This window comes from Microbacterium sp. ZW T5_45 (genome assembly GCF_044987415.1).
GTDB lineage: Bacteria > Actinomycetota > Actinomycetes > Actinomycetales > Microbacteriaceae > Microbacterium.
Window position 1 is genome coordinate 1 of sequence record NZ_JBJDRJ010000020.1, and the last position, 54,659, is coordinate 54,659.

Annotated in this window: 61 protein-coding genes, 1 pseudogene and 1 riboswitch (1 of these 63 running past the window's edge); of the genes and pseudogenes, 39 read left to right on the top strand and 23 right to left on the bottom strand. The window is 67.6% G+C overall.

Annotated elements, in window-relative coordinates; translation table 11 throughout:
• Positions 1-132 (top strand): annotated as a pseudogene (locus tag ACI3KS_RS11490) (IS481 family transposase); the annotation flags it as partial.
• Here ACI3KS_RS11490 and ACI3KS_RS11495 read toward each other — a convergent pair.
• Positions 129-683 carry a hypothetical protein gene (locus tag ACI3KS_RS11495; protein ID WP_404918366.1) on the bottom strand — a complete coding sequence of 185 codons (555 nt, stop codon included), beginning with the start codon at positions 681-683 and terminating at the stop codon, positions 129-131. The pseudogene ACI3KS_RS11490 and the gene ACI3KS_RS11495 overlap by 4 nt on opposite strands.
• A gap of 140 nt (positions 684-823) precedes the next feature.
• On the opposite strand from ACI3KS_RS11495, the gene ACI3KS_RS11500 reads away from it, so the two are divergent.
• A complete protein-coding gene (locus ACI3KS_RS11500) occupies positions 824-1,774 on the top strand; it encodes a hypothetical protein (protein ID WP_404918368.1) in 951 nt (316 codons plus the stop codon).
• Positions 1,729-2,310 (top strand): hypothetical protein, encoded by a 582-nt coding sequence (locus ACI3KS_RS11505; RefSeq protein ID WP_404918370.1) that lies wholly within the window; start codon positions 1,729-1,731, stop codon positions 2,308-2,310. Before ACI3KS_RS11500 ends, ACI3KS_RS11505 begins: the two co-directional genes overlap by 46 nt.
• Positions 2,311-2,432: 122 nt before the next feature.
• Here ACI3KS_RS11505 and ACI3KS_RS11510 read toward each other — a convergent pair whose 3' ends face one another.
• The 3 genes from ACI3KS_RS11510 to ACI3KS_RS11520 are packed head-to-tail and all read right to left on the bottom strand — an operon-like array spanning position 2,433 to position 3,825.
• Entirely contained in the window at positions 2,433-2,801 is a 369-nt protein-coding gene (locus ACI3KS_RS11510; protein ID WP_404918372.1) for a hypothetical protein, read from the bottom strand.
• A gap of 2 nt (positions 2,802-2,803) precedes the next feature.
• Positions 2,804-3,301: a hypothetical protein gene (locus ACI3KS_RS11515; protein WP_404918373.1), complete on the bottom strand. Its 498-nt coding sequence runs from the start codon at positions 3,299-3,301 to the stop codon at positions 2,804-2,806.
• Positions 3,302-3,309: 8 nt separating this feature from the next.
• Positions 3,310-3,825, bottom strand: coding sequence for a DUF2510 domain-containing protein (locus ACI3KS_RS11520; RefSeq protein ID WP_404918375.1), 516 nt, complete (start codon positions 3,823-3,825; stop codon positions 3,310-3,312).
• Positions 3,826-3,900: 75 nt separating this feature from the next.
• Between ACI3KS_RS11520 and ACI3KS_RS11525 the strand changes: the two genes are divergently transcribed.
• Both ACI3KS_RS11525 and ACI3KS_RS11530 read left to right on the top strand, forming a co-directional pair.
• Positions 3,901-4,122 (top strand): helix-turn-helix domain-containing protein, encoded by a 222-nt coding sequence (locus ACI3KS_RS11525; RefSeq protein WP_404918377.1) that lies wholly within the window; start codon positions 3,901-3,903, stop codon positions 4,120-4,122.
• Between the two features lie 18 nt (positions 4,123-4,140).
• Positions 4,141-4,722: a hypothetical protein gene (locus ACI3KS_RS11530; RefSeq protein ID WP_404918379.1), complete on the top strand. Its 582-nt coding sequence runs from the start codon at positions 4,141-4,143 to the stop codon at positions 4,720-4,722.
• A 289-nt stretch (positions 4,723-5,011) separates the two neighbouring features.
• Here ACI3KS_RS11530 and ACI3KS_RS11535 read toward each other — a convergent pair whose 3' ends face one another.
• The 11 genes from ACI3KS_RS11535 to ACI3KS_RS11585 form a co-directional block, all read right to left on the bottom strand.
• The gene (locus ACI3KS_RS11535) at positions 5,012-5,668 is read right to left on the bottom strand and encodes a DUF4145 domain-containing protein (protein WP_404918381.1); all 657 of its coding nucleotides are present in this window, start codon (positions 5,666-5,668) and stop codon (positions 5,012-5,014) included.
• Positions 5,669-5,715: 47 nt separating this feature from the next.
• Positions 5,716-6,411, bottom strand: coding sequence for a recombinase family protein (locus ACI3KS_RS11540; protein ID WP_404918383.1), 696 nt, complete (start codon positions 6,409-6,411; stop codon positions 5,716-5,718).
• 296 nt (positions 6,412-6,707) lie between these two features.
• On the bottom strand, positions 6,708-7,283 hold the full coding sequence (locus tag ACI3KS_RS11545) for a hypothetical protein (RefSeq protein WP_404918385.1): 576 nt from the start codon (positions 7,281-7,283) through the stop codon (positions 6,708-6,710).
• An 80-nt stretch (positions 7,284-7,363) separates the two neighbouring features.
• On the bottom strand, positions 7,364-7,705 hold the full coding sequence (locus ACI3KS_RS11550; protein ID WP_404918387.1) for a WhiB family transcriptional regulator: 342 nt from the start codon (positions 7,703-7,705) through the stop codon (positions 7,364-7,366).
• Positions 7,702-8,070, bottom strand: a complete 369-nt coding sequence (locus ACI3KS_RS11555) for a hypothetical protein (protein WP_404918389.1) — start codon at positions 8,068-8,070, stop codon at positions 7,702-7,704. The genes ACI3KS_RS11550 and ACI3KS_RS11555 overlap by 4 nt, the downstream gene beginning before the upstream one ends.
• Positions 8,067-8,276: a hypothetical protein gene (locus ACI3KS_RS11560; RefSeq protein ID WP_404918391.1), complete on the bottom strand. Its 210-nt coding sequence runs from the start codon at positions 8,274-8,276 to the stop codon at positions 8,067-8,069. The genes ACI3KS_RS11555 and ACI3KS_RS11560 overlap by 4 nt, the downstream gene beginning before the upstream one ends.
• 148 nt (positions 8,277-8,424) lie before the next feature.
• Positions 8,425-8,718, bottom strand: a complete 294-nt coding sequence (locus ACI3KS_RS11565; protein ID WP_404918393.1) for a hypothetical protein — start codon at positions 8,716-8,718, stop codon at positions 8,425-8,427.
• A 129-nt stretch (positions 8,719-8,847) separates the two neighbouring features.
• Entirely contained in the window at positions 8,848-10,083 is a 1,236-nt protein-coding gene (locus tag ACI3KS_RS11570; RefSeq protein WP_404918395.1) for an AAA family ATPase, read from the bottom strand.
• Entirely contained in the window at positions 10,080-10,817 is a 738-nt protein-coding gene (locus ACI3KS_RS11575) for a bifunctional DNA primase/polymerase (protein WP_404918397.1), read from the bottom strand. The genes ACI3KS_RS11570 and ACI3KS_RS11575 overlap by 4 nt, the downstream gene beginning before the upstream one ends.
• Positions 10,814-11,161: a hypothetical protein gene (locus ACI3KS_RS11580; protein ID WP_404918399.1), complete on the bottom strand. Its 348-nt coding sequence runs from the start codon at positions 11,159-11,161 to the stop codon at positions 10,814-10,816. Before ACI3KS_RS11580 ends, ACI3KS_RS11575 begins: the two co-directional genes overlap by 4 nt.
• An 817-nt stretch (positions 11,162-11,978) precedes the next feature.
• Complete coding sequence (locus tag ACI3KS_RS11585; protein WP_404918401.1) at positions 11,979-13,442, bottom strand: recombinase family protein; 1,464 nt, start codon at positions 13,440-13,442, stop codon at positions 11,979-11,981.
• Between the two features lie 133 nt (positions 13,443-13,575).
• On the opposite strand from ACI3KS_RS11585, the gene ACI3KS_RS11590 reads away from it, so the two are divergent.
• The 6 genes from ACI3KS_RS11590 to ACI3KS_RS11615 all read left to right on the top strand — a co-directional run bounded on the left by ACI3KS_RS11590 (position 13,576) and on the right by ACI3KS_RS11615 (position 18,880).
• On the top strand, positions 13,576-13,773 hold the full coding sequence (locus ACI3KS_RS11590) for a hypothetical protein (RefSeq protein WP_404918403.1): 198 nt from the start codon (positions 13,576-13,578) through the stop codon (positions 13,771-13,773).
• Between the two features lies 1 nt (position 13,774).
• Positions 13,775-14,176: a TadE family protein gene (locus tag ACI3KS_RS11595; RefSeq protein WP_404918405.1), complete on the top strand. Its 402-nt coding sequence runs from the start codon at positions 13,775-13,777 to the stop codon at positions 14,174-14,176.
• On the top strand, positions 14,166-14,600 hold the full coding sequence (locus ACI3KS_RS11600) for a TadE/TadG family type IV pilus assembly protein (RefSeq protein WP_404918407.1): 435 nt from the start codon (positions 14,166-14,168) through the stop codon (positions 14,598-14,600). Before ACI3KS_RS11595 ends, ACI3KS_RS11600 begins: the two co-directional genes overlap by 11 nt.
• Positions 14,597-15,061 (top strand): pilus assembly protein TadG-related protein, encoded by a 465-nt coding sequence (locus tag ACI3KS_RS11605; protein ID WP_404918409.1) that lies wholly within the window; start codon positions 14,597-14,599, stop codon positions 15,059-15,061. Before ACI3KS_RS11600 ends, ACI3KS_RS11605 begins: the two co-directional genes overlap by 4 nt.
• A gap of 111 nt (positions 15,062-15,172) precedes the next feature.
• A complete protein-coding gene (locus ACI3KS_RS11610; protein WP_404918411.1) occupies positions 15,173-17,386 on the top strand; it encodes a DUF5979 domain-containing protein in 2,214 nt (737 codons plus the stop codon).
• Positions 17,387-17,593: 207 nt separating this feature from the next.
• A complete protein-coding gene (locus ACI3KS_RS11615; protein ID WP_404918413.1) occupies positions 17,594-18,880 on the top strand; it encodes an ABC transporter substrate-binding protein in 1,287 nt (428 codons plus the stop codon).
• Here the strand turns inward: ACI3KS_RS11615 and ACI3KS_RS11620 are convergent.
• A complete protein-coding gene (locus tag ACI3KS_RS11620) occupies positions 18,852-19,430 on the bottom strand; it encodes an NUDIX hydrolase (RefSeq protein WP_404918415.1) in 579 nt (192 codons plus the stop codon). The two genes, ACI3KS_RS11615 and ACI3KS_RS11620, sit on opposite strands and share 29 nt — an antisense overlap.
• Entirely contained in the window at positions 19,414-20,691 is a 1,278-nt protein-coding gene (locus ACI3KS_RS11625; RefSeq protein WP_404918417.1) for an MFS transporter, read from the bottom strand. Before ACI3KS_RS11625 ends, ACI3KS_RS11620 begins: the two co-directional genes overlap by 17 nt.
• 38 nt (positions 20,692-20,729) lie before the next feature.
• Here ACI3KS_RS11625 and prfB point away from each other — a divergent pair, with 38 nt between their 5' ends.
• Positions 20,730-21,839 (top strand): peptide chain release factor 2, encoded by a 1,110-nt coding sequence (prfB, locus tag ACI3KS_RS11630; protein WP_404918419.1) that lies wholly within the window; start codon positions 20,730-20,732, stop codon positions 21,837-21,839.
• 66 nt (positions 21,840-21,905) lie between these two features.
• Here the strand turns inward: prfB and ACI3KS_RS11635 are convergent, their stop codons facing one another.
• Both ACI3KS_RS11635 and ACI3KS_RS11640 read right to left on the bottom strand, forming a co-directional pair.
• Positions 21,906-23,453: a DUF2510 domain-containing protein gene (locus ACI3KS_RS11635; RefSeq protein WP_404918421.1), complete on the bottom strand. Its 1,548-nt coding sequence runs from the start codon at positions 23,451-23,453 to the stop codon at positions 21,906-21,908.
• 43 nt (positions 23,454-23,496) lie between these two features.
• Positions 23,497-24,771, bottom strand: coding sequence for a DUF2510 domain-containing protein (locus ACI3KS_RS11640; protein WP_404918423.1), 1,275 nt, complete (start codon positions 24,769-24,771; stop codon positions 23,497-23,499).
• A 141-nt stretch (positions 24,772-24,912) separates the two neighbouring features.
• On the opposite strand from ACI3KS_RS11640, the gene ftsE reads away from it, so the two are divergent.
• From ftsE to smpB, 3 genes are read left to right on the top strand one after another with little or no spacing between them, the layout of a single operon-like run.
• Entirely contained in the window at positions 24,913-25,950 is a 1,038-nt protein-coding gene (gene ftsE, locus ACI3KS_RS11645) for a cell division ATP-binding protein FtsE (RefSeq protein ID WP_404918425.1), read from the top strand.
• Positions 25,947-26,861, top strand: coding sequence for a permease-like cell division protein FtsX (ftsX, locus tag ACI3KS_RS11650; protein WP_404918427.1), 915 nt, complete (start codon positions 25,947-25,949; stop codon positions 26,859-26,861). The genes ftsE and ftsX overlap by 4 nt, the downstream gene beginning before the upstream one ends.
• 51 nt (positions 26,862-26,912) lie before the next feature.
• Positions 26,913-27,389, top strand: a complete 477-nt coding sequence (gene smpB / locus ACI3KS_RS11655) for an SsrA-binding protein SmpB (RefSeq protein ID WP_404918429.1) — start codon at positions 26,913-26,915, stop codon at positions 27,387-27,389.
• Positions 27,390-27,399: 10 nt separating this feature from the next.
• Here the strand turns inward: smpB and ACI3KS_RS11660 are convergent, their stop codons facing one another.
• Together ACI3KS_RS11660 and lexA are read right to left on the bottom strand one after the other, a co-directional pair.
• A complete protein-coding gene (locus tag ACI3KS_RS11660) occupies positions 27,400-29,250 on the bottom strand; it encodes a S9 family peptidase (RefSeq protein WP_404918431.1) in 1,851 nt (616 codons plus the stop codon).
• Between the two features lie 49 nt (positions 29,251-29,299).
• Complete coding sequence (gene lexA / locus ACI3KS_RS11665; RefSeq protein ID WP_404918433.1) at positions 29,300-29,986, bottom strand: transcriptional repressor LexA; 687 nt, start codon at positions 29,984-29,986, stop codon at positions 29,300-29,302.
• Between the two features lie 265 nt (positions 29,987-30,251).
• On the opposite strand from lexA, the gene ACI3KS_RS11670 reads away from it, so the two are divergent.
• The 6 genes from ACI3KS_RS11670 (at position 30,252) to ACI3KS_RS11695 (ending at position 34,663) form a co-directional block, all read left to right on the top strand.
• Positions 30,252-30,611 (top strand): LysM peptidoglycan-binding domain-containing protein, encoded by a 360-nt coding sequence (locus ACI3KS_RS11670; protein ID WP_404918435.1) that lies wholly within the window; start codon positions 30,252-30,254, stop codon positions 30,609-30,611.
• Between the two features lie 74 nt (positions 30,612-30,685).
• On the top strand, positions 30,686-31,780 hold the full coding sequence (locus ACI3KS_RS11675; protein WP_404918437.1) for a histidinol-phosphate transaminase: 1,095 nt from the start codon (positions 30,686-30,688) through the stop codon (positions 31,778-31,780).
• Entirely contained in the window at positions 31,777-32,388 is a 612-nt protein-coding gene (gene hisB, locus ACI3KS_RS11680) for an imidazoleglycerol-phosphate dehydratase HisB (RefSeq protein WP_404918439.1), read from the top strand. Before ACI3KS_RS11675 ends, hisB begins: the two co-directional genes overlap by 4 nt.
• On the top strand, positions 32,385-33,020 hold the full coding sequence (gene hisH, locus ACI3KS_RS11685) for an imidazole glycerol phosphate synthase subunit HisH (RefSeq protein WP_404918441.1): 636 nt from the start codon (positions 32,385-32,387) through the stop codon (positions 33,018-33,020). Before hisB ends, hisH begins: the two co-directional genes overlap by 4 nt.
• Positions 33,021-33,120: 100 nt before the next feature.
• Positions 33,121-33,867: a bifunctional 1-(5-phosphoribosyl)-5-((5-phosphoribosylamino)methylideneamino)imidazole-4-carboxamide isomerase/phosphoribosylanthranilate isomerase PriA gene (priA, locus tag ACI3KS_RS11690; protein ID WP_404918505.1), complete on the top strand. Its 747-nt coding sequence runs from the start codon at positions 33,121-33,123 to the stop codon at positions 33,865-33,867.
• Positions 33,851-34,663 (top strand): SseB family protein, encoded by an 813-nt coding sequence (locus ACI3KS_RS11695; protein ID WP_404918443.1) that lies wholly within the window; start codon positions 33,851-33,853, stop codon positions 34,661-34,663. Before priA ends, ACI3KS_RS11695 begins: the two co-directional genes overlap by 17 nt.
• Positions 34,664-34,885: 222 nt before the next feature.
• Here ACI3KS_RS11695 and ACI3KS_RS11700 read toward each other — a convergent pair whose 3' ends face one another.
• On the bottom strand, positions 34,886-35,284 hold the full coding sequence (locus ACI3KS_RS11700; protein ID WP_404918445.1) for a DUF1844 domain-containing protein: 399 nt from the start codon (positions 35,282-35,284) through the stop codon (positions 34,886-34,888).
• Positions 35,285-35,490: 206 nt separating this feature from the next.
• Between ACI3KS_RS11700 and infC the strand changes: the two genes are divergently transcribed.
• The 3 genes from infC (at position 35,491) to rplT (ending at position 36,840) form a co-directional block, all read left to right on the top strand.
• Positions 35,491-36,153: a translation initiation factor IF-3 gene (gene infC, locus ACI3KS_RS11705; RefSeq protein WP_404918447.1), complete on the top strand. Its 663-nt coding sequence runs from the start codon at positions 35,491-35,493 to the stop codon at positions 36,151-36,153.
• Positions 36,154-36,226: 73 nt separating this feature from the next.
• Positions 36,227-36,421, top strand: a complete 195-nt coding sequence (rpmI, locus tag ACI3KS_RS11710) for a 50S ribosomal protein L35 (protein WP_247625340.1) — start codon at positions 36,227-36,229, stop codon at positions 36,419-36,421.
• Positions 36,422-36,453: 32 nt separating this feature from the next.
• Entirely contained in the window at positions 36,454-36,840 is a 387-nt protein-coding gene (gene rplT, locus ACI3KS_RS11715; RefSeq protein ID WP_404918449.1) for a 50S ribosomal protein L20, read from the top strand.
• A gap of 107 nt (positions 36,841-36,947) precedes the next feature.
• On the opposite strand, the gene ACI3KS_RS11720 is transcribed toward rplT, so the two are convergent.
• Positions 36,948-37,352 (bottom strand): DUF2809 domain-containing protein, encoded by a 405-nt coding sequence (locus ACI3KS_RS11720; protein WP_404918451.1) that lies wholly within the window; start codon positions 37,350-37,352, stop codon positions 36,948-36,950.
• A gap of 56 nt (positions 37,353-37,408) precedes the next feature.
• On the opposite strand from ACI3KS_RS11720, the gene ACI3KS_RS11725 reads away from it, so the two are divergent.
• The 15 genes from ACI3KS_RS11725 to argJ form a co-directional block, all read left to right on the top strand.
• Complete coding sequence (locus tag ACI3KS_RS11725) at positions 37,409-38,221, top strand: TrmH family RNA methyltransferase (protein ID WP_404918453.1); 813 nt, start codon at positions 37,409-37,411, stop codon at positions 38,219-38,221.
• Positions 38,222-38,267: 46 nt separating this feature from the next.
• Positions 38,268-38,936 (top strand): response regulator transcription factor, encoded by a 669-nt coding sequence (locus ACI3KS_RS11730; RefSeq protein ID WP_404918455.1) that lies wholly within the window; start codon positions 38,268-38,270, stop codon positions 38,934-38,936.
• 3 nt (positions 38,937-38,939) lie between these two features.
• Complete coding sequence (locus tag ACI3KS_RS11735) at positions 38,940-40,319, top strand: ATP-binding protein (protein ID WP_404918457.1); 1,380 nt, start codon at positions 38,940-38,942, stop codon at positions 40,317-40,319.
• Positions 40,316-41,275: a TAXI family TRAP transporter solute-binding subunit gene (locus tag ACI3KS_RS11740; protein ID WP_404918459.1), complete on the top strand. Its 960-nt coding sequence runs from the start codon at positions 40,316-40,318 to the stop codon at positions 41,273-41,275. Before ACI3KS_RS11735 ends, ACI3KS_RS11740 begins: the two co-directional genes overlap by 4 nt.
• 230 nt (positions 41,276-41,505) lie before the next feature.
• Positions 41,506-42,252 carry an amino acid ABC transporter ATP-binding protein gene (locus ACI3KS_RS11745; protein ID WP_404918461.1) on the top strand — a complete coding sequence of 249 codons (747 nt, stop codon included), beginning with the start codon at positions 41,506-41,508 and terminating at the stop codon, positions 42,250-42,252.
• Positions 42,253-42,297: 45 nt separating this feature from the next.
• Complete coding sequence (locus tag ACI3KS_RS11750; RefSeq protein ID WP_404918463.1) at positions 42,298-43,209, top strand: glutamate ABC transporter substrate-binding protein; 912 nt, start codon at positions 42,298-42,300, stop codon at positions 43,207-43,209.
• Between the two features lie 59 nt (positions 43,210-43,268).
• Positions 43,269-43,925: an amino acid ABC transporter permease gene (locus tag ACI3KS_RS11755; RefSeq protein WP_404918465.1), complete on the top strand. Its 657-nt coding sequence runs from the start codon at positions 43,269-43,271 to the stop codon at positions 43,923-43,925.
• Complete coding sequence (locus tag ACI3KS_RS11760; protein ID WP_404918467.1) at positions 43,922-44,842, top strand: amino acid ABC transporter permease; 921 nt, start codon at positions 43,922-43,924, stop codon at positions 44,840-44,842. The genes ACI3KS_RS11755 and ACI3KS_RS11760 overlap by 4 nt, the downstream gene beginning before the upstream one ends.
• Positions 44,843-44,876: 34 nt before the next feature.
• Entirely contained in the window at positions 44,877-45,917 is a 1,041-nt protein-coding gene (gene pheS, locus ACI3KS_RS11765) for a phenylalanine--tRNA ligase subunit alpha (protein ID WP_404918469.1), read from the top strand.
• Positions 45,917-48,436, top strand: coding sequence for a phenylalanine--tRNA ligase subunit beta (pheT, locus tag ACI3KS_RS11770; RefSeq protein ID WP_404918471.1), 2,520 nt, complete (start codon positions 45,917-45,919; stop codon positions 48,434-48,436). Before pheS ends, pheT begins: the two co-directional genes overlap by 1 nt.
• Positions 48,437-48,542: 106 nt before the next feature.
• On the top strand, positions 48,543-49,517 hold the full coding sequence (locus tag ACI3KS_RS11775) for an NAD-dependent epimerase/dehydratase family protein (RefSeq protein ID WP_404918473.1): 975 nt from the start codon (positions 48,543-48,545) through the stop codon (positions 49,515-49,517).
• Positions 49,518-49,555: 38 nt separating this feature from the next.
• A riboswitch (TPP riboswitch) is annotated at positions 49,556-49,649 on the top strand.
• Positions 49,640-50,488: a hydroxyethylthiazole kinase gene (thiM, locus tag ACI3KS_RS11780; RefSeq protein WP_404918475.1), complete on the top strand. Its 849-nt coding sequence runs from the start codon at positions 49,640-49,642 to the stop codon at positions 50,486-50,488. Its footprint overlaps the riboswitch before it by 10 nt.
• Entirely contained in the window at positions 50,485-52,635 is a 2,151-nt protein-coding gene (locus ACI3KS_RS11785) for a bifunctional hydroxymethylpyrimidine kinase/phosphomethylpyrimidine kinase (protein ID WP_404918477.1), read from the top strand. Before thiM ends, ACI3KS_RS11785 begins: the two co-directional genes overlap by 4 nt.
• 370 nt (positions 52,636-53,005) lie before the next feature.
• Positions 53,006-54,058: an N-acetyl-gamma-glutamyl-phosphate reductase gene (gene argC, locus ACI3KS_RS11790; protein ID WP_404918479.1), complete on the top strand. Its 1,053-nt coding sequence runs from the start codon at positions 53,006-53,008 to the stop codon at positions 54,056-54,058.
• Positions 54,055-54,659, top strand: partial view of a bifunctional glutamate N-acetyltransferase/amino-acid acetyltransferase ArgJ gene (gene argJ, locus ACI3KS_RS11795; protein ID WP_404918481.1) — the 5' portion only. The gene runs 553 nt beyond the window's last position; only the first 605 of its 1,158 coding nucleotides appear in the window; its start codon is at positions 54,055-54,057; the stop codon falls past the right edge of the window. The genes argC and argJ overlap by 4 nt, the downstream gene beginning before the upstream one ends.

A 54,659-nucleotide genomic window follows, 5' to 3' on the forward strand; every position in this document is an offset into this window, starting at 1 on the left:
TACGAATCAGAGACCGAACGGCGAGCAGCACTACCCGCCTGGATGCACTTCTACAATCATCACAGGCGCCACTCCGCCATCGGAGCCCCACCCATCAGCAGGCTCAACAACCTGCCTGGACATCACAACTAGTCGCCCCAGAGGTTGTCGACAGTGGCGTCGTCGTCGGCTCTCTTAGCCATTTGGAAGCTCTCCGTTGCAACGCCGAGCGCGGTCAGTGCTGCGGCCAGCGGGGTGAAGCTGGACTCCGTGTAGAGATACTGGGGCAGGAACGGTTCAGACTGTCCTGTGTTGTACCCGTGTGTTGTGAGCACCTTCGTCAGTGCTCCTGTTCGGCCATAGAAGCGATTGAAAAGCGCGCTGTGAACATGGCGATTGTCTACCTTGCTGTAGCTCGTACCAAGCGGCCAATCGATCTCATCCGTCGCTGCAACGAACTGTCGGCCGAGGTCCTCCGCTGCTGTTTGGAGGTCGGCGCGGAGTTCAGCGATGCCTTCCTTGCCAAGGGCTTTCGTCACTTCCGGCTGTTCGAGTGCAATGCGCTTCGCGACCTCCGCCGCCCGTGCAGGCAGTTCTGAGGCGATCTGCGCGAGGCACACCCGTTTTTCTTGGTCGGCATTGTCGCGCGCAGCCGTTATAGCTTCGGTGGCTTGCTGTAGCGCGATCTTCGTGTCGTTCGTCATGGAGGCCATCGTAGGGACGTGGTCCGACATTGATGCCTCGTGGCGGCGCTCAGCCGGGTGTCGGCATGGGTCCGGTACGCAGTCATGGCAGAATGACCTGAAATTGGAGGGGTGAAACATTGCCTAAACGCACTATCGGCATGCAGACGATCCGGGTGCGTCCGGGCCGCAACCGCAAGAAGAACTTCGGAGACCTGTCGGATATCGATGGACAGGATCTACTTCACATTTTCCACGGCTGGGCAGTCTCGCTCCCGCCTGATGACCTCGTGGACCACCAACGTGGTCGGTACACGAAGATCACTCGCGTCACTCCTCGCGGGCGCAGCGTCTTGGTTGAGATCGAAGCAGGTTATTTCGGCACAGCGGGCCAGACCTTCGACGTGGCCACACACAATGTGTCTCACAGTCGGTCGGCCCGTGAGTCTGCAACAGTGATGACCAGGCTACTTTTCACCTCGCCGGAGAATGCCGAAGTTGGAGTCTTTACCTCGGAGCGCGAAGGCACGAGCGGTGGCGGGCCAGACCTCGTGAAGCGATTCCGCAGCGACCTCATCGCGCATTACCCCACTTATGCGTTTGACGTCGAGACGGTCATCGAATCTGATGCCTGGGCGCAGGGAGCTGATCTGCTGGCTGTTACCGCTGTGGCCTACTCAGTCCCAGTCGATCTTGCCAAGGGCGTCGTTGCGGTGCCGGTGCTCAAGGGGCAGCTCCATCAGCGCCTGGAGCCGGAGAAGGGACAGAAGGTCTTGCCTGCGGGCTTGCTGGCTGCGTTGCAGGACCGCAGGATTGAAGCATCAGACTTCATGGGCTTCCCCGACGGCCGTGAGATCGATGACACGTTCGTAACTGTGAGTCGAGACGGTCGGGAAAAGACCTATGCCCTGGACAAGGCGCGAGTGCCTTCGGTTCGTGTGGTGATCAGCGAAGACGGCGTGCCTCCTCTGACCGATCTGCCCTTCACCACCGAATGTCAGAACGAGGTGCGAGACTACTACCAAGGGATGGGGTTCTCATGGCAAGAGTCGTGGCGGAGCGGACAGTGGACGCAGGAACAACTCCAGGTAACGATGCCTCCAAGGGCATGATCTGGGACCATCTCGCGACGCTCAGGGGCGTGCGCGGTGGGTTCTTGTGGTGGCAGATCGTGGCTCAGTTCGGTTTGCCCATAGCGGTTGGGATTGTGGTCTGGCAGGCAGGATTCCGCATCACGATCATGGGAGACCTGATTGCCGGGTTCTCTGTGCTCGCGGGTTTCCTGTTCGGTTTGGTCATCTTCGTTTTCCAGCTTCGTCTTGGGATGACGGCCGACCCGCGCGTACAGAATAAAGCGCTGCTCCCGACCCTTGTCGATCAGACTTTCTCGAACGTGCTCTACGCGGTGCTGGTGTCGTTTGCGCTCATCGCCGCCACCGTGGCCGCAGCGGCTACTGAACCGCGTACTGAGCCGGTCATAGTGCCTGCTGCTGTGGCTGGAGGCTCTCCAAGCCTGGAGGCGGGCGTGGCACTCGGACTGGAGCCCTGGGTGTCAGGGGTCGTCATCGGCCTAGCCGTACATCTTCTTGCCGTCGTCGGCATGTGCCTCAGCCGTATGCGCAGGGCGTACATCGAACTCAAGAGCTAGGGGCGAAGCCGAGCAGGTCGCCGGCGTCAAGCGCCTGCTGGACGCTTGCCTGTCTCATGTTGGGCAGCCATTGCGAGCCGATCGTGCGGGGGCATCGGTCATGGCCCCACGACAGCTGAGGGCTAGTCTCGGGGCTTGCTGCAGTCCACCCCTGCCGGGGCTACGAACGTGCAGTCGTGCTTCGCCGCGTCGTAGTACTCCACGCCCTCCGGCAGCACCGGGCCAGGCTCACCGAAGGACGAGCGATAGTCGTTCGGGCACCCCTCGGTGCCTGAGCACTCGAAGCCCTCGGGGTACACGAGCCAGAGGCTGTAATCCTTGGCCCACGCGGGCAGCTCGGTCAGGTAGGTCGGGGTCGGCGTAGGGGCGACTGTAGGAGTGGACGTGGGCGCTGCTGCCGGTGCTGCCGTGGTGGCCGTGCACCCGGCCAGCGCAGCGACGGCAAGGACGAGTCCAGCGAGTGCCGGGACGAGTTTGGGTGTGCGGTGCATGATCAGCCTCCGGTGAATCCGTTTAGAACGACCTCGAACCCGGCTGCCCTGCATGCTTCGTAAAGGTCGGCACCGAACGCGGCTCCGCCAGGCTTGCCGAAGGTGACTCGTTCAACGCCCTGAGCTGGCGGCACTTCCGCCTTCACGGCTGCAAGGGCTTCGGCCACGGGGCCAGCGTCGGCGGATGGGACGTTGGCTAGCACACGCGACGCGAGGGCGTACCAGCCGTTCTTCTCCTGCTGTCCCATGCGGTCTTCGTTGAGCGCGACGTCCACATTGCCCAGGATGGTCACGACGTCACCGAACGCGGCACACGTCACCTCGTCTGGCGCTGCCGTGGTCACGGCTGACGCGGGTTCCGGTGCAGCACTGGCGGTCGGCTTCGGGGCTGTCGGGGTGGGGTCGGCTGCTGCTGGTGCCGTGGTGCTGCACCCGGCGAGCATGGTCGCGGTCAACGCGAGCGCGGCAAGGGCCGTGCTGAGCTTGGCTGTACGAGACATGACGCTGATCATAGGGACAGCACCAGTTGGTTGATGAGTCCTCGAATCTGCTCAGCTTCCTTGTGCGACACCCGGAAGCCGATGGCCTGCGACGAGGACGTGACCGACACGACCGTGTTGATCATCCCGTCGCGCTTGGTGGTGACACCAGTGATGGCCTTCATCGGGATCATTTCGGTGCCTGCTTTGCCGTTCTTCACGCCTGTTACCAGCAGCGAGGCACCACCAGTCAGCACGCCTGCCGTCAGCTTGCCGCCGGACACGCCGCGCGCCAGCTTCCACTCGATGCGATCCCGGTAGATTTGCACATCGGCGTTCTTGCCGTTGACGTGCGACTTGAACGACATGAGCGACCCATCGGCAGCGTAGGTCGTCGCCTCGTCGGATGCTGTGGCCAGGGTGGGCGGAGTTGGCGGTGGGGGAGGGGTCGGCTGTTTCTGTCGGTGCTGATCTGTCCAGGCGGCTCCGTCCCAGTACGTCTCCCAGTCGTCGCCGTTCGGATACCACCCTGCTGACATGCTCATTGCGGCTGCCTCTTCCTTCACTGATGTGACTCATAGTCCGTGGACTCATTGGCAGCATAGCGCGAGCGTTGAAGGATGCCCGTCCCACCCCACAGAGCCGCGTTCGGTGCGCGCGTCCGTGAACTCAGGACTGGGCACGGCTGGTCGCAGGAGGACTTCGCCCACCGTGCAGGACTCGACCGCACCTATGTGTCGGGCATTGAGCGGGGCACACGGAACCCCACGCTGGACATCATTCACCGACTGGCTCAGGCGCTTGAAGTGCCTGTTGCTGCGCTCTTCGCGACGCGGATCTAATCCCAGTAGATTGTCCACATGCTGTCCACCCCTGAGTCCGCTGCGCTCACGATGAGTGTGCAGACATTCATGGATTCGCCTTTCTTTGTGGGTGTGCTGACTCTGGCCGGTGTCGCGCTTGGTGCCTGGTTGAGCTACGTCTTCAACCGTCGGCACGAGGACCGAAAAGCTGCACGAGAGGACGCCCAGAGATGGGACCAGAATGTCCTCAACCACACCTCAGCCGTAATCACGCTCACGAGGCAACTGCGCTCAGCCGCGAGCGACTACTTCGGCGCGGAGCAGGTTCAGCTCGATATCCTCCTCGATCAACAGTTGCGGGGCGAAGCCATCGACGCGCCGACGATTGCTCAACCGGCGCTGCGTATCTTCTCTGATACGTTCGACGCTTTCACTCAAGAGTGCGACCAGCTCGCCCTCGTCGCGCCGACGTCTGTGCGTGAGGCTGTTCAGAGCCATTGGGAATTCGCTGCGGCTTTGATGAGGGCCAACCCCGCGGAAGATACCTTCACACCTGCTCATGACCTGGCGTCGTCGGCTGATGTGCTCGCTACCTCAGTGCGGCAGTACTTTGGCATCGAATCCATCGATCAGCGCTAAGCTGCGTGCGTTCTCGTATCCGTGGACGGCGCCGAAGTCAGCCACGCATTCGGCGACCGATGCGGCCTCTTAGCTTGAATGGCCCCCTTCCGGCAAGGTGGAGCGTGGTGCTGTCTGTCGGGTCGGGCCGTGCACGGGGCTGGGGGTAGCGCGCTGCATGTCCTCCCACGCGTCGCTCTGGCGTCCGTTGCGGACCTAACGCGGCTGGTGGGGCATGGTGTGGCGTCCCTGGTGCGCAAGAGACCCCCAGGCGTGTGCCCAGGGGCCTCCGTGGTGGCGCAGCAAGCCGTTAGGCCGTGGCACCGCCGTCACGTCGGGCGCGGACGCGTGCAGTTCGCGCTGGTCCCTGGAAGACTTCATTTAATACCTCGTCCATGAGCGCGAGCACGTCGTCCACATCGAGCTGTGCCGGGCTGTCCTCAATGTCACCGTGGGCCATGTCATTACCCAGGTGCCGAATCTCGTGCGCTGCGTCCTTCGTGCTGTGTCGAACAAGACCTTGGGATGCAAGTTCGTCGATCTTCGAGACGAGTCGGCCCGAGGTAATGCCCTTCGCCTTCGCGGTCGCCTCCACGACCGTGCGCGCCATCAGGATCGAAGCCATGCGAGCGCCGATGCTCGCACAGGCGTGAGCCTCGCTTGCTGCCTCTGCGATATGTGACGGGACGTCGTCGAATCGTGGCGCTTCGCCGGCTCTCGGCACCCAGGTGATGTTCTCGTCAGCGGTCTGTTCGAGGTTCGTAGTGGACTGCGACGAGGACGAGTAGTACTCAGTCGCATAGCCAAGGCTCGCTCGCTGGCAGTGGTCGCAGACTGCGACGCCCTGTAGCAGTTTGATCGTGGAGTACGTTCCGTTCTCGTGATTCTCTCGATACGTCATCGTCTCCGCCCATTTAGGCGTCAGGTGTACGTATCGTCGGCAGTATGCACAGTGAGCGGAGGCCATAGCGTCATTCTGACATCTGGGACCGACACACGTCCTCACGCGAGGGATCACGCTGTGAGCACCGCCGTCTGCTGTTGTGCGGCGATGAGGCGACGATGGACCTTGCAGACGGAGTTCTCCGTCCAGTGATGGCCGGTAGCCGTGGTGAGGCCTTCCGCGTTCAGGACGTCAGCGGTGGCGGCGAGCGTGCGTGTTGTTCGCAGCGCCAGCAGGCGTGCACCGGTCGCTTCGGGCAGCACCGATACTCGCCCCATGTGTCGGCCCTGACGCTTCGCGGCCTGCATGGCGGCGCTGGTGCGCTCACCGATCACGCGACGCTCCCACTGGGCCACCGACATCATCACGTTGGCTACAAGCTCGCCGGTCGGGGTGCTGGTGTCCACGCCCAGGTCAATCGCCACGAGTGCCCACTTGCGCGAGCGGGCCAGTTCCAGCACACTCGCGAAGTCGGCCACGCTGCGGCTGAGCCGGTCGAGCTTGGCGACCACGATGCCGTCAACGTCGCGGCGCTTGGGTGCCGTGTGCAGCCGTGTGAGCGCGGCCTGTAGCTGGGGGCGTGCCAACGACTTCGCGCTGAGCCCTGCATCCTCGTACCAGACCACGTCCCAGCCGTGGCCATCGGCGTAGCGCTGAATGGTGTCGCGCTGAGCGTCCAGCCCCAGACCGCTGCTGGCCTGCTCTTCAGTGGACACGCGTAGATAGCCGATCATGGTGAGCCGGAAGCTGTGCTCGTCGCCCGTCATCGCCACACCTTCCTGCGGATCGAAGATTTGTTCGAATAAACCATGCCTCAAGGGGACCCTTTAGGCCAAGGGGCAGTCGTCGGTCCGGGCGTGTTGCGCGCTGCTGCTGGTACAACTGCGCCCCCTTGGTGACACCACCAACCACAGAGATCGTCACGCAAGGGGGCACAGGTCTTGTGCGCAGCGCCCCCACCGACGGAGAGAAGGATCGGCAGGGGCGCTGGCCGCTGGGTTACCGAAGCCCAGCGAGGGTGAGGGGCTGAAAGGAGGAAAGCACCCCTCACCCGGTCATGTGGTCAGTCGAGCGGTGCCGAGTAGGTCGCGCTGTTGCTGAGGTTGAACGTGCCCGAGGTCGTGTTGTCCTCGACCCAAGTCAGTGCCTCGGCCACGCCAGCCGTGGACGGGAACGCATCCTTCCAGGCCTCGGCCACGTCCAGCCAGACCTTGGCGCGGGCACGGGTGCCGATGGCGTGTGCCATCTCATCGTCACCGTTGTTGAGCGCGTCCTGCAGCACAGCCATCGCCTCGCGCTTGTCATCGACCTTGCGTGCGCGGTCGCTGGCGTCACGGCGCAGCATGATGCTGTTCGCGTCGGTCGCCTGCTTGCCCCGAAGCTCGGTCTCGATGCTGGACTTCAGGTTGCTGATGTATGCCTCCTGCTCGTCCCTGATGGACTTGAGCTGCTCGGTCACGGCCCGCTTCAGCTCGGCCTGGTCGGCGATCTTGGCGGCATCGGACAGACGGTCGTCCTGGCGGATGGCGTTGCTCTTGACGTGGTACGCCTGCTTGATGGCGTTGGCGCGGTCGTGGAAGCCCTCGATCTTGCCGGTGAGCTCGTTCTGGACGCTGAGTGGGGTGTGCTTGATAGCCATGATGTTGATTCCTTCTGTTCGGTGATGGGTGGTTGCCAGGTAGACCGCCTGGCGCGGTGTCTTGGGTGCGGGGTAGGGCGCTACTCGTCCGGAGCGTCCGGCTGATCGTCCTGGAGCGCGCTGCTGGCGCTGGCCGGGGCACTGGGCGGGGGTGCGGCCTCTGCGGACGGCACAGGACGCGCCTTGCGCCTGCCGTAGTTGCCGTACTGGTGCCCCGCCCAGAATCCGCACTTCACGTTCGCTGCATCGGCGAACGCCTCGCACAGGTCGGACACCAGGCACCGGGCGCACAGCGCAGCGCATTCAGCGCGGGCGCTTTCGCCCAGCCCGTCAGCCGTGAACAGGTCGTTCCCGTCGCACGGTGGCTCGTAGTCCTGCAACGCGTCATCGAGCGCAGCCCATGCGGCCTCTTCGGCAGTCACGGTGCGGCCCTGTCCCACGGTCGCTGTCGTACCGGGCGCTCCGGGGGCGTGCCTTCCTCGTCGGGCAGCACGGCGCGATAGCCCCGCACGGTGAAGACCGTCCACACGTTCGGCACGACCTCGGTCTTGCGGGTGACGTTCACCACGTGGATGAGGCCCGCCTGCCGTGCGTGGTAGGTCAGCGCCTTGACCATCTGATGACTGAGGCCGGTAGCGTCGATCAGCTCGTCGCGGGTGCAGTCGCCTGCGGTCAGCAGCGCCCAGACTTCACCCCACGCTTCGCGCAGGTCGGAGTAGCGGTCGCCAGCCTCACCGAGCACGACAGCCCGGTACGGGTTCACCTCGGGTGCCTTCGCGGTGGTCATGATGCGATTCCTTCCTTGTGATGCTGGGGTGCAGCCGGGGCGTCGGTAGGCGGGGTGCGGGGTACGAGCAGGCTCGGCACGATGACGACGCCCGCCATGTCGCGCTCGACCTTGATCCAGGACGGGATGCCGTCTGCGTCCTCGGTCACGGTCACCTGCTCGACCTCGACCGTCCGCCCGTTCAGGGCTTCAATGTCCTCGTTCACGACGGGGGTTCCTTTCAACTCATCTCGGTGCTGCTGCCAGCCGTGCGGACTGGCGAGGTTGCGCGTCTCTCGGCGCTGCACACGTTGCGGTGCGCGGTGTGTCCTCCTGCATGGCGTTGGACGTCGCCACACAGCCGGTGAGGTTGGGTCACGTCGCATTGGGCACGCCCGCAGCCGGATGGAGGGTGAACGACTCGGGGTCGATGTCGCCGAGCGCGACGATGGTGTCGTCGTCCAGGGCGAGTGCCGGAGTGCCGTCAGGCCCGCCGTAGTAGCCGATGCCCATGACGACGCCCATGTGGATGACGTTCACGCCCAACTCGTACGACGCCTGCACGACGCTGTCAGTGCACTCGAGGGGTCGTGCTCCATCGCGCAGACGGAACAGCACTTCGTCACTGGGGCGGATGGTGACTTGGTCTTGATCGGTGCTCTTGCTCATGATGTGAAAACCTTTCGTGGGGGTAGCACCCTGGGGGTGGTGGAGATGAGTGCCCCCGTGTAGCAACCACCCCCCCACCCCCTCCTCTTTAGGGAGGGGTGGTGGTGGTGCTGGCCGGGGTGGTGGGGGTTAGGAAGGCGGGAGCGAATACCAGTTCGGCTTCCCTTCGCCTTCCGAACGCAGCACCACACGTCCGGTCTTCACGACCTGGCGCAGCGGGTCTGCCGACCTGCCGTTACCGCCGAATCCGGTCAGGCCCGCCTTCTCGATCTGTCCCGTGTTGCGCTCGCCGGGTTCGTGCTTCAGGGTCTCGCCGGCCTTCACGGCTTTCAGGTCGTCTTCAAGCGCCTTGGTGAGCCATACCACCAGCCGGTCGAAGAGCACAGACTTGCTCTCTTCCCCGACGTCGGTCTTGAACTCCAGCCGCTTGAAGGCGTCCATCAGAACCACGCCGCGCGGCACATGCACGTCGCGGCCGAGCGCCTGAAAGTAGTGCGGCAGCTCGGGGTCGTTGGGGTCCTCCATGGTGCCGTTCCACATGGCGTCGGGCCAGGTTTCCAGGCGGCTGTCACCCACGGCGCGCTGTGCCCCGTGGCCGTGGTGGTGCGCGATGAAGCCCTCGCGGATGTCCGCCTCTACCTTGAGCGCTGCGAACGCCTGCAACAGCGGGCCGACCTCGTTGGCCTCCTTGATGCCGAGCGCGTCAAGCACAGGCCGCAGCGGGTCAATGATCAGCACTTCGGCGCCGGTGGCCTTGATCATCTGCGCCCAGCGTGCGCGCGTCCTGTCGTCCAGGATGTTGAACGTCGCAGCCTGCCCGCGCAGCGGCCACACCGACAGGTTCCGCGTGTTCTTGATCCCTTGCGTCTTCAGCCAGTGCTGAAGCATCAGCTCCGTCATCTCGAAGTCGAGCAGGACTACCTTGCGGGCCTCAGTGACTTCGAAGCAGCCCATGAACGGGTCGCCGTCCACCAGCGAGCGGATCAAGTTGCCGACCATCGTCGTCTTGCCGTACTTGCGCGGGGCCGACAGCAGCGCGTTACCGTCGGTAGGCAGCAGCTTGTCGATCAGGAATTTGGTGCCAGGGATCCGACGCCGCAGGAACCTGTCCAGCCGTACCGGCTTCGGGATGACAAGCGACCCGGCCTTCTTCGCGGCGACCCGTTGCTTGGCCTCCTCGCTGATTTCCAGCATCCGCACCTTGTAGCGAATGTCGTCTTCGCGATCCTTGCGGAGTGCGATCCGCGTCACCTTGGCGTCGTCCTCGGGAGACAGCGCGCCGTCCTCATCCGCGGCAGCCGGTGCCTGGGGCTTCTCCACCTCGGACATGTCCAGGATGATCGTCTTGGCCTTGCGGGCGGTCATGATGATGCCTTTCGCACGGACTCGACGATGCGTCGGGCCTCGTATGGGTCGAAGCCGATGTCTTCGGCTGCTTCGATGAGCTTGTTGATCTGGCGCTCGGGCGCGTTCTGCCGCATGGCCTCGCGCACCGCCCAGTGATAGGCGTTGTGCCGCTGCCCCTTCGGCTGAGAGCGCACATAGCTGATGAGCCCGCCGACGTTGGCCCCGCGCCCATCCGGCCGGGATTGGGGCTGCTGCTCCTTCGGCTTGATGAGCGCCGCGACCTCCAGCGGCAGCCGTGCCACGGGCAGTTCGTCGCCCCAGTGGTAGCGCTTGCCGGTGTCCGGGTGCAGGCTCGGCGGCATGACCACCTGACGCCCGCTTCCCAGCACGTCGACGCCTTCGGGCATGCGCACCTGGGTCACCTTGGGGAACGGGCGGAGGTAGTGCAGGTGCACCGATCCGTCGCCCCGGCCCGACACGATAGACAGCGTGGGCGGCATCTCCACCCCGGCGAGGTCTTCAAGTGCTGCCAGGCTGCCGCCGTTGTGCGGGTCGATGTCGATCACGATGTGGTTGTCCGGGATCACCGCGCCCATGTTCCAGTCCTGCTCGGCCCACCAGTCGCGAATCGTGTCCTCGTCGGTTGTGGCCCGGTTCACCCAATCGGTGAGGAAGGGCTTCTTGCCGTTCAGCGGCAGCACGCGCCAGCCCGCGCGGGCCAGCCGCAGCGCAGCACTCACCGTGACAGTCATGAGTCGGCCCCCTCGCGGCAGGCGCGCTCGAACAGGGCTTCTTCAAGCTGGTCGTCGTCCCACTCGACGGTTCCCTGAAGACGGGGCAGCGAGTCGGGTTCGAACACGAGCACGTCGGGGTGCAGTTCATGCAGGAAGTTGCCCTTGAAGGCCTCGTCCAGCGCCCGATCCATCTCGGCACGGGTCGCGAAGGTGTAGACGGCGATCTCGGGTTCATCACGAGTGCCGGTGAGCACGGCGTAGCCGTACTGCTGATCTGCACCAGGCGCAATGAGCACCGCGTGAGTCGCCTGCGACAACTGCTGCCCGGCGATGGAGTGGTTGGTGTCGAACGGCGCGCTCATCGTGCACCGCCGGAGCGCAGCAGCGACGACAGCCGGTGAATCTGCTGGGTGGACAGCGGAGGCGCTACTGCAAGCGCCTTCTCGATTGCGACCTCGATGCGGGCGGCTGCATGGTCGCGGCGGGCGTCAGCTTCGGCTTGCGGGTCACCCGCTAGGGCAGCCCGAGCGATAACACTCGATGTTGACTGGAGCTTGGACATGGTGAAGATACCCCTTCGGGCTCTTCTCGACATGACCTCGCGAGAGTAGTTGGCTCCAGATAGCGCTAACGAGTGATTTAGTTACAGATGAGGAGTCAGGCTGCCGAGTAGCGCGGACGCCAGTCGCGGCGCACGGCTTGGGCGACGTCCGGCGTGCTCACCCCGTGGCGACACCAGACGCTGAGCGGGCTGGGAGTATCCCAGTCATCAACGTTGCGGGCCTCCAAGATGGAGTCGTGTCGGCGGGTCTCTGTGACTACCTTGTACCAGGGGTCACGGTTCTCTGCCGGGACGAGCAACCATCCATCCTCGGTGTGCCAAGCGCGCACCAGCGTGCATCGGCACCCGCCGCGAACGACCACGTCTGGGTCGCCCTTGGTGGCGGGGTCCGAAGACCACTGGGTTGCGTCCTGGCTTCTCATGCTGGAGACAGCTTGCCTCTCCGCGGCAGCCGTCGCAACCGGAATGTGTGCCCACCAACGACAAAAATCCCAGGCCAGCAGACAAATAAATTTGCCCCCACGTCCCGGCGTGTTGCGCGTGTTTGGGCCATACCCGGCAGCCCCAGCCCGCGCGGCGAGCGCTCGGCATTATCCGGAAGGGTGCCCTTTAGGCTTTCAGCTACGCCACACGATACGGATCAGATCGGGGTCGAACGTCTTGCCGCTGCCCTGTGGCTCGATGACTACCGTTGCCAGTGCGTCGATGATGGCCCGCTTGCTGTCAATGTGCAGCCCCGCCCATGTCTGCCGCGCCAGCGGCCCCACAGCGTCCACCGGAACCCGCGCAGGCATCGACTCAGCAACGATGCGCTCGTGCGTGGTGCGGTCATTGCGCAGGCGCTCGGTGATGCGCCGTAGCTGGTCGCCGGTGAGCACTCCCTCGGCAAACTGATCGGCAGCCGTGGCAAGCCTGGCGTCAATCGTCTCGATGGCGTCACGCGCTACCTGTGCAGCGCCCTCGTCGCCCTGGCTGAACAACTGTGCGGTGTCTGGTTGCTCAAGGCGGCGCAAAATGACCTCCGTCACGAACTCGTCCACAGGCTCCTGAATGCGGCGCACCTTGTGGCATGTGCCGCAGGCATACGCGGCCTTGACTGGCTTGGACTTCTGCCCCGGCTTTGGTTTCCACCCTGGTATCCGCTTCATGCGACCGCCCAGCGTGTCGCCGCACCGACCGCACTTCGCCAGACCTGACAGCAGGTGCACCGGAGTGCGTCCGCCCGTGCCCTGTGCCCGGTTCGGGTCGGTGAGTAGCGCTTCAATCCGTGCATGCGTGTCTTCGTCGATGATGGGCGGGTGCAGCTCGGGGTTGAAAGTCCCAACCACCTTGCCCCGATGCGTGCGCAGTCCGGCCAGAGACGGACGGCGGATCATCTGCCGCAGCGTGATGCCCTGCCAGGGGATAGGCGGGGGAGCAGCAAGGTCTTGTCGTTCGGCCTTGCGGGCCTGCTCGCCTGTGCGTGGTGACGCGATGCCACGGGCGTTGAAGTCGGTAGCGATGGAGCGCAGCGAGTCGCCGTCCAGTATGCGGCGCGCGGCCTCGCGGATGACGGCAGCCTCAGCCTCCACCACAACATCACGCCCAGTCTCGCGGCGGTAGCCGTAGCCAGGCCGCGCAGTGGGTGCGCCCTCGGCAGCCCGTGCATCGGATGCGGCCCGCTGCCGTCGTGCTTTGCGCCGTGACTCAATGCGGCCCATCGCGGCGCGCACCGTGGACATGAACTCGCCCGAGTCGGTGGCCGGGTCAACGTAGCCGTCACGCCCGGTGTCCCACACCACCCCGGCAACCTCGCACGCGGCATGCAGCTCTAGCTTCTCTTCAACGTTGCGGGCCAGACGCTCTTCCTCGGTCGCCACGATCACGGCGAACGCGCCCGTCTCTGCATCGGCCAACATGCGCTCAAAGTCGGGACGTTCCTTGTGGCCCAGGGCGCTGATGCCGTCATCGGTGTAGCGCGCCACGATGCGATAGCCCCGTGCAGCGGCATGCTGCTCGTTCTGGGTGTGCTGGTCGGCTACCTTGTCGCGCTCGACCTTCTGCGAAATGCGTGCATAGCTGGCTGCTGGGATGAGCTCCATGCCAAAAGGTTACTATCCCATACTGTGTCCGCTCGTCTTCCTGATCCTGCCCCTGTCGGTGCTCTTCGCGATCTATCCGGGGCTCTTCATCCTGCGACTCGGCATCGGCTGAGTGCTCCACGAAAGGACGATCATGACGACACTGCGACGAGGATGGCGTACGGCCATCGCGCACGGCCGCGGCCTCATCGACGACGATCGCGGCGACGTACCGGGGTGGGTCTTGGTGACCCTGATGACAGCCGGGTTGGTGGTCCTGATCTGGGCCGTTGCCGGGCCTGCGCTCACCGCGCTGTTCGAACAGGCCATCCAGCGGGTGTCCGGCATCTGACATGGTCGCCCGCGGCGAGGACGATGAGGATCGGGGCTCGAGCCCGGTCGAGTTCGTGCTCGTCGGCGCGCTGCTCACGATCCTCACCCTCGCCGTGCTGCAGCTCGCTGTGGGCGTGTATGTCACCAACGTCGTGCACGATGCCGCCGTGGAAGGTGCGTACTACGCGGCCCTCGCGGATACCACCGCTGAGGAAGGCGTCGAACGCACGCGGCTGGTGATCACGCGTTCCGTAGGGGCATCCTTCGCCGAGGAGGTCACCGCGACGGAGCAGGATGCCGGGGGACAGCGGGTGATCGAAGTCCAGGTTCGGACGACCCTGCCGCTGATCGGACTGCTCGGCATCTCGCAGGGGCTGGAGGTGAGCGCACGTGCACCGGTGGAGACTCTGGGTGAGGAATGACGACGGTTCGGCCGCTCTGGAGTTCATCACGGTCGGGCTCATCATGCTCGTACCGCTCGTCTACCTCGTCGTGACCCTCGGAATCATCCAACGCCAGTCGCTCGGCGTCGAGGCGGCCGCCCGCCATACGGCTCGCGCGATCTCGCAGGCTCCGGATGCCGCGACCGCGCTGCAGCGCAGCGACACGATCCTCGCGAACATCGTCGACGAGTACGGGCTCGACCCCGACACCGTCGAAGTGTCACTCTCGTGCGAACCGCGCGACGCCGACTGTCCGTCGGCGGGGACGATCGTCAGCATCACCATCCGTGCGCATGTCGCCCTGCCTCTGGTGCCGCCCGTCCTCGGACTCGACACCTCGACCGCGATCCCCGTCGAAGCCTCCGCCGTCCAGAAGATCTCGCGACTGTGGGGACAAGAGTGACACGCGTCGACAGTAGGAACGACGACAGTCGGAACGACGACGGCAGGAACGACGACGGCAGGAACGACGACGGCAGCGTGCTCCTGCTCGTCCTCGGCTACGCGCTGCTGGCCGTCGCAGTGATCTTCGTCTGTGTCTGCGCGACCGATCTGTACCTTGCTCAGAAGCGACTCGACTCACTCGCCGATTCCGCCGCGCTCGCCGGAGCCGACGGCTTCATCCTCGTCGTCGATGACAGCAGCGCCCGCGCGGAACTCAGCGATGGCGGCATCCGAGAGCAGGTCGACGCGATTCTCGCGGCTCGGGCGTCGGATGCTCGCGTCGTGAGTGCGGGCACCCCGGACGGGGTCTCGGCCCGGGTGACACTCGCCGGTTCCTGGCATCCGCCGCTGTTGTCGATGTTCGTTCCCGACGGGGTCGAGCTCGAAGCGACCGGCACCAGCCGCACCGCGTTGCGCTGACCGGATCGTTACCGTTGACCCCCTCACGGGGTCATCGGCATCCAATATCGGCGAATGAGTGCTGGACAAAGGTCGAGACGGATATATTGCGGCGAAAGGGAGGGGACCCTCATGAACTCACCGCGCCGTCGTCTCGGTGTTCGTCGCACATGGCAGCTCCTGCTCGCGTTCCTCTCGAGCGCGGCACTCATCCTCGCCGGCGTCGGCGCATCGACGATCGCTGCGGCCGACGATCCGGCGACCGGGACGATCACCATCACCAAGGTGCTCGATGACCCCCAGAACCTCGTGAGTCCGGACTACGTGTTCACCGGAACTTGGCGGTACTGCACCACCGGAGGGCCGCAGGGCGGTGGAACATGGAGTGCTCGCGCGGGCGAGACCTGGACCTCGGGCCCGATCCTTGCCGACGCGGGGGTGTGCGTCGAGGAGGACGACTCGAACGGCACAGCGGTCCCCGGAGGCTCCCTGTGGACGTACGACGTCACCGTCGAAGGCGACACCGGAATGGTCTACGCAGGGGAGACCACGAGGTACACCGTTCGCAACCGGTACCAGCCGCTGCCGGAAGAACCCCAGCCGTTGTGGGGCTGGTTCGACATCACGAAGAACCTCGTCGACCCGGACGGGCTTGCGGATCCGGATGCCGTGTACTCGGGAACGTACTCCTACCCCGAGGGATTCGACCAGCAGACCGGTGCGTGGTACCCCGCGGCGACCGGCGACTGGTCGCTGCGCGCGGGGGAGACCTCGTCGTGGTTCCTGGTGCCGGCAGGTGCCACCGTCACGCTCGCGGAGAACGTTCCCGTCGCCGTCGACGGAGCGACCTGGACGACTGCCGTTCCGCCGCCCTTCACGGTGCCGAACTGGCCGATCACGTCGGTGGGCGTCACGAACACGCTCACGAAGGATGCCGCTCCTGAGCCGCTGACCGGCTCGATCAGCGTCACCAAGATCGTGGACGACACGCAGAACCTGACCGACCCGGACTTCGTCTACACGGGGACCTGGCGTTACTGCTCGACGGGAGCCCCGGCCGGCGGCGGCACCTGGAGCGCGCGAGCGAACGAGACCTGGACGTTCTCGCCGGTGCTCGCGGGCTACGACGTCTGCATCGACGAGGACTCCTCGGCGTACGACGCCGCCCCCGGCGGAGCGCTGTGGGACTACTCGGTCACCACCCCGAACGACATCAGCACGATCAGACCCGGCGAGACCACGACGTTCACCGTGCGCAACCGGTACCAGCCGCTTCCGGTCGAGCCCGAGGACCAGTTCGGCTTCCTCGAGATCAGCAAGGAGCTGGTGGATCCGAGCGGTCTCGCCGACCCCGACGCGACCTATTCCGGAACGGCCTCATTCGATGACGGCATCTATCTGGGGTCCGGGCGGCCGTACTCCGGGCAGACCATCCCCTGGACCCTCGCCGCGGGTGAGACGACGACTCTCTTCGTGCCGACGGGCGCCGTCATCACGATCAGCGAGAATGCACCGGCCGGAGTCGACGGCGCCACCTGGTCCGCCGATCTGCCCGAGCCGGTCGTCATCGGCGGGTGGACCGTTGTCGCCGTGAGCGTGACCAACACGCTCACCCCCGATGTCCCGGTGGATCCGGAGCCCGGCACGTTCACGATCACGACGCGGGTCGTCGATCCGAACGGGCTCACCGACCCGGATGCGGTGTACACCGGAACCTGGTCGTACCCCGCGGGTGACGGGTATCCGGCCGCTTCGGGAACCTGGAGCGCCGGAGCGGACGAGACCTGGACGTCTCCCGCCGTGCCGGTCGGAGCGGTGGTGACCATCGCCCAGGACACGCTCGATCCGATCACCGGCGCCACCTGGTCGACCGTGATCTCCGATCCGATCACCGTCTCGCAGGGCGAGCCGGCCGAGGCCGTGGTGACGAACACGCTCGTGATCGATCCGGTGGATGCCGACGCCGACGCGTCGGGCGACCCGGAGGGTAGTGCGGATACGGGTGGCACTGCGGATGCCGGCGGTACAGCTGACGCGGACGGCACCGCGAATGCGGGTGGTACCGCGGATGCGGATCCGACGGATGCGAGCACGGATGCCGGAGCGAACGGCTCCACCGGATCGGGTGGAACGACCGTTGCTGCGGCATCCGGTTCGTCATCTGCAGCCGGATCATCGACGGCGTCCGCAACTCCGGCCCCGACATCGAGCGGATCGGGTCATGAGTCGTCGACATCGCTCGCGACGACGGGGACGGAGACGCCGGCCGCGGCGATCGCCTTCGCCGTGCTCCTGGCTCTTTCCGGGCTCCTCGTGATGCGCAGGCGCAGCGCCCCCACGCGGTAGCCACCGCAGCAGGAAGGCCGTGGCCGTCGTACGTCGACGGCCACGGCCCTCCTGCGCTGCGGCGGCATGGGCCTCCGGCGATGCCGTGATCTAAACGTTTCAAGAAATGTGTTGCGTGCGACGCCATGCCTCGTCTACATTGACGGCAAGCGCTTTCCCGAAGCGTTCCCTGCACTGATCTCGTCCATGGAGGACGAGGAAAGGACGATGATGTTCCGCACGCGTACACTGTTGGCCACCGCGGCCATCGCAGCCACGACGATGGTCGTGCTCGCCGGATGCTCCGCCGCAGGCGGCGCACCGGCCGAGGCCTACGATCCCGATGAGAAGGTGTCGATCGACTTCGCGTTCTGGGGCAACGACGATCGTGCGACCCGGTACAACGACCTCATCGCCGCGTTCAACGAGGAGTACCCGAACATCACGGTGAACACCACGTTCACCGACTTCCCGAGCTACTGGGAGCAGCGCCAGGTCGAGGCGGCGAGCGGCAGCCTGCCCGATGTCTTCCAGTTCTCCGACAGCTATCTGCGTCAGTACGGGGAGACCGGCAACATCCTCGATCTCGAGACGGTCTCGGACTACATCGACTTCTCCACGTTCGAGGACGCGCTTCTCGGCACGGGCCGCCTGGATGGCACGCAGTACTCGCTTCCCACCGGGTTCAGCCTGTGGGCGAACTTCGTCAACAACGACCTTCTCGCCCAGGCCGGGATCGACGTGCCCGAGGGCGGCACGAGCTATGCCGAGTTCAACGAGTGGCTCGCCTCGGTCACAGAGGCGACCGGAGGAGCTCCGTTCGGCGGTACCGACTACACCCAGCGCATCCAGGTGTTCGAGCTGCAGCTCCGCGCCGAGGGCAAGTCTCTCTACACGGAGGACGGCGAGCTCGGCTTCACCGAGGAGGAGCTCACCGATTTCTGGGAGTCCGGCGCCGAACTCCGCGACGGCATCGCGATCCCGCAGCAGCAGCTCGAGGAGATCAGCCCGATCTCGGGCTTCGGTTCCACCCGTACCGCGAGCGAGATGAGCTGGAGCAACTTCCTCGGCGGATACCTCGCCGACTCTGGCGCCTCGTCGATCTCGATCGTCGCGCCGCCCACCGACGACCCTGACGCCAAGGATCTCTACCGCCAGGGTGGCCTGCAGGTCGCGATCTCGTCGAAGACCGATCATCCCGAGGCGGCCGCCATCTTCCTCGACTACGTGGTGAACAGCCCGAAGGCCGGCGAGATATTCGGCACGACGCTCGGCTTCCCCGCATCGAGCAGCAAGCTCGAGGGCACGACGCTCGAGGGGCCGGACCTCCAGGTGGCCGAGTACATCGAGTCGGTCGAGGACCGCATCGGCGACACCCCGCCCGCCGCTGTCGTCGGCTACGGCTCGCTCGAGCAGAAGTTCTGGGACCTCGGCAAGGAGCTCGGCCTCGGCACGAAGACCGTCCCGGACGCGGTGACCGAGTTCTTCAGCGAGGCGCAGGTCGTCTTGGGCTGACGGACGACGAACGGAGGGGGTCGAGCAGGCCGCGCACGCGACGCTCGAACCCCTCCGGCACGTCTGCGGGCAGTGCGTCGACGGGCCACCAGCGCACGTCCTCCGACTCGTCGCTCACCCGCAGCGGGGAGTCCTCGTCCACGACCACGGCGACGCCGATGTCGAGATGCGATCTGCACCGCCCGAAGGCTGACGCCAGGGCGTGATGGTTGAGGTCGTAGACGAATGGCTCGGAGGCGGATGCCGTCACACCTGTCTCCTCGCGGAGCTCGCGCAGGGCGGCGTCCGCGATCGTGGCGTCGCCGTTCTCCAGGTGCCCGCCGGGCTGCACCCAGAACCGTCCCTTGCCGTGAAATACGAGCAACGTGAGGGTGAGTGAAGGATCGAAAGCGAAGGCCGAGGCCGTGGCGTGGCTCGGGCCGTCGTCGCGTCGTGCTGGCCCACGGTCGTCGGAGAAGAGCTCGGCGAAGTCCCGCTGAGCGTCCGCATCACGATCGGATCGTGGAGCGAAAGCGGCCACGAGCCTTTGTATGTCAGCCAGCAGCGTCATCGTCAGCATCCTTCCTGACGGGCACGAACCTCGGTATCCATCGTACGAAGCCCGCAGCTCCCACCAGGCCGATCACGCCCATGGTCGCCGCCGCGACCGGGAGTGAGGCGATCGCGATCACCGCGGAGATCAGCAGAGGCGCGATCGCTCCGCCGGCATCGGTCAGCGTCCGCCAGGAGCCGAGGAAGGCTGCGGGGTCGCGGCTCGGCGCGACATCCGCCCCGAGAGTGAGCAGGATGCCGCTGGAGAGCCCGTTCCCGACGCCCAGGACCGCGGCGAACATGCCGAACCACAGGACTGAGGCGTCGAGGGCGTGCGTGAACGACAGGGCGATGAACCCGGCGCCCATGAGGAGCATGGCGGGCATGGCCGCCCACAGGCGACCGAAGCGATCCATGACCTGTCCGCTCGCGTAGAACAGGGCGAAGTCGATCGCGCCGGACACTCCGACCACGAGGGCGATCGTCGAGGCGTCGAGTCCCAGGGACAGACCCCACAGCGGCAGCAGCACCTGCCTGGCCGAGCGCACGGCCGAGAGCGAGGCGGCAGCGAGGCCGAGCCGGCCGAGCACCGCCCGCTGCTGCCACATCGTGCGGAAGACGCCCGCGCGTTCGATCGTCGGTATCGATCCGCTCACGGCCTCGCCTGAGTCCTCCGGTGGATCGGATGCTGCGGGGGCCTGAGGGTGCGCTGCTTCGGGATCGGGGCCGAAGGTCACGAGAATGACCATGGCCGCGAGGCACGCGAGGAAGAACCAGAATGCGGCGGTCTCGGTTCCGAAGATCCCCAGGAGTCCTGCGGCGACGAACGGTCCGATGAACACGCCGAGCCGGAAGCTCCCGCCGAGCAGAGACAGGGCGCGTGCGCGCACCTCGATCGGTACGCGCGTCGTCATGTACGCGTGTCGGGCCAGTCCGAAGGCTGCGGCGCAGAATCCGAGCACGAAGACGGATGCCGCGAGCACTGCCGAAGACGAGGCGAGCAGCATGGCTGTTCCCGCCGCTATCGCGACGATCCCGGCGAAGATCATGGTGAGCCGCTCACCGAATCGGGCGACCGCCCACCCTGCGGGAAGGTTGCCGCACAGCTGTCCCACGACGAGCGCAGCCGAGATCACCGCGGCGACCGCGATGTCTGCGCCCATCGACGTCGCGACGACCGGGATCAGGGGGATGACAGCGCCCTCGCCGAGCGAGAAGAGGATCGTCGGCAGGTAGACCATCGGCCCGAATCGCCTGAGGACCGAGGATGCACTGCTCATCACTGCGACTCTACTCGGCAGGATAGGCTGGTCAGGCCATGCTCGAACTCGATCTCTCCGCCGACATCCAGGCCCTCCGACTCACCTACGGTGACATCCGCGAGGTCGTCGATGTCGAGACGCTCCGCTCCGATATCGCCCGTCTCAGTGAAGAGGCCGGCGCTCCCGACCTCTGGGACGACACCGCCAACGCCCAGAAGGTGACCAGCGCGCTCAGTCATCGCCAGGCGACGCTGGCCCGAGTCGAAGGCATCGGCAACCGACTCGACGACCTCGAGGTTCTCGTCGACCTCGCCAACGAGATGGGCGACGAGGACTCGGCGATCGAAGCGCGCGCCGAGCTCGCCGCCCTCACCGAGCTCATCAATCAGCTCGAAGTCCAGACGTTGATGGACGGCGAGTACGACGAGCGCAGCGCCATCATCACCATCCGCTCGGGTGCGGGAGGCGATGACGCCACCGACTTCGCCGAGATGCTCATGCGCATGTATCTGCGCTGGGCCGAGCAGCACAAGTACCCGGTCAAGGTCATGGACACCTCTTACGCCGAGGGCGCCGGAATCAAGTCGGCGACGTTCGAGGTCGAGGCGCCCTATGCCTTCGGCACCCTCTCGGTCGAAGCCGGCACGCACCGTCTCGCGCGCATCAGCCCGTTCGGCTCGGCGGACAAGCGGCAGACCTCGTTCGCCGCGGTCGAGGTGATCCCGCTCATGGAGGAGGCGACCGAGGTCGACATCCCCGAGGGCGACATCCGGGTCGACGTGTTCCGCTCCTCAGGCCCCGGCGGTCAGTCCGTCAACACGACCGACTCCGCCGTGCGCATCACCCACCTCCCGACCGGCATCGTCGTGTCGATGCAGAATGAGAAGTCGCAGATCCAGAACCGTGCGGTCGCGATGCGCGTTCTCCAGAACCGCCTGCTCCTGCTGCAGCGCGAGGAGGAAGCGGCGAAGAAGAAGGAACTCGCCGGCAACATCACCGCGAGCTGGGGTGACCAGATGCGCTCGTACTTCCTCTACGGACAGCAGCTCGTCAAGGACCTTCGCACCGGCTATGAGTCGGGCAACCCGGCCGCCGTGTTCGACGGCGACCTCGACGGATTCATCTCTGCGGGCATCCGGTGGCGCAAGCGCAAGGAGGAGGACTGAGAGTCCTTTCCGAGAGGAACGGCCCGCGAGCAGTGCTCGTGGGCCGCTCTCGTTCAGCGGTCCCCCTCAGGGTGTGACCGTGATGCGTGCCGCCGGGCGCATCAGCTCGTCGCGGATCAGCACGGTGTAGGTCTCGCCCTGCGCGACATCGAAGACGAGGATGCCGCTGATGCTGCTTCCGTCATCGACCGAGGTGGTGGACAGCTGGTCGGGGGTGAGGCCGTCCTTGTACGCCGGAGACGGCGACTCCACGTCGATGTACGAGGGGCTGAAGAAGGTCTCTCCGCCGACGCTCTCCCAGGTCAGGTGGAGTGTGAGGTAACCGCCGTTCTCGGCGTCGGCGAGGCCGTTCCCGGCGCTCCAGGTCGCGGAATCGATCGTCACGTCGGTCGTGCCGGTCGTCTGCGCGATCGATACGGTCTCGCCCGTTCCCGCTTCGACGACCACCGGTTCGTCGAAGAAGGGATCGTCGGGGTCGTATTCGGAGTCATAGTCGTAGCCGGAATCGTAGGGATCGTACGTGTCGACGATCGACGTGAAGAACAGGACCACTCCCATGATCGCGGCGATGATGAAGCCGACGACGGCGATGATCATGCCGGCGACTCCCGGCCACTTCCTGCTGCGCAGGAACAGCGAGACCAGTGAGACGACCAGGCCACCGACCAGCAGGATCCAGGAGTAGACCCACAGGATCTGCACCATGGAGAAGATGACGCCGAGAGCGGCGGCGCCGAGACCGATCAGTCCGACGATCGGGGGCCCGGTCGGCGCCGGGGCCTGCGGGGAGAGGCCATAGCCGAGGGGATAGGCGCCGGCATAGGGGCTGCCCGGACCGCCTGGCGCACCCGGCCTGACGGGCCCCGGGCCGCCGATCATCGGTGCAGGCGAATACCCGTATCCGGGCTGGGGAGTCTGGCCGGGGTACGCCGCGTAGCCGGGAGTGGACGCGGCACCGCGACCAGGACCGTGGCCGGCACTGGCCCAGTAGTCGGGGGAGCCGGGTGCGACGAGACCACCGGGTACAGGCGCGTCGCCGACGTCCGAGGGCGGGAGAGGGGCCGATTCCACAGGCGAGGGCTGCTCCGAGACCGCGGTGACTCCGGGATCGACCCCGGACGCCTGCGGTGCACCGGCGGCATCGGGTCGGGGCTCCGACGCAGCGTCGTCGATCGGAGGAATGGGCGACGCCTGCGCGTCGTCGAGGGCACTCGCGGTCGTCTCGCTCTCGACGCTCTCCGTCTCGTGGTCGCTCGCACGCGATGCGTCTGGCTCGACGGCAGAGCCCTCGGGATCGCCCTCGACCGCACTCACAGGGACATCGGGGCTCGCATCGTCGTCGCTGTCAGTGGTGTCCGCACTCGTGTCGGGAGCGTCACGCAGCGGCTCGGCGTCGGCGACGGCCTCGCTCAGAGCGGCGTCCGCGCCGTCGCTCGCGCGGGCTTCCGAGTCACCGTTCGGGTCGGCATCCGTGCCACCGGTGGGTTCGGAGTCCGGACCCTCACTCGGCTCAGCATCCGATTCCTTCGGGGCGAAGTGCTCCGTCCAGACTTCGCCGTCCCACCATCGCAGGCGGCCTGAGCCGTCGTCGTACCAACCGGCGGGCGTGGTCATGATCGTTCCTCGGATCCCATCGGGCCAATCTCTGGCGGTTCGCTCAGTATCCGGCGCCCTGGAGCGTGCCGGTCACATCGGTCGAGCTGTAGACGACGCAGGTCGAGACGCGGTCGTTGTCGTTCGTCCAGGAGTCCTCGGTCGGGTAGTAGAAGTAGTACTCGAGCGTCGAGTCCTCGTAGGGGATGCCGACGAAGGTCTGGAACTGAGCGATGCACGCCTCCTCGGACTGCGCGGTGATCTGCTCCTCGCCCGGATAGGCGTCACCCGAGAACGGAACGAGGTAATAGACCTCTTCCGCATGCTGCTGGTCGCACGGGACGACCGGGACCTCGTACGGTGCCTCGTCCGACTCGAGATAGGGCATGCAGTCCCCGACCGCCAGATCGAGCGTCGGCGTCATGACGGCTCCGTCGATGTCCTCGGGCGCGGAGGATGAGTCCCCGGAACCGAAGTCCGGATCCTCGAAGGCGTCGTACGCGGTCGAGACGAACGTCGTGAGGCCGATCACCGCGGCGACGATGAAACCGACGAACGCGACGATGAGTCCGGTCACGCCCGGCCACTTGCGCGCCTTGAAGAACAGCGAGATCAAGGACACGATGAATCCGACGCCGAGAAGCACCCACGAGAACACCCACGTCGGCGGGATGAAGGCGAGGATCACGCCGATCACGGACAGGCCGAGGCCCACGAGTCCCAGCACGGAGATCGGAGCAGGAGCCGAAGCAGGGGCTGCGACGCCGTAGCCGTCCGGTGCGTAGCCCGCCGGAGCGTATGCCCCGGGTTCGGCATAGCCGGGAGGCAGCTGGCCGTACCCCGGTGCCGCAGGAACGAACGGCGGGACCGGCGACGGCACGACAGGCTCCGTCGGACTCGGGATCACCGGTGCGGTGTCCTCCGGCGGTGCCGGCGGAACCGACCAGTCCTGAGGGGGCGGCGGCGGATTCGACCAGTCGAGAGCCGGCACAGAGGGCTCCGGCACGGATGTCTGTGCGGGCTCGCCGAGCGGAGCGCTCGACAGGGGAGCACTCTGCCCGCCGGTGGGGCCCGGTGCAGCGTCGGTCGAGGCGGTGACGGATGCCGACTCCCACGGAGCGGCTGCGCCCGCATCCGCCGGCGTCGCACTCAACGGAGCCGCGTCAGATGGCGTCTCGCGTGATGACTCGGCATTCGGGGAATCGGCGCCCGCAGCGTCTGCGTCCTGCGAACCCGGGGAGGCGTCGTCCTCGGGAGCGAAGTGCTCGGTCCACTGTTCGCCGTCCCACCATCGGTGCCGGCCGGAGCCGTCGTCATACCAGCCAGCGGGTGTCGTCATGGTGGTTCCCCTCGGACTCGGCGCCCCGCGCAGTCTGTCGCGGGTGAGCACCTTCATGTATAGCAGCGCGCGGCGACATCGACACGGCTGCGGGGTGTCGCTGGCGGACGCAGCAGAAGCGGCGCTTAGGCTCGGAATGCCATGATTCGGTTCGAGAACGTCACCAAGCGCTATCGCGGTACCTCGAGGCCCGCACTGTCCGGCGTCGACTTCGAGGTCCAGCGGGGAGAGTTCGTCTTCCTCGTCGGAGCCTCGGGGTCCGGCAAGTCGTCATGTCTGCGGCTGATCCTCCGAGAGGATGTTCCGACCACGGGCCGCGTCGCCGTGCTCGGGCGCGATCTGCGCTCGCTCGCGAATCGCAAGGTGCCCTACTTCCGCCGTCACATCGGGTCGGTCTTCCAGGACTTCCGACTTCTGCCCTCCAAGACGGTGTTCCAGAACGTCGCCTTCACGCTGCAGGTGACCGGATCGTCGCGTGGATTCATCCAGCAGGCGGTGCCCGAAGCGCTTGCCCTCGTGGGGCTCGACGGCAAGCAGAAGCGCATGCCGCACGAGCTCTCCGGCGGTGAGCAGCAGCGCGTCGCGATCGCCCGGGCACTGGTGAACCGCCCGCAGGTGCTGCTCGCGGACGAGCCGACGGGAAACCTCGACCCTGCGACGTCGGTGGGGATCATGCAGCTGCTCGCGCGGATCAACGCCGGCGGCACGACCGTGCTCATGGCCACCCACGAAGCAGGATTCGTCGATGCGATGCAGCGCCGCGTGATCGAGCTCCAGGACGGCGAGATGGTGCGCGACGAGGTCCATGGCGGCTATGGCGACACCTCGAACATCCCTCGTCTCGTGCCCGAAGAGGTGCGCGGCGCCGCCGCTGCTGCCGCGCTCACCGCCGTGCAGGAGGTCCAGCGCGAGACGGCCGACCTGTCATCCGTGCGCGCGGCCGTCGCCGCGTCTGCAGTTCCGGTGCGTGATGACGCTGCACCGAGCGCGGATGCCGTGCCCACGGCATCCGAGACCCCCGAGGCGCAGGCCGCGCCGATCGATCCGCAGCCCGCGGCATCCATCGGACCGCACACGCATCCGATCGTGCTGCCGCAGGTCGACGTCGCCGAGCTCGGAGTCGCCGACCGGCTGGGGCTGTCGGATCAGAGCGAAGACGAAGTGGGGCCGACGTCATGAGAATCGGACTCATCCTCGCGGAGGCTCTCGGAGGCCTTCGCCGCAACATCTCCATGGTCATCTCCGTCGTGCTGGTGACCTTCGTCTCGCTGACCTTCGTCGGCGCGGCGATCCTCATGCAGGCGCAGATCGGGACCATGCGCGGCTACTGGAGCGAGCGCGCTCAGGTCGTCGTGGCGATGTGCTCGCCGCTCTCGGAGACGACCAACTGCGTGTCGGGACCTGCATCCGAGGAGCAGACCGACGCCGTAAAGGCCCAGCTCGAGGGCGATGCGCTCGGCCCCCTCATCTCGAACGTGCGCTTCGAGACGAAGGAAGAGGCCTACGACAACATCGTCGATCAGCTCGGGGAGGACAGGGCGAGCCTGTTCACCGCTGATCAGATGTCCGAGAGCTTCTACGTCACTCTCAAGGACCCGGCGCAGTCGCAGGTGCTCGTCGAGGCGTTCGGAGGCAAGGCCGGCGTCGAGCAGGTCACCGACCAGCTGCAGTATCTCGAACCCCTTTTCGCCGCGCTCACGGTGGCGACCTACATCGCGGTCGGCATCGCGGCACTCATGCTCGTCGCGGCGATCCTGCTCATCGGCACGACCATCCGCCTGTCGGCATACGCACGACGCAAGGAGATCGGCATCATGCGCCTCGTCGGCGCCTCCAACCGATTCATCCAGACGCCGTTCGTGCTGGAGGGTGTGTTCGCCGCGTTCCTCGGCTCGGTGCTCGCGAGCGCTGCGGTGATCGCCGGCGTGCACTTCGGCGTCGACGGCTATCTGCGCGGCCGCGTGCCGTTCATCACGACCTGGATCGGCATGCAGGATGCGGCATATGTCGTACCGGTGCTGATCGGTATCGGCGTGCTCCTGGCGGCGCTCTCTGCCGGCTTCGCGATCCGGCGCTGGCTGCGCACCTGATAAGCTGACAGGCTGCCGCGCGCCCGTGCGGCACGGAATCAGGAGAGCATCATGCCCAGGGAACGCGGGGAGAAGGTCATCGCGACCAATCGTCGCGCACGTCACGACTACAACATCGAGAAGTCGTACGAGGCGGGGATGGTGCTCACCGGCACCGAAGTCAAGTCACTCCGACAGGGACGCGCGAATCTCAGCGACGGCTATGCCTTCGTGAAGGGCAACGAGGTCTTCCTCGATTCCGTGCACATCCCGGAGTACTCGCAGGGACACTGGACGAACCACTCCGCGAAGCGCATCCGCAAGCTCCTGCTGCATCGTGAGGAGATCGCGAAGCTGCAGCACGCGGTGTCCGCCGGCGGGTACACGCTGATCCCGCTCAAGCTCTACTTCTCCGACGGTCGCGCCAAGGTCGAGATCGCCCTCGCCAAGGGAAAGCGCGAATACGACAAGCGCCAGACGCTGCGTGAGCGTCAGGACACCCGCGAGGCAGAGCGCGCGATGCGCACCCGCAATCGCATGGGGGACTGATCCGCGCAGGTCAGTGCGACCAGACCCTCTGCAGGAAGGCGACCTCCCGTTCGAGAGCATCGATGATGGTCTCCGCTGCCCGGAAGCCGTGGCCCTCGGCGGGATAGAGCACGTACTCGTGGTCGATCCCGTGCTCCGCGAGCGCATCGCGGATCGCCTCGGACTGCGCCGGCGGCACGACCCGATCCTCGCCACCCTGGAGCAGCAGCACCGGCACGCGGATGCGGTCCGCATGAGTCAGTGGGGATCGCTCGATGTACAGCGCCTCTGCATCGGGGAGAGGCCCGACGAGGCCTTCGATGTACGACGCCTCGAAGTCGTGCGAGTGCTCGACGAGCGCGCGGAGGTCGCCGACGCCGTAGCGGCTGATGCCGGCGGAGAAGACGCCGCCTCGCACGAGTGCGGAGAGCACGGTCCATCCTCCTGCAGAGCCTCCCCGGATGGCGAGGCGGTCCGGGTGCGCGAGTCCTGCATCGACGAGTCCGCGGGCCGCCGCGATGACATCGTCGACATCGACCACTCCCCATCCGCCGCGAAGCCGATCACGATAGTCGCGTCCGTACCCGGTGGATCCGCCGTAGTTCACGTCCAGCACGCCGATGCCGCGGCTCGTGTAGAACGCGATCGCGGACGACGCCGCACCCGTCACGTGCGCGGTGGGACCGCCGTGCACCAGGACGATGTAGGGAGCGGGTCCGAGGGACGGCGCGTTGACCTCGGGATTGGCGGGCTCGTAGGCGAAGGCGTGCACCGGGCCGTGTCGACCGTCGACGACGAGCGGTTTCGCGGCGGGCATCCAAGCGGCGTCGACCGCCTCTCCGCCCGTGACGGTCGTCGCGACACCCGTGTCCGCGTCCAGCAGCCATACTCCGGGGGTCACGGTCGAGCCGTTGCCGCTGAGCAGAACCAGGGATCCGGATGCGTCATCGACGCTGACATGGCCGTCGGCGGGGACGTGCACCGGGCGCGCGCCTCCGTCGGCATCGATGACGACGACCTGATCGCGCCCCTCGGTGCGGACGGCGACGATGCGACCTTCGTCGAGCGGCTGGAACCACCGGTTGCCGAGAACCCAGAGCCCGTAGCCGATGTCGGCATCGGCGGGGGCGATGATGAGCGGATCGCCCATCGTCGCGACGCCGTCGACCGGAACGCGCCGCAACGACCAGCGGCCCTCCGGGTCATCCGAGAACACGAGCTCGTCATCGCCGGTCCACTCGGGCTGAAGAGCCGCTCGCGACGGCACAACGGTCTCGCCGCCGTCGAATGCGCGCACGTGCAGGTGCGCCTCGTCCCACGGCATCCGTCGACCGCTCCACTGCACCCACGCGACGCGCGTCCCGTCGGGGGAGAGCGACGGATGCGCGTAGAAGTCGGCGCCGCTCGAGATCGTCCGGATCAGGTCCGGCCGATCGGCCGCCGACCCGTCCACGGGGATCTCGATGAGCGCCCGCAGATGGGGATCGGTGGACAGATCCTCTCTTACGGCGAAGAGTCGTCCCTGCTGCAGCCGTAGTCCGCCGTGAGCGGGTCCGGCGGGGGTCAGTGGCACCGGGGCGAGGCCCGGTTCCAGGCGGTGGACACGCTGATCGCGTGCGTCCACGAAGTACAGGATCGCCTCGTCGTCGGCTGTCCAGGCGCCTCCGCCGTACTCGTGCACCCGGGAACGTGCGCTCCATGGTGCGGGCAGCACCATCGAACCCGCGCTGCTGCGCACGGTCACCCGTCCGCCTTCCGCGGGAACGGACTCGCCCCACCAGATCTCGTCGCCGACGAAACGCGCTCCATCGATCCGCGGTGTGGATGCCGCGACCGATGCGGCGGTGACGGGAGAAGGCCAGAGAGCGAACGGCGACGACATGCTTCGAGCCTAGAGCGACCCGCCGGCGGGGCAGACGGAGACGGGGGCGTCAGACGGCGCGGAGCACCGCCACGACCTTGCCGAGGACGACGGCTTCGTCGCCCAGGATCGGCTCGAACGCCGAGTTCCGCGGGAGCAGCCAAGTGTGACCGTCGCGACGACGCAGCACCTTGACCGTGGCCTCGCCGTCGAGCATCGCGGCCACGATCTCTCCGTTTTCCGCACTGTGCTGGGAACGGACGACGACCCAGTCGCCGTCGCAGATGGCGGCGTCGATCATCGACTCGCCGGAGACCTTCAGCATGAACAGGTCACCCTTGCCAACGAGCTGACGCGGCAGCGGGAAGATCTCCTCGACCTGCTGATCGGCGGTGATCGGCACGCCTGCGGCGATGCGCCCGACCAGGGGCACCAGGGCCGCATCGCCCACGGGGGTCGCGACGTCCGCCGGATTCTCAGCGGACGTGCCGGGAAGATCGATGAGCACTTCCATCGCGCGGGTCTTCCCCGGGTCGCGCCGAAGGTAGCCGCTGAGTTCGAGCTGTCCGAGCTGATGCGTGACGCTGGAGAGCGACTTGAGGCCGACGGCGTCGCCGATCTCGCGCATGCTCGGCGGATAGCCGTGCCGACTGATCGAGGACTGGATCACCTCGAGGATCGCCATCTGCTTGGGGCTGAGGCTCTTCCGACGACGGGTGCGCGGGACATCGCTCGCCGGTGCGGAGTTCTCGCTCATCATGCTCCTTCAGTACGCGGATCCGGTGCCGCGGATCGAATGTCGGAGGCCCGTGGTGGGGTGTCCGTATCGAAACCGTATCCGAGAAACGGTCGGTCCTGGAATATCCGTTCGAGCGTGTCGCAGAATCCGGGGCCCGGGTTTCGAAGAATGCTTGACAGGGAATCGAACTCGAAGATATCTTCGGAACGTAGCTTCGCATCAACGGCTCCCGGCCGAGTCGCGGATGCGAACGCTACGCCAACTTCAGCAGAGGGAGCACGACATGAGCACCATCACCTTCACCGCAGCGGTCACCCCGGCTCGTCCGGCTACGCGCCTGCGGCTGACGGCACGCGGTCGACGTGTGCTGCTCGCTCTCGCTTCGGTGCCTCTTGCGGCGGGGATCGCGATCGCCGCCCTGTCCGGCGGCAACGCCGTCGCATCGAACGAACAGGTCGCGACTCCGAGCTTCGAGACCGTGACGGTCATGCCCGGCGACACGCTGTGGTCCATCGCCGAGTCCGTCGCACCTCAGGCCGACCCCCGCGAGGTCATCGGCGAGATCACGCGCCTCAATGCTCTCCACGGTGGCACCCTGCAGATCGGTGACGAGATCGCCATTCCTGCCGCGTACTCGGACTGACGGCATCGTTCTGTCGCCCCTGGGCCGTTCATCGGACGTCACCGAGGGAACCCGCTGCGTCAACGGGTTCTAGCATGGGAAGGGTGACCGTCTCTCTCGCCGACCTTCCGCTCCGCGACGACCTGCGCGGACTCACCCCGTACGGGGCTCCGCAGGTTCCGCTGCCCATCGCCCTCAACGTCAACGAGAACACGCATCCGGTTCCGGATGCCGTCGCGAGCGACATCCTCGATGACATCGCCGTCGCGATCAGAGACGTCAACCGCTACCCGGACCGGGAGTTCACGACGCTGCGTGAGGGTTTCGCGGAGTATCTCGGTCACGGCTTGACGGCCGATCGGATCTGGGCCGGCAACGGTTCGAACGAGGTCCTCCAGCACATCCTGCAGGCTTTCGGCGGACCGGGACGTACGGCGTTCGGATTCGCGCCCACGTACTCCATGTATCCGCTGATCGCTCAGGGGACGGGCGCACGCTGGATAGCCGGCACGCGTGAGCCGTACTACACCATCACGCCGGAAGAGGCTGCCGCCCAGGTGCGCGAGGCCGACCCCGACGTCATCCTCCTCTGCTCTCCGAACAACCCCACGGGCACCCCTCTCGGGCTCGACGTGGTCGAGGCCGTGTACGAGGCCGCGCACGGGATCGTGGTCGTGGACGAGGCGTATCAGGAGTTCGCCCCTCGCGATGCGCCGTCTGCTCTCTCGCTGCTCGACGGCCGCCCCCGCCTTGCGGTGTCGCGCACGATGAGCAAGGCCTTCGCCTTCGCCGGGGCGCGTGTCGGGTATCTCGCTGCGGATCCGGTCTTCATCGACGCGCTCCGTCTCGTGCGGCTTCCCTACCACCTGAGTGCGCTCACCCAGGCGGCCGCCGTTGCGGCGCTGCGCAACTCCGACGTGATGCTCGGAATGGTCGACGAGATCGTGGAGCAGCGCGACCGCATCACCGCGACGCTCGAGGCGCTGGGGTACACGCCGCACGAGTCGTGGTCGAACTTCGTGCTGTTCGGCGGGGTGTCCGACCCCAAGGCGGTGTGGCAGCAGCTCTACGAGCGCGGGGTCCTCATCCGCGACGTCGGGATCCCCGGCCACCTCCGCGTCACCGCGGGCACCGAGGCCGAGACCACCGCGTTCCTCGATGCCCTCGCATCGATAGGATCGGCGTCATGAGCACCACCGCCCCCCGCACCGCGCGTCGCGTTCGCAGCACGTCGGAATCCACCGTCGAACTCGAGTTGAACCTCGACGGCACCGGTGCCAGCAGCATCGACACGTCGGTGCCGTTCTTCGACCACATGCTCACGGCGTTCGCGAAGCACTCGCTCACCGATCTCACCGTGCGCGCGACGGGCGACACGAACATCGACGCCCATCACACGGTCGAGGACATCTCCATCGTGCTCGGCCAGGCGATCAGGGAGGCGCTCGGTGACAAGTCGGGCATCTCCCGCTATGGTGACGCGCTCGTCCCGCTCGACGAGGCGCTCGCGCAGGCGGTCGTCGACATCTCCGGCCGCCCGTACCTCGTGCACGAGGGTGAGCCGGCCGGGTACGAATTCCACCTCATCGGCGGTCACTTCACCGGTGCCCTGGTTCGTCACTCGTTCGAAGCGATCACCTTCAATGCCGGCCTCACGGTGCACGTCCGTGTCCTCGGCGGGCGCGATCCTCACCACATCGCCGAAGCCGAGTACAAGGCCTTCGCGCGCGCTTTCCGCCAGGCCAAGGCACTCGATCCCCTCGTCGACGGCATCCCCTCCACCAAGGGCGCGCTGTGAGTCGCACACCGAGAGTCGCCGTCTACGACTACGAGTCGGGCAACGTCCACTCCGCCGTCAAGGCTCTCGCTGCCGCGGGCGCGGATGCCGTGCTCACCCGCGACCGCACCGAGGCGCTCGAGGCGGATGGCCTCGTGGTGCCGGGCGTCGGTGCCTTCCAGGCGGTCCGTGATGCGCTCCACGCCCACGGCGGCGATGAGATCATTGACCGGAGGCTCTCCGGGAGCAGACCCGTTCTCGGTATCTGCGTGGGCATGCAGGTGCTGTTCTCGCACGGTGTCGAGCGCGGGCACGATACGGAGGGCCTGGGGGAGTGGCCGGGTGCGGTCACCGAGCTGAACGCCCCCGTTCTTCCGCACATGGGGTGGAACACCGTCGAGCCGGGGGCGGACAGCGTGCTGTTCCGAGGGCTCGAAGAGGAGCGCTTCTACTTCGTGCACTCGTATGCGGCGCAGAAGTGGGAGCTCGACGTCATCCCGCCGTTCCCGCAGCCGGTGCTCACCTGGACCACGTACGGGGACCCGTTCCTCGCGGCGGTGGAGAACGGTCCGTTGTCGGCCACGCAGTTCCACCCCGAGAAGTCCGGTGAGGCCGGTATCCAGCTTCTCCGGAACTGGATCTCGAGCCTCTGACCCGACGCTGGACGCTGCCGCATTTGGGGGAGCGTCCATGGCCGGAGTACCCTCGGTTCTCGTGCCCGCGATCGGCACGCCCTCCTCACTCAAGGACGTCATGAACGACTTCGCGCAGTCTCCCTCGCTCACTCTCCTTCCCGCGGTCGATGTCGCCGGCGGCAAGGCGGTCCGCCTCACGCAGGGCGAGGCCGGCAGCGAGACCAGTTACGGCGACCCGCTGGATGCCGCAGGCGAGTGGGTCGCGCAGGGCGCGGAGTGGATCCACCTCGTCGATCTGGACGCGGCCTTCGGCCGGGGGAGCAACGCGCCCATCCTGCGCAAGGTCACCAAGCAGTTCCGCAACGTGAACATCGAGCTCTCCGGCGGCATCCGCGACGACGCCTCCCTCGAGGCCGCCCTCGAGAGCGGTGCCACCCGGATCAACCTGGGCACGGCCGCACTCGAGAACCCCGAGTGGGCGGCCGATGTGATCGGTCGCTACGGCGAGGCGATCGCGGTGGGGCTCGACGTGCGCGGCACGACCCTCGCCGCTCGCGGCTGGACCAAGGACGGCGGCGACCTCTGGGAGGTGCTGGAGCGCCTCGAGGATGCCGGCTGCAGCCGCTACGTCGTCACCGACGTGACGAAGGACGGAACGCTGCGCGGCCCGAACCTCGAGCTGCTCCGCGAGATGACCTCGCGCACTCCGAAGCCCGTCGTGGCCTCAGGGGGCATCGCAAGCCTCGACGACATCGCTGCGCTGCGGGAGCTCGTGCCGCTCGGTGTCGAAGGCGCGATCGTGGGCAAGGCGCTGTACGCCGGTGCCTTCACGCTGGCTGAGGCGCTGGATGTCGCCGGAGCCTGACGCGCACTCCTGCGGACCGGACGCTCACGACCACGGTCCGCACAACTCGGGCGACTCCGCGGGGGTCCCCTGGGAGGGGCGGAGTTTCCAGTCGAACCCGCACGCGGCCGACGACGGCTCTGCGGATCCGGCCCTTCTCGACGCTCTCCTGCGTTTCCGCACGGGTGCGGGATCTCAGGTCGAGGTGGTCGACGCCTTCCGTTCGGCGCGGGTCCTGATCCCCTTGATCGCAGAGAAGGGCGAAGACGGAGTCGGCCCGACCGGTCTCGCGGTCGACAAGACGCAGGAGCTCTCGATCGTCACCGTCGCGGCCCCGGATGGTCGTCGGGTGCAGCCGGTGTTCTCCTCCGTGCAGGCCATGCAGCGGTGGGATGCAGCCGCCCGCCCGATTCCCGTGCCCGCTCTGCGCGCGGCTCTCGCGGCGTCCGCGGAGGACACCGACCTCATCGTCCTGGACCCGACGTCCGACACCGAGTTCGTGATCCGACGACCCGCGGTCTGGGCGATCGCACAGGAGCAGCGCTGGGAGCCGAGCTTCTTGTCACCCGAGGTCTTCCGCGCGCTCCAGGAGAGCGTCGCGCACGAGCTCGCAGTGATCGACGTCGCGGTCGCCGCCGGTGATCCGGATGCCCGCCTGCGGGGCCCCGAGCTCGTCGTCGTGCTCGAACTCGTCGATGGGTTGGAGCGTGCGGTGCTGGATGCCGTGCTGGCGCGGCTCGCGCAGCGCTGGGCCGCGGATGACCGCATCGCCGTGCTCGCCGACTCGCTCACCGTGAAGCTGCGCCGCTCCGCCTGACCTCACCGCTCCGCCTGACCTCACCGCTCCGCCTGACCTCGCCGCGGTCGCTGCGCTCTCTCGCTCAGCAACCGGGGGAGCAACCTCATGCCTTCCAACCGTCGTCATCGAGGACCAGAGGGCGCAGGGATGGCTGTGTGAGGCGAATCGGGAGGGGCCCGCGAAGCGGGAAGGAGCCCGCTCTTCGCCTCACACAGCCATCCCGGAGCCCGCGAATAGGGCCTAGTTGACCGGCCCCGTCCACTTCTCGCCCGGCCCCCTGCCGATCGGGTCGGGGATCGTCGAGGTCTCGCGGAACGCGAGCTGCAGCGAGCGGAGTCCATCGCGCAGCGAGCGCGCGTGCATGTCGCTGATCTCCGGTGCGCCAGCCGTGATGAGTCCCGAGAGCGCGTTGATGAGTTTGCGGGCCTCATCGAGGTCGATCTGCGCGGCGGCATCCGGGTCGTCCGCCAGCCCGAGCTTCACAGCGGCAGCACTCATCAGGTGGACCGCCGCGGTCGTGATCACCTCGACCGCGGGTACGTCGGCGATGTCGCGCGTCGCGGACGACGCCGCCTCCTCCTGCCGTGCCCAGCGCTCTTCGCGCTCGCGGTCGGCTCCGTCGGATACCTGGTTCGTCACTTCGCCTTGCCTTCTGTTAGACTGTGTCGGGCTCCGGAGCGTCATGCTCCGGCACGAAAGAGGATTCACTTCCCACCCGCGCTTGCCGTTCCAGGCTACCGGGTCTTGCACTCCACCGGATCGCGTCCACGACGCCGACGGCAGTATGGGTGCGGAGCCGGCGTCTGATCGTCGGCGGGTGGGGGAGGACTCCGATTTCGCCCGGGATGCCGTCAGCATCCTGGTGGCCGAAACCATCGTCTAAGGAGTTCCGCATCAGCGATCCCCGCACCAATGAGCGCATCCGCGTCCCCGAGGTCCGCCTCGTCGGCCCCGCGGGTGAGCAGATCGGCGTCGTCCGCATCGAGGCGGCGTTGCGCCTTGCGCAGGAGGCCGATCTCGACCTCGTCGAGGTAGCACCCAACTCGAAGCCTCCCGTGGTCAAGATCATGGACTACGGCAAGTTCAAGTACGAAGCCGCCCAGAAGGAGAAGGAAGCTCGCCGCAACCAGGCGAACACCGTTCTCAAGGAGGTCCGCTTCCGACTGAAGATCGAAGCTCACGACTACACGACGAAGCTCAAGCGCGCCGAGGGCTTCCTCAAGGCCGGCGACAAGGTCAAGGCCATGATCCTGTTCCGCGGCCGCGAGCAGTCGCGTCCGGAGCAGGGTGTGCGTCTGCTGCGCAAGTTCGCCGAGGACGTGGCCGAGCTCGGCACCGTCGAGTCGAACCCGACCATCGACGGTCGCAACATGGTGATGATCGTGGCCCCGCTGAAGAGCAAGTCCGAGGCCAAGCAGGAGCAGAACGCCGTCCGCGATGCGAAGAAGCAGGCCGCTCGCGACGCGAAGCACGACGCCGACGCTCCGGCCGAGGCCGCGGCGGAGTGACACCCGCCCCACAGACTCCCGCTCTGCGGGTTGACACCGTCGCCTGAGAAGGCGCCATACGAAGGAAGAGAAGATGCCGAAGCAGAAGACCCACTCGGGTGCCAAGAAGCGCTTCAAGATCACCGGCAGCGGAAAGCTGAAGAAGCAGCAGGCCGGGATGCGCCACAACCTCGAGCACAAGTCGAGCCGTCGCACCCGTCGCCTCAACCAGGACCAGGTTCTGTCGAAGGCAGACGCCAAGGTCGCGAACAAGCTTCTCGGCCGCTGACGCGCCGAACGCACGAATAGGAACACAGGAAAATGGCAAGAGTCAAGCGGGCGGTAAACGCCCACAAGAAGCGTCGCGTCATCCTCGAGCGCGCGTCCGGTTACCGCGGCCAGCGTTCGCGCCTCTACCGGAAGGCCAAGGAGCAGGTCATCCACTCCCTGGTCTACTCGTACCGGGACCGTCGCAAGCGCAAGGGCGACTTCCGTCGCCTCTGGATCCAGCGCATCAACGCCGCTGCACGCCAGAACGGCATGACGTACAACCGCTTCATCCAGGGCCTCGGCCTCGCGGGCGTGACGGTCGACCGTCGCATCCTCGCGGACCTCGCCGTGAACGACGCCGCGACCTTCACCACGCTGGTGGAGACCGCGAAGAAGGCTCTGCCCTCCGACGTCAACGCGCCGAAGGCGTCTGCGTAAGCAGCATCCTCTCGCACAGGGCGCTCTCCTTCGGGAGGGTGCCCTGTTCGCGTATCCGGGCCGCTTCGCGTATCGGGGCGCATCGCGTGTCCGGGCGCCGCGTCGCGTCAGCCTCGGCGTGCCCACGCTGTGCGCACGCCGAGATCGACGACGGATGCCGCCACCGCGGCGATCGCGTAGACGACGATGTCACGCACAGCGAACTCCTCGCCGAGGACGAGTGAGACGGCAGGGACGTCCGCCGTCCAGCCGAGGGGGAGCCCCGTCAGCTGGAACAGCTCGATTCCCGTGCAGACGGCGACGGTCGCGACCATGAGGAGCCACCACCGTGCGCGGGGGACCACGAACGCGGCGATCAGGTAGATCAGCACCGCGTAGAGGGCGTCCCCGAGGACGTCGCGCGGGACGCCGTCGGGAAGAGCGCGGCTCACGAGTCCGACCGCGACGGTCGTCGCGGCGAGAACAGCCAGCGCGACACGACGGCGCGGTCTCGCAGCGGCATCCGTCGTCATGGACGCACCCTATCCGGATCGCGCGGGAACGGCCTCCGCGTCCCTAGACTGAGAGCGTGCTGGAGAACCCCCGGTCCCCCCGAGTCCGAGCCGTCGCCAAGCTGACCAAGCGCAGTGCGCGAACGGAGACCGGGCTGTATCTGCTCGAAGGTCCGCAAGCTGTCCGGGAAGCACTCACCTATCGGCCCGACGCGATCGTCGAGCTGTTCTCCACCCAGGGCGGGTGGGAGCGGCATCCCGATATCAGGGCCAAGGCGACGGATGCCGCGATCGACGTCGAGTACGTCACCGAATACGTGCTGAACGCGATGGCCGACACCGTCACGCCACAGGGGATCGTCGCGGTCGTGCGGCAGACGCCGGTCACCGCCGAGGAGATCTTCGCCGCCGGCCCGACGCTCGTGGCCATCTGCCAAGAGGTGCGCGACCCCGGCAACCTGGGCACGATCATCCGGGCAGCGGATGCCGCGGGGGCGGATGCCGTCGTGCTCACCGGCCGCACGGTCGATCCCTACAACCCCAAGGTGGTCAGGGCCACCACGGGGTCGATGTTCCACCTCCCGGTGTCCGTGGGGCGTGAGCTCGATGAGGTCGTCGCGCTCGCTCACGGTGCCGGGCTGCGCGTCCTCGCGGCCGATGTGAAGGGCGATGACCTGCTCGCCGCTCGCGCCGGCGGGGTGCTCGAGGGCCCAACGGCCTGGCTCTTCGGGAACGAGGCGCGCGGCCTCGAGGACGACGCGCTCGCGCTCGCCGATCACGTGCTCAAGCTGCCGATCTTCGGGCGAGCGGAGTCGCTCAACCTGGCTACGGCCGCGAGCGTGTGCCTCTACGAGAGCGCCTTCGCGCAGCGCGCAGCCGTGGCAGACTGAAGCCGCGGGAGTACGGGGCTCCCGTCCCTGACGGAACCGGGAGCACATGCGGGTACTCATCGTCGAGGACGACCTCGGAGTGGCCAAGGCCCTCGAGGCGTTCCTCGGCCGCTCGGGGTACGCCACAGCACGGGCCGCCGATGGTCAGCAGGCGCTCGACGCCCTCGGACTGGACACCGAAGTGGTGCTGCTCGATCTCGGTCTGCCCGACATCGACGGGATCGACCTGTGCCGACGCATCCGGGCGCGCACCGACGTGCCGATCATCGTGGTGACCGCGCGCAGCCAGGTCGACGAACGGATCCGCGGACTGCGCGCCGGCGCCGACGACTTCGTGATCAAGCCGTACGACGTGCACGAGCTGCTGGCGCGCATCGAGGCGGTGACGCGTCGCACGCGACCGATCCCGGTGCAGTCCGACGACGTCATCCGACTGCATGCGGGCGCGATCGAGGTGGACGTCGTCCGCCGCACCCTCACGGTGCGAGGGGAGAACGTCGACCTCACCAAGAAGGAGTTCGACATCATCGCCGTCCTCGCTCGTTACCCGGGTGTCGCCGTGCCCCGGGACCGCCTGATCAGAGAGGTGTGGAAGACCGACTGGCACGGGTTCAGTCATTCGCTCGACGTCCACATCGCCGCCGTGCGTCGCAAGGTCCCGCAGGGCCTGGTCGAGACGGTGCGCGGCGTCGGCTACCGGCTCACCGGAGCGTGAGCGGTGCGCGTCCGCCTCATCGTCGTCTTCCTCGTCCCGCTCGTCGCGATCGTCCTCGCACTCGGGGGAGCGTATGCCTGGAGCACCACGCGCAGCGTGCAGCAGGACTTCTTCAGCGATCAGTTCGGCGATCTCACGTACTTCGTGACGAGCGCCCGGCAATCCCTGCGCTCGGAGAGTCCGGTGGTGTTGGAGGGCGAGGTGAGCCGGTATCAGGACGTGTACGGCATCCGCGTGGTGGTGATGGAGGTCTCGGGTGGCGTGTGGGCTGCCAGCGACCCATCGGCCGGCGTGTTGGAGGAGGCGGATGCTGAGCTCGTCCAGCTCGCACTGAGCGGCCGTCGCTCCGAGCAGCCGGAGCCGGTCTTCCCCTGGCCCGCGACCGAGGCGACGATGGTCGAGCCGGTCTTCGACGACAGCGATGTGATCGGTGCGGTGCTCATCTCGTCGAGCACCGATGCGCCGCGGTCCGAGATCGTGCAGCACTGGGTCGTGCTGTCGATGATCCTGATCCTGACGATCCTCGCGGGCCTCGTCCTCGTCACCGGGCTCGCGAACTGGGTGCTCGCGCCCGTACGACGGCTGGACGACGCGATGGCGGCCATCGAGCGCGGAGAGATGGACGCTCGTGTCGCGGAGGACACCGGTCCACCGGAACTGCGACGCATGACCACGCTGTTCAACAGGATGGCCGCCGAGATCGAGCGTGTGCTCGCTCGGCAGCAGGAGTTCGCGCTCAACGCCTCGCACGAGCTGCGGAACCCCCTCAATGCTCTGCTCCTGCGGGTCGAGCACCTCATGACAGGGCTGGGACCCGACTGGAAGGACGATATCGAGGAGACCAGGGAGGAAGGGCGCCGGATGACCCGCATCCTCGAGACGCTGCTCGGTCTGGCCCGCGGCAGCAGAGCGGATTCCGAGTCGCGTCCCGTCGACCTCGGCGAGATCGCTCGCCGCCGGGCCGAGGCCTGGCGAGACGTCGGAGCCCGACGGTCGCTGTCGATCGTCGACGCGGGGGAGAGCCGCGCCGTCATGGCGACGGCCGATCGGACCGTCGTCGAGAGCGCCCTCGACGCCGTGATCGACAATGCGGTGAAATACACCTCGGCGGGCGGCGTGATCGAGGTCGGCGCGACGGGTTCCACGGGTCGCCCCGGCATCGTCGTCCGCGACCACGGCCCCGGCCTCGACCCTGCGCAGATCGGCAACGCGACGGAGCGCTTCTGGCGCAGCGACGGTCCGGCCGACGTCGGCGGATCCGGTCTGGGCCTGGCGATCGCGACGGACCTGCTGCGTTCCATCGGCGGTGAGCTGAGCGTCGACTCCCCCGAGGACGGCGGACTGCGCGTCTCACTGTGGATGCAGACCGGAGAGCCGTCATGACCCTCGTCCGCAGGCTGGCTGCGGTCGCCTTCGGGGCAGCCATCGTGCTCGCGCTCAGCGCCTGCACCCCTTCCCACGGGGACTGGCGGGGGGAGAGCACCGTCATCGCCGGTGGCAGCCCCACAGGCGTCTACTACGAGTACGGGGAGCACCTGGCCGACGAGCTCAGCCAGCGACTGGGCGTCTCGGTGACCGTCGCCGAGACGAACGGGTCGGTCGACAACCTGCTGCGCGTCGCCGCGGGCGATGCTGTGGTGGGCTTCGCCCAGGGGGATGCCGCCGGGGATGCGGTCGCCGGCACCGGCGGGTTCGAGGATCCGCTTCCGCTTCAGGCGGTCGCGCGTCTGTACGACGAGTATCTGCACATCGTGGTGAGGGCGGACTCCGAGATCACCGATGTCGCGGAGCTCGCGGGGCGTCGGATATCGCTCGGTGCAGAGAACTCCGGCGTCAACGTGATCGCCACGCGCCTTCTGGATGCCGCCGCCGTCGACGTCGGGAGCATCGAGGACCCTCAACTGGGGCTCGCGGACTCGATCGCGGCGGTGAGCGCAGGAGAGATCGATGGATTCCTGTGGGTGGGGGGACTGCCCACCCCCGGCATCACGCAGTTGGCGAGCGAGGTCCCCATTCGGTTGTTGACGATCGATTCGGCCTGGGTGGCAGAGGTGAACGCCGAGCACTCGGGCGCCTACCGTCCGGCGGACATACCCGTCGGCACCTACGGAATCGAGGAGCCGGTCGTGACGATGGCGGTGCCGAACTTCCTGATGGCGGCATCCGACACCCCCGATGAGGTCATCCGTGACGTCGTCTCGACCCTTTTCGATGCTCGAGCGCGCATCGCGCAGGAGGTGCCGGTCGCCGCGCGTCTCGATCGTCGCCAGGCCATCTTCACGGAACCCGTCGAGCTGCACCCCGGCGCTCTCGAGTACTACCGAGACAGCCGGGATTGACCACGCCTCGCCCGCGATCACCCGGGGTGAGTCGATCCGGTAACGCCCCTGTTACGAGTCTCAAGAAATCCTCAAGAACTCTGCGGAGCCCTTTCGCGCTCTGACATCGTGAGGTCGTTCGCGCATGAGTCGACGCCGATTCGAAGCCCGAGGGGACGAGCTGCGCTCGACTCGACTCGATGGGCGACGCCGGAGGACCCGTGCCGGAGACAGACGAGTTTGGAGAAGAGATGACGTCAGACAACGCCCTCGTGGTGGTCGAGAACGTGCAGAAGCACTACGGCGACTTCCAGGCCCTCACCGACATCGATCTGACGGTCAACTCGGGTGAGGTCGTCGTCGTGATCGGTCCGTCCGGATCGGGCAAGTCGACGCTGTGCCGCACGATCAACCGCCTCGAGACCATCACGAGCGGCAGCATCCGGATCGACGGCAAGGAGCTGCCCGCCGAGGGCAAGGGCCTCGCGAACCTGCGCGCCGACGTCGGCATGGTGTTCCAGTCGTTCAACCTCTTCGCGCACCTGACGATCCTCGAGAACGTCACCCTCGGCCCGATCAAGGTGCGAGGTCTGAAGAAGGCGGATGCCGAGAAGGAGGCGCTGGAGCTGCTCGAGCGCGTCGGCGTCGCGAAGCAGGCGTCGAAGCTGCCCGCCCAGCTGTCGGGGGGACAGCAGCAGCGCGTGGCGATCGCGCGTGCGCTCGCGATGCACCCGAAGGTCATGCTCTTCGACGAGCCGACCAGCGCCCTCGACCCCGAGATGATCAACGAGGTGCTCGACGTGATGGTCGAGCTCGCACAGCAGGGGATGACCATGATCGTCGTCACGCACGAGATGGGCTTCGCCCGCAAGGCCGCCGACCGTGTCGTCTTCATGGCGGACGGCCACATCGTCGAGGAGGCGACGCCGGAGGAGTTCTTCACGAACCCGAAGAGCGATCGCGCCAAGGACTTCCTCTCGAAGCTCCTCACCCACTGATTCATACTTCACCCTCCGCACACACAGCACACGAAGGAGACGCACATGCGACGCACACGGACTCTGGCGGGAATCGGGATCGCGGCGGCAGCGCTGCTCGCCCTGACCGCCTGCAACAGCGGCACCCCGTCGAACCCTGGTGGCGACGCCGGGGGTGACGACGCCGGCGAGGACTCGACGTGGTTCGAGGTGGCGTCTGACGTCACGCTCGACGGCAGCCCCACGTTCGAGAAGATCCAAGAGGCGGGGAAGGTCACCGTCGGCGTGAAGGAGGACCAGCCGGGGCTCGGCTTCCTCGACGTGACGTCGGGAGAGCGCACCGGCTTCGACGTCGACATCGCCCGCTGGATCGCCGCATCCCTGGGCTACGACGAAGAGGACATCGAGTTCAAGCCGATCGCCTCGGCGAACCGTGAGCAGGCGATCGTGAACGGCGACATCGACTACTACGTCGGGACGTACTCGATCAATGACAAGCGCAAGGAGCTCATCGACTTCGCGGGTCCCTACTTCATCACGGGTCAGGGCCTTCTCGTCGCGGCTGACGCGCCGGGGGCCGACAAGCTCGAGGACTTCAACGGCAAGACCGTCTGTTCGGCGACCGGCTCGACGCCGATCCAGAACATCAAGGCGAACTTCCCCGAGATCAAGACGCAGGAATACGACCTGTATTCCGCATGCGTGCAGGATCTGATCGACGGCAAGGTCGACGCGGTCACGACCGATCAGGCGATCCTCATCGGCTATGCCGCGCAGTACCCGGACGACGTCAAGGTCACCGGGGGTCTGTTCACCGAGGAGCGTTACGGCGTTGGTCTCACGAAGGGTGATGACGTGCTCCGCGCGCACATCAACGACCTGTTCACGGACAACCCCGAGATCTGGCAGGCGATCTTCGACAAGAACCTCGGCTCCAGCGGCATCGAGGTCGAGCAGCCCGAAGTCGACGCGTACTGAATGACGTGAGGGCGGCCCCGTCGGGCCGCCCTCCACCGGATGAAGAGAAGGAGGCTGGCGTGGACGTCATCTTCGGCAACCTGGACCTGTGGGGAGGGGCCCTCGGGAACACACTGTTGGTGTTCTTCGCGGGCGGCGTGATCGCGCTGGTCCTGGGCATCATCGTGGGAGCGATGAGAGTCTCACCGGTACCGATCGCACGCGGCGTGGGGACCGTGTACGTGAACACCGTGCGGAACACGCCGCTCACGCTGGTCTTCTTCTTCTTCATCTTCGGCTATCCGCAGCTGGGGCTGCCGGATCTGTCGAACCTCGTCCTCGGCATCCTCGCGATCGGCATCTACACGGCCACCTATGTCGCGGAGGTGCTGAGGGCGGGCATCAATACGGTCCCGGTCGGGCAGGCCGAGGCCGCACGCGCGATCGGTCTCCCGTTCGGGCAGGTGATGACCGTGGTGATCCTCCCGCAGGCGTTCCGATCGGTCGTCCCTCCGATGATGAGCGTCTTCATCGCGCTGTTGAAGAACACGACTGTGGCAGCAGGGTTCTCGGTCGCGGAGCTCGCGGCGCTCCGTTCGACGATCAACGACAGTGCCGACCGACCGGGTAACCCGATGGAGGTCCTGCTCTGGGTCGCCGTCGTCTTCGTCGCCCTGGTCATGCTGATGAGCTGGCTGCAGCGCCATCTCGAGAACCGATGGAGGATCGCGCGATGAGCTCCGTACTGTACGACGTCCCCGGTCCGCGGGCGATCGCCCGCAACCGCTTCCTGGCCGTCATCACGATCGCTGTGGTCGTGATCGCCATCGGCTTCGTGGTCTACCGGCTCATCGAGACCGGACAGTTCACGGCGACGAAATGGTACGTCTTCTCGTTCTCCAACGTGTGGATGGGCATCCTCAAGGCGCTCGGCAACACGTTGGCCGCTTTCGCACTCGCTGCGGTTCTGAGCATCGTGCTCGGTTTCGTCCTGGCGATCGGGCGCCTGTCCGATCACGCCTGGGTACGGATTCCCGTCACCGTGATCACCGAACTCTTCCGGGCCGTGCCCGTGCTCGTGTTCATGATGCTGCTCTACTACGGCCTCCCCGTGATCGTCGACTTCAAGGTCGACCCCTACTGGGCCGTCGTCCTGGCGCTCATGGCGTACAACGGCTCAGTGCTCGCCGAGGTGCTGCGCGCCGGCGTCGAGTCGCTGCCCCGCGGGCAGAAGGAAGCGGGCTACGCGATCGGCCTCCGCAAGAGCGGTGTCATGCGGCTGATCCTGATGCCGCAGGCGATCAGGGCGATGCTGCCGGTCATCGTCGCCCAGCTCGTGGTCACGATGAAGGACACCGCCCTCGGGTTCATCATCACCTACCCCGAGCTGCTGTACTACGCCAAGCAGCTCACGTCCCAGCAGGGGCGGCCGATCCTGCAGTCGGCGTTCGTCATCGGCGGCATCTACATCATCATGTGCCTCATCCTCTCCGGCATCGCGAAGTGGGTGGAGATCCGCACGCGGCGCTCGCCCAAGGTCACGGGTCTGACCCCGGCGAACCCCGCCGCGGACGACGAGTCGACGCTCACCGAGGCGATCGCCATGCAGAAGGGCGCAGGCAGGTTCGACGGGACGAGCACCGGCGGGGTCTGAGCACCCCGCCGGGTCGCCGGTAGACTCGACTCTCGTGTCCGAGTCTCCAGAGATCACCCCAGAAGCGGTCGAAGCCGCTGTCGCCGCCGCCCTCGAGGCGATCGCCGCAGCCGCAGACACCGCAGAGCTGAAAGCGGCCCGCGCCGCACACGTCGCCGACGGATCGCCGCTCGCGGTGCTGAACGCGTCGATGCGCCAGGTCGCCCCTGAGAACAAGGCGGCCTTCGGCAAGCTGGTCGGCCAGGGCCGCGGTCAGGTGACGAAGGCGCTCGCCGCGAAGGAGGCCGAGCTCGCCGAGGCCGAGGTCGCCGCCCGGCTCGAGGCCGAGCGCGTCGACATCACCGCCGTGCCGTCGCGCACACGGGTCGGCGCGCGGCATCCGCTCACCCTGCTCAGCGAGCAGATCTCCGACATCTTCGTCGGCATGGGCTGGGAGATCGCGGAGGGGCCCGAGCTCGAGCACGAGTGGTTCAACTTCGACGCCCTGAACTTCGACGTGGACCACCCCGCTCGTCAGGAGCAGGACACCTTCTACGTCGACCCGACGTCGCGCCACCTCGTGATGCGGACGCACACCAGCCCTGTGCAGGTGCGCTCGATGCTCGACCGCGAGGTCCCGATCTACGTGCTGTGCCCCGGACGTGTGTACCGCACGGACGAATTCGACGCGACGCACCTCCCGGTGTTCACGCAGTTCGAGGGCCTCGTGATCGACAAGGGCATCTCGATGGCGCACCTCAAGGGCACGCTCGACCACGTCGCACGTCAGCTCTTCGGGCCGGAGGCCAAGACCCGCTTCCGCACGAACTTCTTCCCCTTCACCGAGCCCTCCGCCGAGCTCGACCTCTGGCACCCGACCTTCAAGGGCGGTGCGCGCTGGATCGAGTGGGGCGGCTGCGGCATGGTGAACCCGAACGTGCTGCGAGCGGCGGGCATCGATCCCGACGTCTACAGCGGCTTCGCCTTCGGGATGGGTGTCGAACGCGGACTCATGTTCCGCAGCGACGTGCAGGACATGCGTGACATGGCAGAGGGCGATGTCCGTTTCAGCGAGCAGTACGGGATGGTGGTGTGATGCGCGTCCCGCTTTCGTGGCTGCGTGAGTACGTCGATCTGGCAGCGGATGCCACGCCCGAGGATGTCCTCGCGGCGATGGTGTCGGTCGGATTCGAAGAGGAGGACGTGCACCGCTGCGACCTGACGGGTCCGATCGTCGTCGGCCAGGTGCTGTCGCTCGAGCCCGAGCCGCAGTCGAACGGCAAGACCATCAACTGGTGCCAGGTCGACGTCGGCGAGGCGAACGGGGGCGTCCGCGGGATCGTCTGCGGCGCGCACAACTTCGTTGTCGGGGACAAGGTCGTGGCGACCCTGCCGGGTGCGGTGCTCCCCGGGCCGTTCCCGATCGCCGCGCGCAAGACCTACGGTCATGTCTCCGACGGCATGATCGCCTCGGCGCGCGAGCTGGGCCTCGGCGATGAGCACAACGGCATCCTCGTGCTGTCCGACCTCGGGATCGATGCTCCGGTCGGCACCGACGCGATCGCCCTCCTCGGCCTCGACGACGTCGCGGTCGACGTGAACGTCACCCCCGACCGCGGCTACGCGTTCTCGGTGCGCGGCATCGCCCGCGAGTACTCGCACGCCACCGGCGCCGAGTTCCGCGATCCGGCCGAGCGCGACTTCGCCGAGCTGCAGCCCGGCACCGGGCACACCGCGATCATCGACGACCAGGCACCCGTGCGCGGCAAGGTCGGCGCGAGCGAGTTCGTCACGCGCGTCGTCCGCGACGTCGACCCCTCGCGGCCGACGCCGCCCTGGATGATCGCCCGTCTGTCGCTCGCTGGCATGCGCTCGCTGGGCGTGCTCATCGACATCACCAACTACGTGATGCTCGAGCTCGGTCAGCCGCTGCACGGCTACGACCTCGACACGCTGACCGGCGGCATCACCGTGCGTCGCGCGGCGAAGGGCGAGAAGATCACGACGCTCGACGGGCAGGAGCGTGCGCTCCACGTCGAGGATCTGCTGATCACCGACGACTCCGGCCCCATCGGCATTGCGGGCGTCATGGGCGGCGGCACGACCGAGATGACCGCGTCCACCCGCAACGTGCTCATCGAGGCGGCGACGTTCGACCCGGTGACGATCGCGCGCTCGGCCCGTCGCCACAAGCTGCCCAGCGAGGCGTCCAAGCGCTTCGAGCGCGGCGTGGACCCCCTGATCCCGTTCGTCGCGGCGCGCCGCGCGGCCGACCTCATGGTCGAACTCGCGGGCGGCACTCTCACAGAAGAGGGCGGGGCGCTGTTCGCCGAGGTGTTCGTGGGCGAAATCGAACTTCCCGCCGGCTTCGTGCAGACGCTGATCGGCGTCGATTACACGGATGCCGAGATCACGGGTGCGCTCGAGACGATCGGCGCCGAGGTGAGCCCTTCGGCGAGCTCAGGGACCCAGGACGGGTGGACGGTCATCCCGCCCACCTGGCGCCCCGACCTCACCGACAAATGGAGCCTCGCCGAGGAGGTCGCCCGCATCCACGGTCTCCACCGCATCCCCTCCGTGCTGCCGACGCCTCCGTCCGGACGTGGGCTCACTGCGCACCAGCGGGGGCGTCGCCGAGTAGCCAACGCCCTCGCGGCCGCCGGACTCGTGGAGATATCCGCGTTCCCGTTCACGAACGAGGCGCAGAACGATCTTCACGGCTCGGCGACGGGCGAGCACCTCCCCAGCATCCGCCTGGCGAACCCTCTCGACGGTCTGGCTCCGGCGCTGCGCCGGTCGCTGATCCCCGGGATCCTGCAGATCGCGCACCGCAACATCTCGCGCGGCTTCACGGATCTTGCGATCTTCGAGACCGGCACGGTGTTCCTGCCCGAGCAGGGCGTCGTGTACGGGACGGACGAGGTCCCTCCGCTCGGCGTGCGGCCGAGCGATGAGAAGCTCGCGGAGCTCAACGCATCGATCCCGCCGCAGCACCGACACGTCGCCGCGCTGTTCACCGGCAACGTGTCCGTACGTCAGCCGGGTCGTGCGGCCGAAGCAGCAGGGCTCTCGGAAGCGCTCGACGCGGTTCGGGTGATCGCGGCTGCCGCCGGCGTCGAGATCGACGTGGTCCAGACGCAGCGCGCGGCGCTGCACCCCGGCCGCACCGGATCGCTGCGCGTCGGCGAGGTCGAGGTCGGATACGTCGGCGAACTGCATCCCACGGTGGCGGCGGATGCCGATCTGCCCGGCCGCGCGACGGTGCTGGAGCTCGATCTCGACGGCATCCTCTCCCTCGCGGATGGCGGGACGGTCGCGGCATCGCTGTCGACCTTCCCCGCAGCGACCCAGGACGTCTCGCTCACCGTCGCCGCCGAGGTGCCGGCCGGAGAGGTCCGTGCTGCGCTGGTCGAGGGAGCAGGGCCGATGCTGGAGTCCGTGCGGCTCGTCGACGACTACCGCGGCGAGGGCGTGCCCGACGGGACCAAGAGCCTGACGTTCGCCCTGCGATTCCGTGCGGATGACCGCACGCTCACGGCGGCGGAGGCGACCGAGGCGAAGCTCGCCGGTGTCGCTGTCGCCGCGGAGCGGTTCGGCGCCGCGCTGCGCGACTGACACCCACAGCGGAACGGATCGGCGCGGTCGTCCCTCGGGGCGCCGCGCCGATCTGCTCTCGGCGGAACATCTTCCGCCTGCGGCCGGATGCTGATGGCATGGGCGTATGACGAACATGTTGATCCTCGGCGGAACCGGGTGGCTGTCGGGGCGCATCGCGGGCCAGGCGATCGAGGCGGGAATCGAGGTGACCTGCGTGAGCCGCGGAGAACGACGCTCGCCCGAGGGAGCCTCGGAGGTCTTCGCCGATCGAGACCAGCCAGAGGCTTACCGCGACGTCGCCGGACGCTCCTGGGATCACGTCGTCGACATCTCCTCTCGCGCCGATCACGTGGCCGCTGCCGTCGATGCCCTGGGCGAGCGCGCCCGACGATGGACCTATGTGTCGTCGGTGTCGGCGTATGCGGATGACACGACGATCGGTGCGGACGAGACTGCGGTGCTGCACGCGCCGGCCACTTCCAGCGATGACGACTACGGTGCGCAGAAGTCAGCGGCGGAGGGCGCCGTCCGTACGCTCGGCGATCGTGCGCTCGTCGTACGGCCCGGACTCATCGTCGGTGCCGGGGACCCCAGCGACCGGTTCGGATACTGGGCCGCGGCGTTCGTTCGTGCAGTGGACGGTGCCGTGCTGCTGCCGCCGACAGGAGACCGCGAGACCCAGGTCATCGACGTCGAGGATCTCGCGGCATTCGTCGTCGGCGCAACGGCGTCCGGGACGGTGAACGCGGTGGGCGACCGGCATCCGCTCTCGGACGTGCTCGCGCTGTTCGAGGAGGCGAGCGGTGAGCGCCACGAGATCACCGTGGCGGACGAGGACGTATTGGTCGACGCGGGCGTCTCGTATTGGATGGGGGAGCGTTCGCTGCCGCTGTGGCTTCCGCCGGACACGCCGGGCTTCATGACGCGGACGAACGCGCGCTACCGCGAGGCCGGAGGGATGCTGCGACCGCTTGAGGACACGATCGCTGCGGTGACCGCCGACGAGCGGGCTCGGGGAGTGGACCGTCCGCGCAGATCCGGTCTCACCCGGGCCGAGGAGCTGGCGCTGCTCGACGCGCTGCGCACATCCGGTTCCTGAGCGAGCGGGGCGAGACGAGGGGCGCGGCTAGACTGCTGAGCAGTGACACGGGGTGCCGCATCCGCGGCTGAGAACAGACCCGTCGAACCTGATCTAGTTAGAACTAGCGAAGGGATGTCGCGATGAGCGATCTTCTGCGTCCGGAACACACTCTCGACCTCGCCTCAGAGGCCGCCGCGCTGCTCGAGGCGGTGAGATCGACGCCCCCGCTCACGCACTGCATCACGAACAGCGTGGTCACCGGCTTCACCGCGAACGTGCTCCTCGCCGTCGGAGCGGCCCCCGCCATGGTCGACATCGTCGGAGAGTCAGGGCTCTTCGCGGGCATCGCCTCAGGGCTGCTTGTGAACCTCGGCACGCCCACTCCCGAGCAGCGCGAGGCCGCTCTCGAGGCCGCGACAGGTGCGACGGCATCTGGTACCCCGTGGGTCCTCGACCCGGTCGCCATCGGTGCGCTTCCGGTGCGCACGAGCCTCGCCGACGAGCTGGTGGCTCTGCGGCCGACCGCCATTCGCGGCAACGCCTCGGAGATCCTCGCACTCGCTGGACTCAGCGGCGGCGGGCGGGGCGTCGACGCCACCGACAGCACGGATGACGCCGCCGACGCCGCATTCTCGCTCGCCGAGCGCTTCGGCAGCGTCGTCGCCGTCTCGGGTCCCATCGATCTGATCACGGACGGCGCCAGGGTGCTCCGCCTCGCGAACGGGCATGAGCTGCTCACGAGGGTCACCGGCGGCGGGTGCGCTCTCGGCGCCGTGATGGCTGCTTTCCTGGGGGCTGCACGTTCCACCGGCCACGACGCGCTCGCTGCTGTCGCCTCGGCCAGCCTCGCTTACACGGTCGCGGCCGAGCGTGCGGCGGCGGAGTCCGCGGGGCCGGGAAGCTTCGCGGTCGCGCTGCTCGACCACCTCGCCGCCGTGGGTCCTGACGACGTCGTCGCGGCAGCGCGCGTCGAGGCAGGTGCGCGGTGATCGCGGATCTCTCCGTCTACCTGGTCACAGACCCCGCGCTCTGCGGCGCCCGAGGCGTCGTCGAGACCGTGCGTCGAGCCGTCGAGGGCGGCGTCCGCATCGTGCAGCTGCGCGACAAGGATGCCTCGGACGCTGAGACCACCGCGCAGCTCATCGAACTGTCGCGAGTGATCGACGGTCGGGCGCTCCTCGTCGTCAACGACCGCCTCGACGCCGCGCTCGCGGCTCGCGCGGCCGGCGCGCGCGTCGACGGCGTGCACCTGGGACAGGGCGACGAGTCCGTCATCAGGGCGCGGGCCGAACTCGGGCCCGACGCGCTGATCGGCCTCACCGCGAACAGCGCGGAGCACCTCGCGGCGGTCGGTCGGCTGCCCGAAGGGACGGTCGACTACCTCGGCGTCGGCGTGATCCGCCCCACGAGCACGAAGCCCGACCATCCGCCTGCGCTCGGCATCGACGGTTTCGCCGCCGTCGCGGCGGCGAGCCGGTTGCCCTGCGTCGCGATCGGCGGTGTCGGGATCGACGACCTCGGTGCGCTGCGGGCCGCAGGTGCGGCCGGGGTGGCCGTCGTCTCGGCGCTGTGCGCGGCCGACGACCCGCGCACGGCCGCCGAGGGCTTCGCCGGCCGGTGGCGCGCGGCCGGCGTGCCCCGTGTGCTGAGCATCGCGGGCAGCGACCCCTCCGGAGGCGCGGGCATCCAGGCCGACCTCAAGTCGATCGCGGCGTCCGGCGGCTACGGCATGGCGGTGCTGACGGCGCTCACGGCGCAGAACACGACGGGGGTGCGCGACGTGCACGTGCCCCCGACCGGCTTCCTGCGGACCCAGCTCGACGCGATCTCCGATGACATCATCGTCGACGCGGTCAAGATCGGCATGCTCGCGAACGCCGACGTGATCCGCACCGTGGCGGAGTGGCTCGATGAGACCCGCCCGCCCATCGTGGTGATCGACCCCGTCATGGTCGCGACGAGCGGAGATCGGCTGCTCGACGGAGAGGCCGAGCACGAGCTGGCGCGGCTGCTGACGAGAGCGCAGCTCATCACTCCGAACCTGGGCGAGCTCGCCGTGCTGAGCGGGCGGGAAATCGACGGCTGGGAGGACGCGCTCGCCGCAGCATCCGATCTGTCCGCGTCGACGGGAGCGCAGGTCCTCGTCAAGGGCGGCCATCTCGAGGGCGACGAGGCGCCCGATGCGCTGGTGGACGCCGCCGAGGGCGAGACGACGGAGTTCGGCGGAGTCCGCATCCCGACCACGCACACCCACGGAACCGGGTGCTCGCTCTCATCGGCCGTCGCGACCCATCTCGCGCGGGGTGCCGCGCCAGCCGCAGCGGTCGGTGCGGCGCGGAGCTGGCTGCGGGAGTCGTTGACGGCGGCGGACGCCCTCCAGGTCGGACGCGGCAACGGCCCCGTGCACCACTTCGCCGGGCTCTGGTCACGCGCCGCCGCGCCGGCATCCGTCGACCCCGCCTCCCTCACCGCCGAGTGGTGGGAGCGCATCGAGGGCACCCGTCGGGAAATCGACGAGCTCCCGTTCATCCGCGCGCTCGCTGACGGCACCCTCGATCAGACCGCCTTCCGGTTCTATCTCGCTCAGGACGCGCTGTACCTGCGCGAGTACGCACGGGTGCTGGCGGCGGCATCGCGGCTGGCTCCCACATCTGCGGAGCAGGCCTTCTGGGCGGGCTCGGCTCAGGGATCCATCGTCGGCGAGCTCGAACTGCACGCCTCCTGGCTCGCACCGGGCGCCGGCGTGGGAGCCTCGACCTTCGCGGCGACGCCGTCGCCGACCACGACCGCGTACCTCGACCATCTGCGATCGACGGCGTTCGGCGGAGACTACGCAGAACTCGTCGCGGCCGTGCTGCCGTGCTTCTGGCTGTACACCGACCTCGGGCGGCGCCTGCAGTCGGGAGAGTTCGGTGACGAGGCGATGGACCCCGCACACCCGTACGCCGACTGGCTCGCGACCTACGCCGACCCCGCGTTCGAGGAGGCGACCGCGCAGGCCATCGCGATCGCGGGAACGGCCGCTGCATCCGCGGGGCCGGACGCGCGGAACCGCCTTTTCCGTGCCTTCGCGGTATCGAGCGGGCACGAGCGCGCCTTCTTCGCTGCGCCGCTCGACGCCGCGCTCCCCGTCTGAGCCGACCAGCGCGGGCGGTGCGCGATGCGCGTGCACCGCCCGCGCGGCGAAGGATGACGGCCGGGATTTGCGGATGCCGCCGCCGGCGCGCTATCGTCGCGGCATGTCCTCGGCTCCTCTCGCTCCCGTCCTGCGGGTCTCGATCGAGCGCCGACGCCGCGGCGGACGCCGACTCTAGGCGACCCCGCGCTCCCGCGTGCCCTGCACGTCGGTCGAGTCTCGGAGTCGCCGCCTCGGCCCGACCATCCTCGTCCTTCGTCTCGCTGAGCTCGCTCGGGAACCGCGAGCGGAGCCGAACCGCCCGGGAACCGCGCGGTGCCGTGCTCCGTCACGAGCAGTGAGCGAAAGGACTGACCGTTAAGGTAGAACCATGACGTACACCGTCGCCGTTTCCGGCGCATCCGGCTATGCGGGCGGCGAGATCCTGCGCCTGCTGGCCGCTCATCCCGACATCGAGATCCGCACCGTCACCGCGCACTCGAACGCCGGCCAGCCGCTGATTCAGCACCAGCCGCACCTGCGCTCGCTCGCGCACTTGACGCTGCAGGACACGACGCCCGAGGTCCTCGCCGGACACGACATCGTCTTCCTCGCGCTCCCGCACGGACAGTCCGGGCAGTACACCGACGCTCTCGGCGACGTTCCGCTCGTGATCGACGCGGGTGCGGACCACCGGCTCACCTCGCAGGACGCCTGGGACGCCTTCTACGGCGGGGTCTTCCACGACCCGTGGACGTACGGCGTCCCCGAGCTCCCCGTCTCCGGATCGACGCAGCGGGAGGCGCTGCGCGGCGCGACACGCATCGCCGCCCCGGGGTGCAACGCCTCGACCGTCAGCCTCAGCCTGGCCCCGGGCGTGGCCGCCGGCGTGATCGACCCCGGCGACATCGTCTCGGTGCTCGCCGTCGGACCCTCGGGCGCGGGCAAGAGCCTCAAGACGAACCTGCTCGCGAGCGAGATCCTCGGCTCGGCCAACCCCTACGCGGTCGGCGGTACGCACCGGCACATCCCAGAGATCCGCCAGGCCCTCGCGGCCGCCGGCTCGATCACGCCCGACAGCATCCGCATCTCGTTCACCCCGGTCATCGTGCCCATGGCGCGTGGCATCCTCGCAACGTCCAGTGCGCCGATCGTCGAGGGCGTCACCGATGCGGAGATCCGTGCTGCCTGGGAAGGCGCGTACGGCGGCGAGACCTTCGTGCAGCTGCTGCCCGAAGGGCAGTTCCCGCGCACGGCCGATGTACTCGGCGCGAACACCGCGCTCATCGGTCTCGCCATCGACAGGGCGGCGAACCGCGTCACCGTGGTCACCGCCGTCGACAACCTGGTCAAGGGCACCGCGGGTGCCGCCATCCAATCCATGAACATCGCGCTGGGCCTCCCCGAGGACCGCGCCCTCTCCGTGAACGGAGTCGCACCGTGAGTGTCACCGCCCCCGCAGGATTCGAGGCGGCCGGAGTCGCCGCCGGTCTCAAGTCGACCGGCAAGCCCGACGTCGCCGTCGTCGTCAACCGCGGCCCGCGGAAGGTCGGCGCCGCCGTGTTCACGAGCAACCGCGCCAAGGCCAACCCGATCATCTGGTCGCAGCAGGTCGTGGCCGACCGGGTCGTCGAGGCCGTCGTGCTGAACTCCGGCGGAGCCAACTGCTTCACCGGATCGTTCGGGTTCCAGACAACGCACCAGACGGCGGAGAAGGCGGCCGAGCTGCTGGGCATCAGCGCCGGCGATGTGCTCGTGTGCTCCACCGGCCTGATCGGCACCGGAGACGAGGCCTTCCGTGCGAAGGTGCTCGCCGGCACCGCCCAGGCGATCTCGGAGCTGTCCACCGATGGCGGGGAGAGCGCCGCCCATGCGATCATGACCACCGATACGGTCGCGAAGACCGCGATCGTGAGCCGTGACGGCTGGACGATCGGCGGCATGGCGAAGGGGGCGGGCATGCTCGCGCCCGGCCTCGCCACGATGCTCGTGGTGCTCACGACGGATGCCGATCTCGAGCCGCTCGAGGCCGACGCGGCGCTGCG

Coding starts and splice junctions, on each gene's coding strand:
- ACI3KS_RS11540 (WP_404918383.1), bottom strand. CDS start 6,411: ATGACGGGCGACGAGCACAGCTTCCGGCTCACCATGATCGGCTATCTA.
- ACI3KS_RS11730 (WP_404918455.1), top strand. CDS start 38,268: ATGCGGGTACTCATCGTCGAGGACGACCTCGGAGTGGCCAAGGCCCTC.
- hisB (WP_404918439.1), top strand. CDS start 31,777: ATGAGCACCACCGCCCCCCGCACCGCGCGTCGCGTTCGCAGCACGTCG.
- ACI3KS_RS11495 (WP_404918366.1), bottom strand. CDS start 683: ATGACGAACGACACGAAGATCGCGCTACAGCAAGCCACCGAAGCTATA.
- ACI3KS_RS11750 (WP_404918463.1), top strand. CDS start 42,298: ATGCGACGCACACGGACTCTGGCGGGAATCGGGATCGCGGCGGCAGCG.
- smpB (WP_404918429.1), top strand. CDS start 26,913: ATGCCCAGGGAACGCGGGGAGAAGGTCATCGCGACCAATCGTCGCGCA.
- ACI3KS_RS11720 (WP_404918451.1), bottom strand. CDS start 37,352: ATGACGACGGATGCCGCTGCGAGACCGCGCCGTCGTGTCGCGCTGGCT.
- rpmI (WP_247625340.1), top strand. CDS start 36,227: ATGCCGAAGCAGAAGACCCACTCGGGTGCCAAGAAGCGCTTCAAGATC.
- ACI3KS_RS11610 (WP_404918411.1), top strand. CDS start 15,173: ATGAACTCACCGCGCCGTCGTCTCGGTGTTCGTCGCACATGGCAGCTC.
- ACI3KS_RS11595 (WP_404918405.1), top strand. CDS start 13,775: ATGGTCGCCCGCGGCGAGGACGATGAGGATCGGGGCTCGAGCCCGGTC.
- ACI3KS_RS11695 (WP_404918443.1), top strand. CDS start 33,851: ATGTCGCCGGAGCCTGACGCGCACTCCTGCGGACCGGACGCTCACGAC.
- ACI3KS_RS11660 (WP_404918431.1), bottom strand. CDS start 29,250: ATGTCGTCGCCGTTCGCTCTCTGGCCTTCTCCCGTCACCGCCGCATCG.
- ACI3KS_RS11620 (WP_404918415.1), bottom strand. CDS start 19,430: ATGACGCTGCTGGCTGACATACAAAGGCTCGTGGCCGCTTTCGCTCCA.
- rplT (WP_404918449.1), top strand. CDS start 36,454: ATGGCAAGAGTCAAGCGGGCGGTAAACGCCCACAAGAAGCGTCGCGTC.
- ACI3KS_RS11520 (WP_404918375.1), bottom strand. CDS start 3,825: ATGAGCATGTCAGCAGGGTGGTATCCGAACGGCGACGACTGGGAGACG.
- ACI3KS_RS11565 (WP_404918393.1), bottom strand. CDS start 8,718: ATGAGCAAGAGCACCGATCAAGACCAAGTCACCATCCGCCCCAGTGAC.
- thiM (WP_404918475.1), top strand. CDS start 49,640: ATGAGCGATCTTCTGCGTCCGGAACACACTCTCGACCTCGCCTCAGAG.
- priA (WP_404918505.1), top strand. CDS start 33,121: ATGAACGACTTCGCGCAGTCTCCCTCGCTCACTCTCCTTCCCGCGGTC.
- ACI3KS_RS11525 (WP_404918377.1), top strand. CDS start 3,901: ATGCCCGTCCCACCCCACAGAGCCGCGTTCGGTGCGCGCGTCCGTGAA.
- ACI3KS_RS11530 (WP_404918379.1), top strand. CDS start 4,141: ATGCTGTCCACCCCTGAGTCCGCTGCGCTCACGATGAGTGTGCAGACA.
- pheT (WP_404918471.1), top strand. CDS start 45,917: ATGCGCGTCCCGCTTTCGTGGCTGCGTGAGTACGTCGATCTGGCAGCG.
- ACI3KS_RS11570 (WP_404918395.1), bottom strand. CDS start 10,083: ATGACCGCCCGCAAGGCCAAGACGATCATCCTGGACATGTCCGAGGTG.
- infC (WP_404918447.1), top strand. CDS start 35,491: ATGCCGTCAGCATCCTGGTGGCCGAAACCATCGTCTAAGGAGTTCCGC.
- ACI3KS_RS11740 (WP_404918459.1), top strand. CDS start 40,316: ATGACCCTCGTCCGCAGGCTGGCTGCGGTCGCCTTCGGGGCAGCCATC.
- ACI3KS_RS11745 (WP_404918461.1), top strand. CDS start 41,506: ATGACGTCAGACAACGCCCTCGTGGTGGTCGAGAACGTGCAGAAGCAC.
- ACI3KS_RS11625 (WP_404918417.1), bottom strand. CDS start 20,691: ATGAGCAGTGCATCCTCGGTCCTCAGGCGATTCGGGCCGATGGTCTAC.
- ACI3KS_RS11670 (WP_404918435.1), top strand. CDS start 30,252: ATGAGCACCATCACCTTCACCGCAGCGGTCACCCCGGCTCGTCCGGCT.
- ACI3KS_RS11635 (WP_404918421.1), bottom strand. CDS start 23,453: ATGACCACGCCCGCCGGTTGGTACGACGACGGCTCAGGCCGCCTGCGA.
- ACI3KS_RS11500 (WP_404918368.1), top strand. CDS start 824: ATGCAGACGATCCGGGTGCGTCCGGGCCGCAACCGCAAGAAGAACTTC.
- ACI3KS_RS11515 (WP_404918373.1), bottom strand. CDS start 3,301: ATGTCTCGTACAGCCAAGCTCAGCACGGCCCTTGCCGCGCTCGCGTTG.
- lexA (WP_404918433.1), bottom strand. CDS start 29,986: ATGAGCGAGAACTCCGCACCGGCGAGCGATGTCCCGCGCACCCGTCGT.
- ACI3KS_RS11775 (WP_404918473.1), top strand. CDS start 48,543: ATGACGAACATGTTGATCCTCGGCGGAACCGGGTGGCTGTCGGGGCGC.
- argC (WP_404918479.1), top strand. CDS start 53,006: ATGACGTACACCGTCGCCGTTTCCGGCGCATCCGGCTATGCGGGCGGC.
- ACI3KS_RS11675 (WP_404918437.1), top strand. CDS start 30,686: ATGGGAAGGGTGACCGTCTCTCTCGCCGACCTTCCGCTCCGCGACGAC.
- ftsE (WP_404918425.1), top strand. CDS start 24,913: ATGATTCGGTTCGAGAACGTCACCAAGCGCTATCGCGGTACCTCGAGG.
- ACI3KS_RS11535 (WP_404918381.1), bottom strand. CDS start 5,668: ATGGCCTCCGCTCACTGTGCATACTGCCGACGATACGTACACCTGACG.
- ACI3KS_RS11555 (WP_404918389.1), bottom strand. CDS start 8,070: ATGACCACCGCGAAGGCACCCGAGGTGAACCCGTACCGGGCTGTCGTG.
- ACI3KS_RS11580 (WP_404918399.1), bottom strand. CDS start 11,161: ATGAGCGCGCCGTTCGACACCAACCACTCCATCGCCGGGCAGCAGTTG.
- ACI3KS_RS11545 (WP_404918385.1), bottom strand. CDS start 7,283: ATGGCTATCAAGCACACCCCACTCAGCGTCCAGAACGAGCTCACCGGC.
- ACI3KS_RS11615 (WP_404918413.1), top strand. CDS start 17,594: ATGATGTTCCGCACGCGTACACTGTTGGCCACCGCGGCCATCGCAGCC.
- ACI3KS_RS11760 (WP_404918467.1), top strand. CDS start 43,922: ATGAGCTCCGTACTGTACGACGTCCCCGGTCCGCGGGCGATCGCCCGC.
- ACI3KS_RS11640 (WP_404918423.1), bottom strand. CDS start 24,771: ATGACGACACCCGCTGGCTGGTATGACGACGGCTCCGGCCGGCACCGA.
- prfB (WP_404918419.1), top strand. CDS start 20,730: ATGCTCGAACTCGATCTCTCCGCCGACATCCAGGCCCTCCGACTCACC.
- ACI3KS_RS11585 (WP_404918401.1), bottom strand. CDS start 13,442: ATGGAGCTCATCCCAGCAGCCAGCTATGCACGCATTTCGCAGAAGGTC.
- ACI3KS_RS11575 (WP_404918397.1), bottom strand. CDS start 10,817: ATGACTGTCACGGTGAGTGCTGCGCTGCGGCTGGCCCGCGCGGGCTGG.
- ACI3KS_RS11590 (WP_404918403.1), top strand. CDS start 13,576: ATGACGACACTGCGACGAGGATGGCGTACGGCCATCGCGCACGGCCGC.
- ACI3KS_RS11510 (WP_404918372.1), bottom strand. CDS start 2,801: ATGCACCGCACACCCAAACTCGTCCCGGCACTCGCTGGACTCGTCCTT.
- ftsX (WP_404918427.1), top strand. CDS start 25,947: ATGAGAATCGGACTCATCCTCGCGGAGGCTCTCGGAGGCCTTCGCCGC.